This window comes from Arthrobacter sp. 05N425 (assembly GCF_056397125.1).
Genome location: NZ_JBFTMU010000006.1, coordinates 1 through 56,026 on the forward strand (window position 1 = coordinate 1; position 56,026 = coordinate 56,026).

At 68.7% G+C, this 56,026-nt stretch carries 52 protein-coding genes, 7 tRNA genes and 1 riboswitch (1 of these 60 cut by a window edge); of the genes, 22 read left to right on the forward strand and 37 right to left on the reverse strand.

Annotated elements, in window-relative coordinates; genetic code table 11:
- The first annotated feature begins 1,207 nt into the window (after positions 1-1,207).
- Together AC1DGE_RS10060 and AC1DGE_RS10065 are read left to right on the forward strand one after the other, a co-directional pair.
- Positions 1,208-1,987 (forward strand): alpha/beta fold hydrolase, encoded by a 780-nt coding sequence (locus AC1DGE_RS10060; protein WP_476917402.1) that lies wholly within the window; start codon positions 1,208-1,210, stop codon positions 1,985-1,987.
- Between the two features lie 156 nt (positions 1,988-2,143).
- Complete coding sequence (locus AC1DGE_RS10065; protein ID WP_476917403.1) at positions 2,144-2,533, forward strand: VOC family protein; 390 nt, start codon at positions 2,144-2,146, stop codon at positions 2,531-2,533.
- 554 nt (positions 2,534-3,087) lie between these two features.
- Here the strand turns inward: AC1DGE_RS10065 and AC1DGE_RS10070 are convergent.
- Positions 3,088-3,169, reverse strand: a tRNA-Leu gene (locus tag AC1DGE_RS10070).
- Positions 3,170-3,376: 207 nt separating this feature from the next.
- Between AC1DGE_RS10070 and AC1DGE_RS10075 the strand changes: the two genes are divergently transcribed.
- Positions 3,377-3,982: an ANTAR domain-containing response regulator gene (locus AC1DGE_RS10075; RefSeq protein ID WP_056739732.1), complete on the forward strand. Its 606-nt coding sequence runs from the start codon at positions 3,377-3,379 to the stop codon at positions 3,980-3,982.
- Positions 3,983-4,071: 89 nt separating this feature from the next.
- Here AC1DGE_RS10075 and pyk read toward each other — a convergent pair whose 3' ends face one another.
- From pyk to hisI, 11 genes are all read right to left on the reverse strand, one after another.
- Complete coding sequence (gene pyk / locus AC1DGE_RS10080) at positions 4,072-5,571, reverse strand: pyruvate kinase (protein WP_476892686.1); 1,500 nt, start codon at positions 5,569-5,571, stop codon at positions 4,072-4,074.
- A 91-nt stretch (positions 5,572-5,662) separates the two neighbouring features.
- Positions 5,663-7,120 carry a glutamate synthase subunit beta gene (locus tag AC1DGE_RS10085; protein ID WP_476909553.1) on the reverse strand — a complete coding sequence of 486 codons (1,458 nt, stop codon included), beginning with the start codon at positions 7,118-7,120 and terminating at the stop codon, positions 5,663-5,665.
- A complete protein-coding gene (gene gltB / locus AC1DGE_RS10090) occupies positions 7,113-11,729 on the reverse strand; it encodes a glutamate synthase large subunit (RefSeq protein ID WP_476909552.1) in 4,617 nt (1,538 codons plus the stop codon). Before gltB ends, AC1DGE_RS10085 begins: the two co-directional genes overlap by 8 nt.
- A 271-nt stretch (positions 11,730-12,000) precedes the next feature.
- The gene (gene lgt, locus AC1DGE_RS10095; RefSeq protein ID WP_476892688.1) at positions 12,001-13,338 is read right to left on the reverse strand and encodes a prolipoprotein diacylglyceryl transferase; all 1,338 of its coding nucleotides are present in this window, start codon (positions 13,336-13,338) and stop codon (positions 12,001-12,003) included.
- Positions 13,339-13,341: 3 nt separating this feature from the next.
- Positions 13,342-14,175, reverse strand: a complete 834-nt coding sequence (gene trpA, locus AC1DGE_RS10100; RefSeq protein ID WP_476909551.1) for a tryptophan synthase subunit alpha — start codon at positions 14,173-14,175, stop codon at positions 13,342-13,344.
- A complete protein-coding gene (trpB, locus tag AC1DGE_RS10105) occupies positions 14,172-15,521 on the reverse strand; it encodes a tryptophan synthase subunit beta (protein WP_441418782.1) in 1,350 nt (449 codons plus the stop codon). Before trpB ends, trpA begins: the two co-directional genes overlap by 4 nt.
- Before the next feature lie 92 nt (positions 15,522-15,613).
- Positions 15,614-16,429, reverse strand: a complete 816-nt coding sequence (trpC, locus tag AC1DGE_RS10110) for an indole-3-glycerol phosphate synthase TrpC (protein ID WP_476892690.1) — start codon at positions 16,427-16,429, stop codon at positions 15,614-15,616.
- A gap of 2 nt (positions 16,430-16,431) precedes the next feature.
- On the reverse strand, positions 16,432-16,719 hold the full coding sequence (locus AC1DGE_RS10115; protein ID WP_441418784.1) for an HGxxPAAW family protein: 288 nt from the start codon (positions 16,717-16,719) through the stop codon (positions 16,432-16,434).
- Between the two features lie 91 nt (positions 16,720-16,810).
- On the reverse strand, positions 16,811-17,437 hold the full coding sequence (locus tag AC1DGE_RS10120; protein WP_476909550.1) for a Trp biosynthesis-associated membrane protein: 627 nt from the start codon (positions 17,435-17,437) through the stop codon (positions 16,811-16,813).
- Entirely contained in the window at positions 17,434-19,002 is a 1,569-nt protein-coding gene (locus AC1DGE_RS10125) for an anthranilate synthase component I (RefSeq protein ID WP_476892692.1), read from the reverse strand. Before AC1DGE_RS10125 ends, AC1DGE_RS10120 begins: the two co-directional genes overlap by 4 nt.
- Before the next feature lie 73 nt (positions 19,003-19,075).
- Entirely contained in the window at positions 19,076-19,552 is a 477-nt protein-coding gene (hisI, locus tag AC1DGE_RS10130) for a phosphoribosyl-AMP cyclohydrolase (RefSeq protein ID WP_476909549.1), read from the reverse strand.
- Positions 19,553-19,696: 144 nt separating this feature from the next.
- On the opposite strand from hisI, the gene AC1DGE_RS10135 reads away from it, so the two are divergent.
- Complete coding sequence (locus AC1DGE_RS10135) at positions 19,697-20,341, forward strand: TIGR03085 family metal-binding protein (RefSeq protein ID WP_175321717.1); 645 nt, start codon at positions 19,697-19,699, stop codon at positions 20,339-20,341.
- A 98-nt stretch (positions 20,342-20,439) separates the two neighbouring features.
- Here AC1DGE_RS10135 and hisF read toward each other — a convergent pair whose 3' ends face one another.
- From hisF to AC1DGE_RS10205, 14 genes are all read right to left on the reverse strand, one after another.
- Positions 20,440-21,216, reverse strand: coding sequence for an imidazole glycerol phosphate synthase subunit HisF (gene hisF, locus AC1DGE_RS10140; RefSeq protein ID WP_476917404.1), 777 nt, complete (start codon positions 21,214-21,216; stop codon positions 20,440-20,442).
- Between the two features lie 65 nt (positions 21,217-21,281).
- The gene (gene hisG / locus AC1DGE_RS10145) at positions 21,282-22,124 is read right to left on the reverse strand and encodes an ATP phosphoribosyltransferase (RefSeq protein ID WP_476909548.1); all 843 of its coding nucleotides are present in this window, start codon (positions 22,122-22,124) and stop codon (positions 21,282-21,284) included.
- A gap of 99 nt (positions 22,125-22,223) precedes the next feature.
- A complete protein-coding gene (locus AC1DGE_RS10150; RefSeq protein ID WP_175321714.1) occupies positions 22,224-22,487 on the reverse strand; it encodes a phosphoribosyl-ATP diphosphatase in 264 nt (87 codons plus the stop codon).
- A gap of 81 nt (positions 22,488-22,568) precedes the next feature.
- Positions 22,569-23,054: a 6,7-dimethyl-8-ribityllumazine synthase gene (gene ribH / locus AC1DGE_RS10155; RefSeq protein WP_441418791.1), complete on the reverse strand. Its 486-nt coding sequence runs from the start codon at positions 23,052-23,054 to the stop codon at positions 22,569-22,571.
- A 60-nt stretch (positions 23,055-23,114) separates the two neighbouring features.
- Complete coding sequence (gene ribA / locus AC1DGE_RS10160; protein WP_476909547.1) at positions 23,115-23,810, reverse strand: GTP cyclohydrolase II; 696 nt, start codon at positions 23,808-23,810, stop codon at positions 23,115-23,117.
- Between the two features lie 21 nt (positions 23,811-23,831).
- A complete protein-coding gene (ribB, locus tag AC1DGE_RS10165; protein ID WP_476892696.1) occupies positions 23,832-24,515 on the reverse strand; it encodes a 3,4-dihydroxy-2-butanone-4-phosphate synthase in 684 nt (227 codons plus the stop codon).
- Entirely contained in the window at positions 24,512-25,168 is a 657-nt protein-coding gene (locus tag AC1DGE_RS10170; protein ID WP_441418794.1) for a riboflavin synthase, read from the reverse strand. The genes ribB and AC1DGE_RS10170 overlap by 4 nt, the downstream gene beginning before the upstream one ends.
- The gene (gene ribD, locus AC1DGE_RS10175) at positions 25,168-26,325 is read right to left on the reverse strand and encodes a bifunctional diaminohydroxyphosphoribosylaminopyrimidine deaminase/5-amino-6-(5-phosphoribosylamino)uracil reductase RibD (protein WP_476909546.1); all 1,158 of its coding nucleotides are present in this window, start codon (positions 26,323-26,325) and stop codon (positions 25,168-25,170) included. Before ribD ends, AC1DGE_RS10170 begins: the two co-directional genes overlap by 1 nt.
- A gap of 154 nt (positions 26,326-26,479) precedes the next feature.
- Positions 26,480-26,633: riboswitch (FMN riboswitch) on the reverse strand.
- 86 nt (positions 26,634-26,719) lie between these two features.
- Positions 26,720-27,376 (reverse strand): ribulose-phosphate 3-epimerase, encoded by a 657-nt coding sequence (gene rpe, locus AC1DGE_RS10180; RefSeq protein WP_441418795.1) that lies wholly within the window; start codon positions 27,374-27,376, stop codon positions 26,720-26,722.
- 61 nt (positions 27,377-27,437) lie between these two features.
- A complete protein-coding gene (locus AC1DGE_RS10185) occupies positions 27,438-29,063 on the reverse strand; it encodes an RsmB/NOP family class I SAM-dependent RNA methyltransferase (protein WP_476917405.1) in 1,626 nt (541 codons plus the stop codon).
- The gene (gene fmt, locus AC1DGE_RS10190; protein WP_476917406.1) at positions 29,060-29,980 is read right to left on the reverse strand and encodes a methionyl-tRNA formyltransferase; all 921 of its coding nucleotides are present in this window, start codon (positions 29,978-29,980) and stop codon (positions 29,060-29,062) included. Before fmt ends, AC1DGE_RS10185 begins: the two co-directional genes overlap by 4 nt.
- Positions 29,977-30,552, reverse strand: a complete 576-nt coding sequence (def, locus tag AC1DGE_RS10195; RefSeq protein ID WP_476917407.1) for a peptide deformylase — start codon at positions 30,550-30,552, stop codon at positions 29,977-29,979. Before def ends, fmt begins: the two co-directional genes overlap by 4 nt.
- 69 nt (positions 30,553-30,621) lie before the next feature.
- The gene (locus tag AC1DGE_RS10200; RefSeq protein ID WP_476892701.1) at positions 30,622-31,467 is read right to left on the reverse strand and encodes a cytochrome; all 846 of its coding nucleotides are present in this window, start codon (positions 31,465-31,467) and stop codon (positions 30,622-30,624) included.
- 87 nt (positions 31,468-31,554) lie between these two features.
- A tRNA-Val gene (locus AC1DGE_RS10205) sits at positions 31,555-31,626 on the reverse strand.
- A 553-nt stretch (positions 31,627-32,179) separates the two neighbouring features.
- Here AC1DGE_RS10205 and AC1DGE_RS10210 point away from each other — a divergent pair.
- The 6 genes from AC1DGE_RS10210 (at position 32,180) to AC1DGE_RS10235 (ending at position 33,165) form a co-directional block, all read left to right on the forward strand.
- Positions 32,180-32,252 (forward strand) — tRNA-Gly (locus AC1DGE_RS10210).
- A gap of 46 nt (positions 32,253-32,298) precedes the next feature.
- Positions 32,299-32,369: transfer RNA gene (locus tag AC1DGE_RS10215), tRNA-Cys, on the forward strand.
- 41 nt (positions 32,370-32,410) lie between these two features.
- Positions 32,411-32,485 (forward strand) — tRNA-Val (locus AC1DGE_RS10220).
- A 56-nt stretch (positions 32,486-32,541) separates the two neighbouring features.
- Positions 32,542-32,614 (forward strand) — tRNA-Gly (locus AC1DGE_RS10225).
- A 50-nt stretch (positions 32,615-32,664) separates the two neighbouring features.
- Positions 32,665-32,739: transfer RNA gene (locus tag AC1DGE_RS10230), tRNA-Val, on the forward strand.
- Between the two features lie 159 nt (positions 32,740-32,898).
- Positions 32,899-33,165, forward strand: a complete 267-nt coding sequence (locus tag AC1DGE_RS10235) for an antitoxin (protein WP_175321703.1) — start codon at positions 32,899-32,901, stop codon at positions 33,163-33,165.
- Between the two features lie 166 nt (positions 33,166-33,331).
- Here the strand turns inward: AC1DGE_RS10235 and zapE are convergent, their stop codons facing one another.
- On the reverse strand, positions 33,332-34,369 hold the full coding sequence (gene zapE / locus AC1DGE_RS10240) for a cell division protein ZapE (protein ID WP_441418800.1): 1,038 nt from the start codon (positions 34,367-34,369) through the stop codon (positions 33,332-33,334).
- 216 nt (positions 34,370-34,585) lie between these two features.
- Between zapE and AC1DGE_RS10245 the strand changes: the two genes are divergently transcribed.
- Genes AC1DGE_RS10245 through ybaK form a run of 3 tightly spaced genes read left to right on the forward strand, consistent with a single transcriptional unit; the run spans position 34,586 to position 36,541 of the window.
- On the forward strand, positions 34,586-35,503 hold the full coding sequence (locus AC1DGE_RS10245; RefSeq protein ID WP_476917408.1) for a sulfurtransferase: 918 nt from the start codon (positions 34,586-34,588) through the stop codon (positions 35,501-35,503).
- Between the two features lie 57 nt (positions 35,504-35,560).
- A complete protein-coding gene (locus AC1DGE_RS10250; protein WP_441418802.1) occupies positions 35,561-36,031 on the forward strand; it encodes a SufE family protein in 471 nt (156 codons plus the stop codon).
- A 9-nt stretch (positions 36,032-36,040) separates the two neighbouring features.
- Positions 36,041-36,541: a Cys-tRNA(Pro) deacylase gene (ybaK, locus tag AC1DGE_RS10255; protein WP_476917409.1), complete on the forward strand. Its 501-nt coding sequence runs from the start codon at positions 36,041-36,043 to the stop codon at positions 36,539-36,541.
- 20 nt (positions 36,542-36,561) lie between these two features.
- Here the strand turns inward: ybaK and AC1DGE_RS10260 are convergent, their stop codons facing one another.
- Positions 36,562-37,884 (reverse strand): alpha/beta hydrolase family protein, encoded by a 1,323-nt coding sequence (locus tag AC1DGE_RS10260; protein ID WP_476909543.1) that lies wholly within the window; start codon positions 37,882-37,884, stop codon positions 36,562-36,564.
- 103 nt (positions 37,885-37,987) lie between these two features.
- Between AC1DGE_RS10260 and AC1DGE_RS10265 the strand changes: the two genes are divergently transcribed.
- From AC1DGE_RS10265 to AC1DGE_RS10305, 9 genes are all read left to right on the forward strand, one after another.
- Positions 37,988-38,479, forward strand: a complete 492-nt coding sequence (locus AC1DGE_RS10265) for a hypothetical protein (protein WP_441418805.1) — start codon at positions 37,988-37,990, stop codon at positions 38,477-38,479.
- A 14-nt stretch (positions 38,480-38,493) separates the two neighbouring features.
- The gene (gene msrB, locus AC1DGE_RS10270) at positions 38,494-39,036 is read left to right on the forward strand and encodes a peptide-methionine (R)-S-oxide reductase MsrB (RefSeq protein ID WP_476917410.1); all 543 of its coding nucleotides are present in this window, start codon (positions 38,494-38,496) and stop codon (positions 39,034-39,036) included.
- Between the two features lie 148 nt (positions 39,037-39,184).
- A complete protein-coding gene (locus AC1DGE_RS10275; protein ID WP_441418807.1) occupies positions 39,185-40,606 on the forward strand; it encodes a DUF6421 family protein in 1,422 nt (473 codons plus the stop codon).
- Complete coding sequence (locus AC1DGE_RS10280; RefSeq protein WP_476917411.1) at positions 40,603-41,364, forward strand: SDR family oxidoreductase; 762 nt, start codon at positions 40,603-40,605, stop codon at positions 41,362-41,364. Before AC1DGE_RS10275 ends, AC1DGE_RS10280 begins: the two co-directional genes overlap by 4 nt.
- Positions 41,365-41,399: 35 nt before the next feature.
- Positions 41,400-42,503, forward strand: a complete 1,104-nt coding sequence (locus AC1DGE_RS10285; RefSeq protein ID WP_476909560.1) for a threonine aldolase family protein — start codon at positions 41,400-41,402, stop codon at positions 42,501-42,503.
- 69 nt (positions 42,504-42,572) lie between these two features.
- The gene (locus tag AC1DGE_RS10290) at positions 42,573-43,217 is read left to right on the forward strand and encodes a DUF3000 domain-containing protein (protein ID WP_476917412.1); all 645 of its coding nucleotides are present in this window, start codon (positions 42,573-42,575) and stop codon (positions 43,215-43,217) included.
- Between the two features lie 63 nt (positions 43,218-43,280).
- The gene (locus tag AC1DGE_RS10295; RefSeq protein ID WP_476917413.1) at positions 43,281-44,684 is read left to right on the forward strand and encodes an HRDC domain-containing protein; all 1,404 of its coding nucleotides are present in this window, start codon (positions 43,281-43,283) and stop codon (positions 44,682-44,684) included.
- A 138-nt stretch (positions 44,685-44,822) separates the two neighbouring features.
- Positions 44,823-46,094, forward strand: a complete 1,272-nt coding sequence (locus AC1DGE_RS10300) for a thiolase family protein (protein WP_441418811.1) — start codon at positions 44,823-44,825, stop codon at positions 46,092-46,094.
- Positions 46,091-48,256 carry a 3-hydroxyacyl-CoA dehydrogenase NAD-binding domain-containing protein gene (locus AC1DGE_RS10305; RefSeq protein WP_476917414.1) on the forward strand — a complete coding sequence of 722 codons (2,166 nt, stop codon included), beginning with the start codon at positions 46,091-46,093 and terminating at the stop codon, positions 48,254-48,256. The genes AC1DGE_RS10300 and AC1DGE_RS10305 overlap by 4 nt, the downstream gene beginning before the upstream one ends.
- A gap of 88 nt (positions 48,257-48,344) precedes the next feature.
- Here AC1DGE_RS10305 and AC1DGE_RS10310 read toward each other — a convergent pair whose 3' ends face one another.
- The 9 genes from AC1DGE_RS10310 to dxs form a co-directional block, all read right to left on the reverse strand.
- Positions 48,345-48,695 (reverse strand): VOC family protein, encoded by a 351-nt coding sequence (locus tag AC1DGE_RS10310; RefSeq protein WP_476917415.1) that lies wholly within the window; start codon positions 48,693-48,695, stop codon positions 48,345-48,347.
- Positions 48,696-48,790: 95 nt separating this feature from the next.
- Positions 48,791-50,371, reverse strand: coding sequence for an ABC transporter ATP-binding protein (locus AC1DGE_RS10315; RefSeq protein WP_476917416.1), 1,581 nt, complete (start codon positions 50,369-50,371; stop codon positions 48,791-48,793).
- A complete protein-coding gene (locus tag AC1DGE_RS10320) occupies positions 50,347-51,099 on the reverse strand; it encodes an energy-coupling factor transporter transmembrane component T (RefSeq protein WP_441418815.1) in 753 nt (250 codons plus the stop codon). The genes AC1DGE_RS10315 and AC1DGE_RS10320 overlap by 25 nt, the downstream gene beginning before the upstream one ends.
- A 3-nt stretch (positions 51,100-51,102) precedes the next feature.
- Entirely contained in the window at positions 51,103-51,939 is an 837-nt protein-coding gene (locus AC1DGE_RS10325) for an ECF transporter S component (RefSeq protein WP_441418816.1), read from the reverse strand.
- Positions 51,940-52,063: 124 nt separating this feature from the next.
- On the reverse strand, positions 52,064-53,080 hold the full coding sequence (locus AC1DGE_RS10330; protein WP_476917417.1) for a nucleoside hydrolase: 1,017 nt from the start codon (positions 53,078-53,080) through the stop codon (positions 52,064-52,066).
- Between the two features lie 44 nt (positions 53,081-53,124).
- Positions 53,125-54,102: an aldo/keto reductase gene (locus AC1DGE_RS10335; protein WP_476917418.1), complete on the reverse strand. Its 978-nt coding sequence runs from the start codon at positions 54,100-54,102 to the stop codon at positions 53,125-53,127.
- 54 nt (positions 54,103-54,156) lie between these two features.
- Positions 54,157-54,375, reverse strand: coding sequence for a helix-hairpin-helix domain-containing protein (locus tag AC1DGE_RS10340; RefSeq protein ID WP_441418819.1), 219 nt, complete (start codon positions 54,373-54,375; stop codon positions 54,157-54,159).
- A gap of 81 nt (positions 54,376-54,456) precedes the next feature.
- Complete coding sequence (locus AC1DGE_RS10345) at positions 54,457-55,014, reverse strand: hypothetical protein (protein WP_441418820.1); 558 nt, start codon at positions 55,012-55,014, stop codon at positions 54,457-54,459.
- A gap of 94 nt (positions 55,015-55,108) precedes the next feature.
- Positions 55,109-56,026, reverse strand: partial view of a 1-deoxy-D-xylulose-5-phosphate synthase gene (dxs, locus tag AC1DGE_RS10350; RefSeq protein WP_476892719.1) — the final stretch only. 1,056 nt of this gene lie beyond the right edge of the window; 918 of the gene's 1,974 nt are visible here — the last part of the coding sequence; its start codon lies off the right edge, out of view; it ends in the stop codon at positions 55,109-55,111.

Sequence of the window (56,026 nt, forward strand, 5' to 3'; positions counted from 1 at the left end):
ACGCCGAGGTGGCCGGAGCGGAGGAAGCGTTGTTCGCCGGGCTGCAGGCAGCCAGGGAAAACATGAGCGAACCGGCAGCGGCAACGCCGAGGAAAGTCTTGATGGATGTACGCATGGGAGTGCTCCTTGGAAATAGCTCAATGGGTGTCCCGTCCCCGCCGCCCTGGTAGGGGCTGACTTTTTCCTGCGGGTCCGGCTTGGTCTGTCAGGAGTACTTCGGCAACACCCGCCCTCCCGGATGGGTCCCCACCGAACCGACACCAACCCGTTACACAACGGGTGCACCGACGTTGATGATCCCCACCGTCGGCACCGCCATGTTGACCGACCCGGAGCCCACGGGCCGGATGCCCCCACGCCGAATGCAGCCCACCAGCGTCCAGTCATGCCGTTTGCGGCGTGGCCGGCCATGGAGGGGTAAGCAGCGCCAGTGCTGCCGGAAATCAAGTGGAGGAGTCACAACCGGCAACAGGCCGACCAACAAAAATGGGCCCGCGCGGGCCCATAAAAGGAGATTTTTACGCATTCAGCGGCCCACAAGCCCCTGAACAGGGAAAACAAGTGCCCGAGGTGGGACTCGAACCGGGTTCCAGCACCTGAGTTTCTGTCGCTGCCCCGAAATCCTCCGCAATTCGGCCCAGTCCGGCAGCAGTACGACCCGATCCGAAGCCCAGGATGTGCACATTGTGCACACCCCCTCTTTTGCCCACTTCAGCGCAACCAGGCTGCTAAAGCGGCAGTCCGCGCGGGGCAGTTGTGGCTTGAACGCGATTTCGCTCCGATTTGAAGAGTAGGCCACCGGAACCGGACCGGGCTCGAACAAGCACAGCACTACGGCGCGGCCCTCATGCTGGAAATCAATGAAGATCACGGCGGCGGGTTCCTCCTTTTCGACATCACCGCCCCCTCCGGCACGGACTGGACAGAAAACGACCTACGCGGGTTTGGCCCGAGGACACCCGGACGTTCTCACTGTCGCCGTCGTATCCGGCGCTCTCCACCACGGTGGTCCAAGGGCATCGGCGCCGGTAACATCCTGGAATTCAGGGCCCCGACAACGTGGCGCATGAACTCTTCGCCCCTGCCTGAGATGTGTTCGACCTGAGGCGTGTTGGATGCGCTGCCCAACCGCGTATCGCTGTGCCGTCGAGCCTTTCGCCAGATGACCTCTGGCCTGATATGTTGCACCGCCCCTTACAGTGAAGTCATGCTGCACTCAACCCGGCAAGGCTCCGGTAAGCCACTCCTCCTGATCCATGGGCTCGGTTCCAGTATTGGTAACTGGAACCCGATAATCCCGGCGCTGGCCGCTGAACGCGATGTCATCGCCGTCGACCTCCCCGGTTGCGGCGAATCCGCGCCGCTAACCGGAGAAACCACCATTGCCACGCTGACCGATGCCGTCGAATCCTTTATCCGCGACGGGGAACTGGGTGACCTTGATCTGGTAGGCAGCTCCATGGGCGCCCGGATGGTGTTGGAAATGGCACGGCGAGGGCACGCTGGCACCACGATCGCACTGGACCCTGGTGGATTCTGGAATGACCGCCAGGCAGCGATCTTTGGAGCAAGCATCAAGGCATCCGTCGCACTGGTGCGCCGTATCCAACCGGCGCTCCCCTTCCTCACGGGCAACCCCGTTGGCCGCACGGCCCTGTTGGCTCAGTTCTCCGCCCACCCATGGAAGCTGCCGCAGGATCTGGTCCTGCATGAACTTCGCGGGTTCAAGACATCGACCAGTCTGGACCCTGCCCTCAACGCGCTGATTCACGGACCCCGCCAGGAAGGCGCACCGGCCGGTTCACTCAAGGGAAAAGTGGTCATTGGATGGGGGCGGAAGGACAAGGTCACCGCTCCCAGTGAGGCGGCGCGGGCCATGGAGCTGTTCCCGGATGCAACGCTCCACTGGTTCGAAAACTGCGGTCACTTCCCGCACTGGGACCAACCAACGGAAGCGGCGCGCCTGATCCTCGATAGCACCGCCTGAGCTGCGGCTGAGCGCCGGGGCGGAGCCATTACGTTTGAGTTGGCTTCCGAAAGGTGGAACCTGCGACGGCTGGGGATGATGCCCCAGTCTCGGGAGTCATCGACGCCGCCGTGCACTAACGAGAGGCTGTCCGAGGATCCTGTTAGCGTTGCAACCATGACGACATATCAGATCACCCTTGGTGCGATCAACCTGGAGGCTCAGAATCCAGCCACGCTTGCCGATTTTTGGGCGTCCGTGACCGGCGCCTTGCCCTCACCGGGCGGCGACAGCGTCTACCTGCCATCTGCGGGTCCCGGAGGGTTCGCAATGTTCTTCCAACCCATGACCCGTCCTCGCCCCGAGCACCAAACGTTCCACCTAGATCTGACCGTGCCCTGGGGGTCGCGACAGGCCGAGGTCAGACGCCTCCTCGACCTGGGTGCCACTTACCAGTGGGACGTCCTTGACGAATTCCCACACGTGCAGTGGACCACTCTTGCTGACCGGGAGGGGAACCTCTTCTGCGTGGCCGAACACCCACCCACAGACCAACAGGGTTTGTGACCCGACCCAAGTCAAGCATCGGGTGTGTGAGAGGCTCCGCCAACGGGGCGCCACGAAAACACCCAAAGACTCTGATCGTCTGCGCGCTCTTAAGCTCCCACAGCTGGATCAATTCGGACTATCCACGGCTGAAGATGGGTGTGCGGTACGGACGCCGTGGCTCGGTTTTTGTCGCTCACCATCGTCACAGCGTGGAGCCAGTTTCAGCTTCCCGTGCAGGGCCAGAAATATTCGACACAACAGGCAAGAAACCGTTCGAGCCGCATCTGCCCACTCTCAACACGACCCGGTACGACAAAGACAGATCCGGAAATCTTGCCATGAACAGTCGTGACCGGAATTAGTGCAAACTAGCCGAGGYGACTCCGCTCGCCCAGCCAGCATCAGGTCATGCAGTTCAAGACCCTCCCCGCCATGAACAGATAACCAGCGACACCGCTGCCCAAACCCAGGAGAAGGCACAGCCACCAACAAAAAAGGCCCCCGAGGGGGTCCATAAGTCAACAGTTTGTCCACACGCAGAGGCCCCACAGCCCCTGCCTAGGGAAAACAAGTGCCCGAGGTGGGACTCGAACCMACACACCTTTCGATACCGCATTTTGAGTGCGGCGCGTCTGCCAATTCCGCCACTCGGGCGCGGAGTACACCGGCTGTCATATTCGCTTGCTCCATGGTGCTGTGAGCAACGCGATCGGTTCCGGTGCGCGAAATTACTCTACATGCAGATAGGCTGAATTCCAGAATCGCGCCAGTGACGCCGCATCGATCCCTACCGGCCCCCAGTACACCCGCGGACGTGCCTCAGATGGTCCAGATCCCGCCGTACCTTTCCAAGGAGTACCCGTGTCAGAACAGACGGAGTCAACCCCCACCTCCCAGCCGGCGCGCCGCGTCGTCGTCGCCGAGGATGAGACCCTCATCCGGCTGGACATCATCGAGATCCTGCGCGGCGAAGGCTACGACGTCGTAGGCGAGGCGGACAACGGCGAGAAGGCCGTCCAGCTCGCGGAAGAGCTCAAGCCCGACCTCGTCCTGATGGACGTCAAGATGCCCGTCATGGACGGCATCTCCGCGGCCGAGAAGATCGTCAAGGCCCGGATCGCCCCCGTGGTGCTGCTGACCGCGTTCAGCCAGAAGGAACTGGTCGAGCGGGCCCGCGACGCCGGTGCCATGGCCTACGTGGTGAAGCCCTTCACCCCGGCCGATCTGATCCCGGCCCTGGAGATCGCGCTGTCCCGGCACGAGGAGATCAAGGCCCTCGAAAGCGAGGTGAGCGACCTGCAGGAGCAGTTCGCCACGCGCAAGCTCGTGGAGCGCGCCAAGAGCCTGCTGACCACCAAGATGGGCCTGACGGAGCCGGAAGCGTTCCGCTGGATCCAGAAGACCTCCATGGACCGCCGCCTCAGCATGCGCGAGGTCGCCGAGACCATCATCAACCAGGTCAACTAGCCCACAGCCGGCACGCAGGAAAACCAAGGGAGGGCCCCGCCGCTGAATGCCAGCGGCGGGGCCCTCCCTTTGGTGTATCTGGAGAAGAACTAGATCTTGGTGTTCTTCTTCTTCTTTTCCGGCCAGGGGCCGAGCTTGTCCTTGGTGACGGCGTTCTCGCCGTGGCTGCCGGCGTCGGCCAGGTCGCCTACCTTGTGGACCTTCAGCATGTTCGTGGAACCGGCCTTTCCGGGAGGCGAACCGGCCGCAATGACCACCATGTCGCCGTCCTCGACGAGATCCATCTCGAGCAGGTTGCGGTCCACCTGGGCGGTCATCTCGTCGGTGTGGCCCACCATCGGGACCAGTACCGGCTGGATGCCCCAGGTCAGCGCGAGCTGGTTCCAGACGTGCTCCACCGGGGTGAAGGCAAAGACCGGGCGGATCGGCCGCAGCCGCGACAGGCGTCGTGCGGAGTCGCCGGACTGGGTGAAGGTACAGATGTACTTTGCTTCCAGCTGGTCGGCGATCTCGACGGCGGCACGGGTGATGGCGCCGCCGCGGGTCTTGGGCTTGGTGCCCAGCGGGGGGACGCGTTCCAGGCCGTGGACCTCGGTGGATTCGATGATCCGGGCCATGGTCTTGACGGTCTCGATCGGGAACTTGCCCACGCTGGTCTCGCCCGAGAGCATGACGGCGTCCGCGCCGTCGAGCACGGCGTTGGCGCAGTCGGAGGCCTCGGCGCGGGTCGGGCGCGGGTTGTCGATCATGGATTCGAGCACCTGGGTGGCCACGATGACGGGCTTGGCCCAGCGGCGGGCCAGTTCGACGGCGCGCTTCTGCACGATCGGCACTTCCTCGAGCGGCAGCTCCACACCGAGGTCGCCACGGGCCACCATGATGGCATCGAAGGCGTCGATGATCTCCGGGAGCTGGTCCACGGCCTGCGGCTTTTCGATCTTGGCGATCACCGGCACGCGGCGGCCTTCTTCGTCCATGATTTCGTGGACGCGCTTGATGTCCGAGGCGTCGCGGACGAAGGAGAGGGCCACCATGTCCACGCCGCGGCGCATGGCCCAGCGGAGGTCGTCCTCGTCCTTTTCGCTCAGCGCGGGCACGTTGACGGCCACGCCGGGCAGGTTGATGCCCTTGTTGTTGGACACGTAGCCGCCGACAACCACCTGGGCGACGACTTTGACGTCGTCCACCTCGATGGCGCGCAGCGCCACCTTGCCGTCGTCGATCAGCAGCGAGTCGCCGGGGTTTACGTCCTCGGTGAGGCTCTTCAGCGTCGTGGAGCAGATGTCCTTGGTGCCCGGGACGTCCTCGGTGGTGATCGTGAAGGTGTCACCGACGGCCAGCAGGTGCGGTCCGTCAACGAAGCGGCCGAGGCGGATCTTCGGGCCCTGCAGGTCGGCCATGATGGCGACGGCCTTGCCGAGCTGGCCGGCGGCCTTGCGGACGTTCTCGTAGGTGTTGTCGTGCACGGAGTAATCTCCGTGGCTCATGTTCATGCGGGCCACGTCGACGCCGGCTTCCAGCACGGCAAGCGTGTTCTCGAAGCTCGCGATCGCCGGTCCGAAGGTGGCCACAATTTTAGCGCGTCTCATATACCTACCCTAGTTGTCTCTTGGTTGTTTTAAGTTGTCGCGGTGATGAACGGCCGGTGCCCGGTCCGGACCCGGCAGGGTCCGGACCGGGTTACAGGACGGCGATCGCCCGGTCGGTCGGCGCAACTGGCGCCGGGAGAATGGTGCTGCCCATCAGGAATTTGTCCACCGCGGCGGCGCAGGCGCGGCCCTCGGCGATTGCCCAGACGATCAGGGACTGACCGCGGCCGGCGTCTCCGGCGACGAAGACCCCTTCCGTGTTGGTCATGTAGTAACCGTCCCGGGCCACGTTCCCGCGGCCGTCGAACTCGGCGTGCACCTGCTCGGTGATCCCGGCGGGTTCGGCGCCGGTGAAGCCCAGGGACAGGAAGACGAGGTCCGCCGGGATGATCCGTTCGGTGCCGGCCTTCGGCAGGCGCAAGCCCCCGACGAATTCAGTCTCGGCCACCTTCACGCCGGTCAGCTTGCCGTTCTCGCCGACAAATTCCACGGTGGAGGCGAGGTAGGTGCGTTCGCCGCCCTCCTCGTGCGCGCTGGCCACCTCGAACAGGGTGGGGAACGTCGGCCAGGGCTGGTGCGCGGCCCGCTCGGCGGACGGCTGCTTGCCGATCGCCAGCGTGGTCACGGACGCTGCCTGGTGCCGGTGTGCGGTGCCGAGGCAGTCCGCGCCGGTGTCGCCGCCGCCGAGGATCACAACGTGCTTGCCGGCGGCGTTGATCTGGTTTTCCACCGTCTCGCCGGCCACCACGCGGTTGGCCGGGACGAGGTAATCCATCGCGAAGTGCACGCCCTCAAGGTCCCGGCCCGGGATGGGCAGGTCCCGCGGCACGGTTGCGCCGGTGGCGACCACGACGGCGTCGTAGCGCCGGCGCAGCTGTTCCCAGGTCACATCGGTGCCGACGGCGACGCCGGTCCGGAAGCGGGTGCCTTCGGCCTTCATCTGGTCCAGGCGGCGGTCCACGTGCTCTTTTTCCATCTTGAAGTCGGGGATGCCGTAGCGGAGCAGGCCGCCGATCTTGTCGTCGCGCTCATAAACGGCGACGGTGTGGCCCACCCGGGTCAGCTGCTGCGCGACGGCGAGCCCGGCGGGGCCGGAACCGACGACGGCGACCGTCTTGCCGGAGAGGCGTGCCGGCGGCAGCGGGTTGACCCAGCCCTTGTCGAAGGCCTGGTCCACGATGGAAACCTCGACCTGCTTGATGGTCACGGCGGGCTGGTTGATGCCCAGCACGCAGGAGGCCTCGCAGGGTGCCGGGCAGAGCCGGCCGGTGAACTCGGGGAAGTTGTTGGTGGCGTGCAGCCGCTCCATCGCTTCCTCGCCCTTGTCCCGCCAGATGAGGTCGTTCCACTCCGGGATGAGGTTGCCCAGCGGGCAGCCCTGGTGGCAGAACGGGACACCGCAGTCCATGCAGCGGCCGGCCTGGCTCTTCAGGACGCCCTTCTCCTGGGCTTCGTAAACCTCTTTCCAGTCCATGATGCGGACCGGGACGGGACGGCGCGGCTGTGTTTCACGCTGGCGTACTTTCAGAAATCCGCGTGGATCAGCCACCGGTCACCTCCAGGATTCGAGACCAAACTTCTTCGCCGTCGGGGTCCAGGCCCTCTTCGATGGCGTCAAGACGGGTTTGCAGCACGGCCGCGTAGTCGCGCGGCAGCACCTTGGTAATGCGGGCCGCGGTGTCGTCGAAGTTCTCGAGCAGCCGGGCCGCGTGCTGCGACTCGGTCTCCTCGAGGTGCTTGACCAGCAGTCCGTGGACGATTTCGCGGTCTTCGGCGTCGAGTTCGCGCAGCTGCAGCTCGCCGGCGTCGAGGGCCTGCTTGTTGACCCTTTCGGTCTGCAGGTCCAGGACGTAGGCGGTGCCGCCGGACATGCCGGCGCCGAAGTTGCGGCCGGTGCGGCCGATGATAAGCGCCTGGCCGCCGGTCATGTACTCGCAGCCGTGGTCGCCGATGCCTTCGACCACCGCGGTGGCGCCGGAGTTGCGCACCATGAAGCGCTCCCCCACCTGCCCGCGCAGGAACAACTCGCCGCTCGTGGCGCCGTATCCGATCACGTTGCCGGCGATCACGTTCCGCTCCGCCGGGAACACGTTGGTGCGGTCCGGGCGGACGATGATGCGGCCGCCGGAAAGACCCTTGCCGACGTAGTCGTTGGAGTCGCCGAACATCCGGAGCGTGATGCCGGCCGGCAGGAACGCGCCGAGCGACTGTCCGGCGGTGCCGGTCAGCGTGATGTCGATCGTGTCGGTGGCGAGCACGTCGGTGCTGAAGGTCTTGGTGACCACGTGGCCGAGCATGGTGCCCACGGACCGGTCCGTGTTGATCACGTCGACGGCGATTTTCACCGGTGTCCGGTCGCTGAGGGCCTCGGCGGCCATCGCGATCAGTCGCTGGTCGAAGTGCTTGTCCAGCTCGTGGTTCTGGCCCGTGAGGTTGCGCAGCGGCGCATCGTCGTCGAACTCCAGTCCGTGCAGGATGGGGTCCAGGTCCAGCCCTTCGGCCTTCCAGTGGCTGATCGCCTCGCGGGTGTCGAGCATTTCGGCGTGGCCGATCGCTTCCTCGAGGCTCCGGAAGCCGAGTTCGGCCAGAATCTCGCGGACTTCCTCGGCGAGGAATTCGAAGAAGTTGACCACGAATTCGGGCTTGCCGGTGAAGCGTGAGCGCAGCTCGGGGTTCTGCGTCGCGACGCCCACCGGACAGGTGTCCAGGTGGCAGACGCGCATCATGATGCAGCCGGAGACCACCAGCGGCGCGGTGGCGAAACCGAACTCCTCGCCGCCGAGCAGCGCGGCGATAACGACGTCGCGGCCGGTCTTGAGCTGACCGTCCACCTGCACCACCACGCGGTCGCGCAGGCCGTTGAGCATCAGGGTCTGCTGGGTCTCGGCGAGGCCGAGTTCCCACGGCACGCCGGCGTGCTTAAGCGAGTTCAGCGGCGAGGCGCCGGTGCCGCCGTCGTGGCCGGAAACCAGCACGACGTCGGCCTTGGCCTTGGTGACGCCGGCCGCGACCGTGCCGATGCCGACCTCGGAGACCAACTTGACGTGCACCCGCGCCGAGGGGTTGGCGCGCTTGGCATCGTAGATCAGCTGCGCGAGGTCCTCGATCGAGTAGATGTCGTGGTGCGGCGGCGGCGAGATGAGCCCGACGCCGGGTGTGGAGTGCCGGGTCCGGGCCACCCAGGGGTAGACCTTCTGGGCCATCAGCTGGCCGCCTTCGCCGGGCTTTGCACCCTGTGCCATCTTGATCTGGATGTCGTCGGCGTTGGTCAGGTAGAGGCTGGTGACGCCGAAGCGGCCCGAGGCGATCTGCTTGACGGCCGAGCGCCGGGTCGGATCCAGGAGCCGGTCCACGTCCTCGCCGCCTTCCCCGGTGTTGGACTTGCCGCCGAGCCGGTTCATCGCGATGGCCAGCGTCTCGTGGGCTTCCTGCGAGATGGAGCCGTAGCTCATGGCGCCGGTGGAGAACCGCTTGACGATGCTGGAGACGGACTCCACTTCCTCGAGCGGGACCGCGGGGCGCAGGCCGGCCTTGAACTTCAGCAGCCCGCGCAGCGTCATCAGGTTCTCGGACTGGTCGTCTACGCCGCGGGTGTAGGCCTTGAAGATGTCGTAGCGGCGTTCACGCGTGGCGTGCTGCAGCCGGAACACCGTCTCGGGGTTGAACAGGTGCGGTTCGCCGTCGCGGCGCCACTGGTACTCGCCGCCGCCCAGCAGGGGCTGGTGCGGCTGTTCGATGCCGTTTTCCGGGTACGCCATCCGGTGCCGCGCAGCGACCTCCGCGGCGATGACGTCGAGGCCGACGCCGCCGAGCTGGGAGTGGGTGCCGGAGAAGTATTCGTCCACCAGGTCCTGGCCGAGGCCGAGGGCTTCAAAGGTCTGGGCGCCGGTGTAGGACGCGACCGTGGAGATGCCCATCTTGGACATGATCTTCAGGACGCCCTTGCCGAGGCCCTTGATCAGGTTGTAGACGCCGTCCTGCGGGGTGACGCCGGTGACGTCTCCGGAACTGATGAGCTGCTCCACGGATTCCATCGCCAGGTACGGGTTCACCGCGGAGGCGCCGTAGCCGATCAGCACGGCGACGTGGTGTGTTTCGCGGACGTCGCCGGCCTCGACCACGAGCGCCGTCTTGGTGCGGTTGGCGCTGCGCAGCAGGTGGTGGTGCACGGCGCTGACCAGCAGCAGGGACGGGATCGGCGCCCACTGGGCGTTGGAGTCGCGGTCCGAGAGCACGACGTACTGGACGCCGCGGTTGATGGCGCCGGAGACCTGCTCGCAGATTTCGGTCAGCCGGGCGCGCAGGGCGTTCTCGCCGCCGTCGGGGCGGTAGAGGCCGCGCACCTTCATGGCGACCCGGTCGCCGTCGGCGTTCTCGATGTTCGCGATCTTGGCGAGCTGGTCGTTGTTGATCACGGGGAACGGCAGCGAGACCTGCGGCTGGCGGACCTGCTTGGTGTCCAGCAGGTTGCCGTTGGGGCCGATCGCGCAGGTCAGGGACGTGACCAGTTCCTCGCGGATGGCGTCCAGCGGCGGGTTGGTGACCTGCGCGAAGGACTGCACGAAGTAGTCGAAGAGCAGCCGGGGCCGCTTGGAGAGCACGGCCACCGGGGTGTCCGACCCCATGGCGCCGAGGGGTTCGGCGCCGGTCCGGGCCATCGGGCCGAGCAGGATCTTCAGTTCCTCGGTGGTGTAGCCGAAGGTGCGCTGGCGGATGTTGACCGAGGCGGCGGTGTGCACCACGTGCTCGCGTTCGGGCAGGTCCTTGAGGTCGATCAGGTTGTCCTTGAGCCACTCGGCCCAGGGGTTGGCCGCGGCGACCTCGGCCTTGACCTCGGCGTCGTCGATGATCCGGCCGGCTTCGGTGTCCACGAGGAACATCTTGCCCGGCGAAACGCGGCCCTTCTTGACCACCTTGGAGGGTTCGACGTCGATCACGCCGACCTCGGAGGCGAAGACGACGAGGCCGTCCTCGGTGATCCAGTACCGTCCCGGGCGCAGCCCGTTGCGGTCCAGGGTGGCGCCGACGAGGTTGCCGTCGGTGAAGGACACGGCGGCGGGACCGTCCCACGGCTCCATCAGCAGCGAGTGGTACTCGTAGAACGCGCGCCGGGCGGGATCCATCGTGGCGTGGTTTTCCCAGGCCTCGGGGATCATCATCATGATCGAGTGCGTGATGGGCCGGCCGGAGAGCCAGAGCAGTTCGGCGACCTCGTCGAAGGAGGCCGAATCCGAGGCGCCCGGGGTGCAGATCGGGTACAGCTCTTCCGGGCTGTCCCCCAGCAGCGGATTGGCAAGCTGCGACTGGCGGGCGCGCATCCAGTTCCGGTTGCCCTTGACCGTGTTGATCTCGCCGTTGTGGGCGATGGTGCGGAACGGCTGGGCCAGCGGCCAGGACGGGAAGGTGTTGGTGGAGAAGCGCGAGTGGACGATCGCAAGCTTGGTCTTGAAGCGCTTGTCCGAGAGGTCCGGGTAGAACGGCTCCAGCTGGGCGGTGGTGAGCATGCCCTTGTAGACGATGGTCCGGGAGGACAGCGAGGGGAAGTACACGCCGTACTTGTTTTGGGCGCGCTTGCGGATCCGCCAGGCCCGGGAGTCGAGTTCGTTGCGGGAGAGCGTCTCGCCGGTGCTGGAAGCGAAGAAGGGCTGCGCGAAGTACGGCATGCAGGCCCGGGCCATGGCTCCGACGAGGTCGGCCACGATCGGGACTTCACGCCAGCCCAGGACGGTGAGGCCTTCGTCGGCCGCGAGACCCTCAATGCCTGCCTTGGCGGCATCGGATTCGCGCTGTTCGGCCGGCAGGAACGCGGTGCCCACAACGTACTGCCCGGCGGCGGGGAGTTCGAAGTCGGTAACTGCACGGAAGAACTCGTCCGGGACCTGCATGAGGAGGCCGGCGCCGTCGCCGGTTCCTTCATCGGCGCCGACGGCACCGCGGTGCTCAAGGTTGCGCAGGGCGGTCAGGGCGGCATCGACGATGTCGTAGCCAGGCTCGCCGCGCAGGGTGGCGATGATGGCCAGCCCGCAGGCGTCCTTCTCCTGCTCCGGGTTGTAAAGCCCGGCAGCTTCGGGCAGCGCCGCAAAACGCTTGAACGGTGAGACCGCCGTAGTGGGCTGTTCCGGACCGGACCAGCTGGGGCTATGCAGGGTTTGGGTCATGGGAGACGTCCTTCCTCCTGATCGTGCGTATGGGAGGGACAACATTGGCCCGAATCGGTGCGCCGGTGTGACGGGCACAACAACGTGATTTTCCTACTCGAATTGTAGGCCAGCGCCGCTTGCTGTACGAACAGTTACGCGGGCCGCCGACCTGGGTTTGCATAGCGCGCAGCTGTCTGCTGCCTGCTCAATCGTACAAACCCTGTCGCCACGACGCTGTGGACTCGGACCCAGCCGGCGATCGCCCTGCAGCCCGATTGCCGGAGCTGAGTTACTTGGTGCTGTCAGCGTCCGGTGCGGTCCCGGTGGCCCGGCGGCCGGATACTCCGGTTGCCGGTTCTCCGGTGGCGGGCATGGTGCCGCCGGTGGATTCTCCGGCCGCCGCAGCTGAGGCTGAGGCGCGGTCCGGACCGCTCTGGTTCTCCCGGAGATTATCACGCGATTCAGTATCTGAGACAGCAGAGTCCGAATGGCGGATGGTTCCGCGGTCGGCCGGGACCGTCGCCGGCTCCCGGGGTTCGCCGGGTTCCGCCGCCGGCTCGGGCCCGACGGCGGCGTCGGCGGTGTCGTCGTCAGCCGTCTTGTCGGCTTCTTCGTCGGCGGCGTCCCTCTCGTGGCCTGTCGTCTCGTGGTCTGTCGTCTCGTGGTCTGTCGTCTCGACGCCGGCCGTCTCGTCCTCGGCGTCCCCGGCAAGCGCCGCGGACTCGGGCTCGCGTCCCGGCAGGTACGGGGTGTCCGGCACGTCGCGCTTGCGCAGTCCGAGGACGATGAAGACCACCAGGGCGGCGAGCAGGACGAAGATGCTGGTCCAGACATTGAGCCGGGTGGTGATGCCGAAGAGGTTGATCTGTTCGGCGTCGTCGATCCGCATGGCCTCGATCCAGACGCGGCCCAGCGTGTAGTAGATGGCGTAGAGCCAGAACAGCCGGCCGCGGCGGAACGCGAACTTGCGGTCCAACGCGAGCAGCAGCGCCACTCCGACGAGGTTCCACACGGATTCGTAGAGGAAGGTCGGGTGGAACAGCGTGTCGGCGGGCATCCCGGCCGGGAAGTTGGGGCTGTCGGCGTCGACCTGGAGGCCCCACGGCAGGGTGGTCGGGCCGCCGAAGAGCTCCTGGTTGAAGTAGTTGCCCCAGCGGCCGATCGCCTGGGCGAGCAGCAGGCCGGGCGCCGCGGCGTCAACGAAGGCGCTGAGCTTGACTCCGGCCCGGCGGCAGCCGATCCAGGCGCCGACGGCACCCAGCACCACGGCACCCCAGATGCCGAGTCCGCCGCGCTGGATCTGCGGGATCAGGGACAGGTCGCCGGTGCCGTCGAAGCCCGGGCCGAAATAGGCGTCCGGCGAGGACACCACGTGATAGAGCCGGCCGCCGATGATGCCGAAGGGGATCGCCCAGATGGCAATGTCCCAGACGCTGCCCTCGGGCGCACCGCGGCGCGCCCAGCGCACCGACGTCAGCCAGAGGCCGGCGATGATGCCGGCCAGGATGCACAGCGCGTAGGCGTGGATGCGCAGGGACCCCCAGGGCAGCGGGATATCGAAGCCGGACCAGTCCGGGCTCGGAATGCTCGCGGGAACCATCGCTGCCGCGTGGAGGACTGACTGCATTGCTTACGCTTCTTCCTTGGTGAGGCCGGTGCTGAGCTCTTTCGTCAAGGACGCTACAGCATCGACGCCGCCCTCACCGATCGCCGCGACGAGGGCCGTGCCGACGATTACTCCGTCCGCGTAGGCGGCGATTTCGCGGACGTGGCCCGCGTTGGAGACGCCCAGGCCGACGCAGACGCGCTCGGCGCCCGCCGCGCGCGCTGCGGCGACGACGTCCTTGGCAGCGGAGCTGACCGAGGTGCGGGCGCCGGTGACGCCCATGATGGAGACGGCGTAGACGAAGCCGCGGCTTGCGTCGACCGTGCGCTTCATCCGTTCCGGCGAGGAGGACGGCGCCACGAGGAACACCCGGTCCAGGCCGTACCTGTCCGAGGCGGCCATCCATTCCGCCGCCTCGTCCGGGATCAGGTCCGGCGTGATCAGCCCGGCTCCCCCGGCGTCCGCCAGGCGGCGGGAGAACTCGTCCACGCCCATCCGGACCACGGGGTTCCAGTAGGTCATGACCAGGACGGCCGCGTCGGTCTTGCTCGTGATGCCGCGCACGACGTCGAACACCTGGCCGACGTGGAAGCCCTTGGCGAGGGCCTCCGTGGTGGCGGCCTGGATGACCTGGCCGTCCATCACCGGATCCGAATACGGGATGCCGATTTCGATCAGGTCGGCGCCGTTTTCGGCCAGGGCGATGCCCGCGGCGATGGTGTCCTCGACGCTCGGGTAGCCAGCGGGCAGGTAGCCGATGAGGGCGGCACGGCCCTGGGCCCGGGCGCGTTCGATGGCCGCCGCGGACTTGCTGGCGGGCTGCTGCTTGCCTTCTGCGCTGTTTTCGGCGGTGCTCACAGCTGCTCCCCCTCCTGGGCGATCTCGTGTTCGGGTGAATCCTTGTCCAGCAGGTCGAACCATTCCGCGGCGGTGGCCACGTCCTTGTCGCCGCGGCCGGAGAGATTCACGAGGACGATCTTTTCTGACGCATCGCCAGCCTCCGCGGCGAGCCGCTGGCCGATCTTGATCGCGCCGGCCAGGGCGTGCGCGGACTCGATGGCCGGGATGATGCCCTCGGTCCGGCAAAGCAGCCGGAAGGCCTCCATGGCTTCGCTGTCCGTGATGGGCTCGTAGCTGACCCGGCCGATGTCGGCGAGGTAGGAGTGCTCGGGTCCGACGCCCGGGTAGTCCAGGCCAGCCGAGATGGAGTGCGACTCGATGGTCTGGCCGTCGTCGTCCTGCATGAGGTAGGACCGGGCGCCATGCAGCACGCCGGGCTTGCCCAGCGTGATGGTGGCCGCGTGGCGACCCGTTTCGACGCCTTCGCCGCCGGCTTCGAAGCCGTAGATCTTCACCGAGGGGTCATCCAGGAAGCCGTGGAAGATGCCGATGGCGTTGGAGCCGCCGCCGATGCAGGCGCAGACGGCGTCCGGCAGCCGGCCGGTCTGTTCCAGGATCTGGGCGCGGGCCTCCTCGCCGATGACCTCGTGGAAGTACCGGACCATGGCCGGGAACGGGTGCGCCCCGGCCGCGGTTCCGAGCAGGTAGTGCGTATTGTCCACGTTCGCGACCCAGTCGCGGAGGGCCTCGTTGATGGCGTCCTTGAGCGTCTGCGATCCGTTGGTCACCGGGATGACGGTGGCCCCGAGCAGCTCCATCCGGGCCACGTTGAGGGCCTGCCGGCGGCAGTCCTCGGCGCCCATGTAGACCACGCACTCCAGGCCCAGCAGGGCGGCGGCGGTGGCACTGGCCACGCCGTGCTGGCCGGCTCCGGTCTCGGCGATCACACGGGTCTTGCCCATCCGCTTGGCCAACAGCGCCTGGCCCAGCACGTTGTTGATCTTGTGCGAGCCGGTGTGGTTCAGGTCCTCGCGCTTGAGGAAGATGCGGACTCCCCCGGCGTGCTCGGCGAAGCGCTTGGCTTCGGTGAGCAGCGAGGGACGGCCGGAGTAGTTCTTGTTCAGCTCCGCGATCTGGGCGGTGAACTCCGGATCAGCCTTGGCCTTCTCGAAGGTATCCTCGAGTTCGTCCAGGGCGGCGATGAGGGATTCGGGCATCCAGCGGCCGCCGTACGAGCCGAAGTAGGGTCCGGGGGCGTGGCGCAGGGAGGGTGCACCCTGCGGTCCGTCCTCGTCCGGGCGCTTGCCCTCCAGGAACGCATCCACGGGGCTTTCATCTGAGCCGGCTGTTGGCGCATCGACCATCAGTCTCACCATCCTGTTCCACTGCTAACTAGATCTTCGGTGCCGCACGGAAGCACCGCGGGGTCCGGCCGGGGGCCGGGCCGGACCGCGGGTCAGGAGCGTGCGGCGATTTCTTCGGCGCCGGCGGCCATGAATTCGGCGATCCGCTCGCGCGGGGTCGCATGGCTGACCAGCGCCTCGCCCACCAGGACCGCATTGGCGCCGTTTGCCGCGTAGTGCCGGACGTCATCCACGCCGCGGACACCGGATTCGCCGACCACGAGCGCGCCGGCGGGGATGCCGGCGGCGAGATCCGCAAAGACGGAGCGGTCGACGTCGAGCGTCTTGAGATTGCGGACGTTGACTCCGATGATTCTCGCGCCCGCGGCAACGGCTCGTTCAACTTCGCCGGGCGTGTGGGTCTCCACGAGCACGTTCATGCCCAGCTCACGGCTGAGCGCACTGTACTCGCCCAGCTGCGCATCGGTCAGCGCGGCGACGATCAGCAGGATCAGGTCGGCTCCGTGGGCACGGGCCTCCCAGATCTGGTACTCGTCGACCATGAAGTCCTTGCGCAGCAACGGGATGTCCACGGCCGCCCGGACGGCGTCCAGGTCGGCGAGGGAGCCGTTGAAGCGCCGCTGTTCGGTGAGGACGCTGATCACGGCGGCGCCGCCGTCGGCGTACTGCACGGCGAGCGAGGCCGGGTCCGCAATGCTCGCGAGATCGCCCTTGGAGGGGCTGCGCCGCTTGATCTCGGCAATCACCTTGAGCTGGGTCCGGTCCGAGGGCCCGCCCAGGGCGGCCCAGGCGTCACGCGCCGGGGCGGCCGCCGCGGCACGCTCCTTCAGCTCGGCGAGCGTGACGAGGCGCTGGCGGGCCTCCATATCCTCCCTGACACCGGCATTGATGTCATCGAGAACAGTCACTCTTAGTGGCCGGAGTTCTTCAGCTTGCTGCCGCCGACGCCATAACCGGCTTTGCGCATCACGAAGCCCACCACGAGGCCGATCAGCATGACGACCGCACCGGCGACGAAGATCGGGGTGTTGGCGATGACGAACGCGATGGCCGCGATGAGGGCGCCGACCAGCATGATGATCACGGTGGTCCAGGCCGCCGGGCTGTTGCCGTGGCCGGTCGGCTCGCTGTGGTCGACGCCGTCGTAGATGCCGGTGCCGGCAGCGGGCTGGGATGCGGAAACAGGGGCTTTGCTCATGGAAATCTCCTCAGGATCAATACTGCTTACATTCTGCCATTTATTGACAGTGGTGTTTGCCGCGTTACCGGCCGCGCTGCGGGGTGCGGGCTCAGGTGGGGTCGTCGCCGCGGGAGAGCCGGTCCCAGCTGTCGATCTCATCGGCCGGCTGCGCGGGGTCCGAAGCGCCTGCGCTGGCGGCGGCGTCGTACTTCGTGCGGCTCTTCCAGTACCGTCCGGCAGGGACGATGGCGAGGGCGCCGAGGCCCAGCAGCGACCCGGCGACGACGGCGAGGACGGGGAATGCGGTGAGGGCCACCTGGACGTTGCTGCCGCTGATGCCGGTGGCGGCGGCGATGGAACCCTGCGCCGCGGCCAGCGGGTCGGCCAGCACGGTTGCCGCCGCGGCAACGATCCCTGCGGCGGCGAGCAGGATGATTGCCGTGATGACCCAGCGGGCGATGCGCCCGGCAATGGAGGCGGCGAGGCCTCCCGCGAGGGCGACGAGGGCGAGGGCCGTCACCGTGGTGGCGGCCTTGCTGCCCTGGACCTGCAGGCCGTTCTGGCTGCTAACGCCCTGACCCAGCTGGCTGGGGTCCAGCTGCACGGTCAGCCAGGTCTGCGTGGTGGTGCCGAAGACCGCCAGCGCAAGTGCGGCAATCACCAGCACCAGGGTGGATTTCCGGGCCCAGCGCGGGACGGCCGGGCTGGTGCTCTTGACCATGGCGGGGCCGGTCATGGCTGCTCCGTCCCGGCACTGGGCACGGTGTCGGCCGTGATGTTGCGCAGCGACTGGGCCGTGTGGACGGCCCGCATCGGGGCGGCGGCCTTGTTGATGGTTTCGATCGCCTCGGTGGCGTTGACTGAATCGGCCACGATCCCGCCGCCGGCCTGCACGTAGGCGCGGCCTTCGCGGAGCAGGGCGGAACGGATGGCGATCGCCATGTCCATGTCGCCGGCGAAGTCGAGGTAGCCCACCACACCGCCGTAGATGCCGCGGCGGTGCGGCTCCAGCTCGTCCAGGAGCCGCAGCGCACGGGGTTTGGGCGCTCCGGACAGGGTGCCGGCCGGGAAGGTGGCCTTCAGCACGTCGTAGGCCGTCGCGGTCGGGGCGAGCCTGCCCACCACAGTGGACACCAGGTGCATGATGTGGCTGAACCGCTCCACCTCCATGAACTGCGTGACGTCCACGGTTCCGGCCACGCAGACCTTGGAGAGGTCGTTGCGGGACAGGTCCACCAGCATGAGGTGTTCGGCGCGTTCCTTCTGGTCCGCGAGCAGCTCCTCGGCGAAGGCCTTGTCCGCTTCAACCGTCTTGCCACGCGGCCGGGACCCGGCGATCGGGTGCGTGATGACTTCCTCCCCGGTGACTGTCACGAGGGCCTCCGGGGAGGAGCCCACGATCGAGTACTGGCGGCCGGCGGCGTCCTCGAGGCTGAAGATGTACATGTACGGGCTGGGGTTGGTGTTGCGCAGGACCCGGTAGACGTCCAGCGGATCGGCTCCGCACTCCATTTCGAAGCGGCGCGAAATCACCACCTGGAACACTTCGCCGTCGACGATCGCTTCCTTGCCACGGTCCAGGGCGGCCAGGTAATCGTTTTCATCCCAGCGCTCCTGCACGCTCGAGGCGAAGTCCAGGGCTGCGGGCTGGAGTACGGAGACGGGCTGCTCCGTCGGGGTGCTGATCTTTGCCAGCAGGTCCTTCACCCGGGCGACGGCGTCGTGCCAGGCCTCGTCGACGCGTTCGGAGCTGTTGTCGAAATTGATCGCGTTGGCGATCAGCAGCACCGTGCCGTCCATGTTGTCGTGCACGGCCATGTCCGTCACGAGGTTCAGCGCCATTTCCGGAAGCTGCAGGTCGTCTTCCGGCGGGCTGGTGAGCTTTTCCCAGTGCCGGACGGTTTCCCAGCCGAGGAAGCCGACGAGGCCGGAGGTAAAGGGCGGCAGTCCTTCGAAACGTTCGGTGTGCAGGGCACGGACGGTGTCCCGGATGGCATCGACCGGGCTGCCGTCCAGCGGCACGCCGACGGGCGGCTCGCCGAGCCAGTGCGCCTGCCCGTCCTTGGTGGTCAGCGTGGCACGGGACCGCGCGCCGATGAAGGAGTAACGGGACCAGGCGCCGCCCACTGCGGCGGACTCCAGCAGGAACGTCCCGGGCTGGCCCTGGGCGAGCTTGCGGTACAGCCCGATCGGCGTTTCGGCGTCAGCCAGCACCTTGAGCCGGACGGGGATGACACGGCTGTGGCCGGCGAGTTCCCGGAACTCGTCCAGGCTGGGGCTGATGATTCCAAGGTCCTGCATGGCTGCGTTTTTCCGCCTGTTCTCTTGGTCTAAAGCTTGCGAGGTGCCCGCGGCCTGCGCCGCGGTGCGCCGGTCAGTCGGCCTGGCCGACGACGGCGTCCAGCGCCCGTCCGTCGAAGCAGGTCCGGGTCCCGGTGTGGCAGGCGGCGCCGACCTGGTCGACCCGGACCAGCAGGGCGTCGCCGTCGCAGTCCAGAGCGAGCGACTTGACCCACTGCACGTGGCCGGAAGTGTCGCCCTTGCGCCAGTACTCCTGCCGGGAGCGGGAGTAGAAGGTGACCCGCCCGCTGGTCATCGTGCGGTGCAGCGCCTCGTCGTCCATCCAGCCCAGCATGAGCACCTCGCTGGTGTCGAACTGCTGGACGATCGCGGCCACCAGGCCGGCGCTGTCCCGCTTGAGAGACGCCGCGAGACCCGCGGGGAGCGGGCCGGCGTCGTGCGCCGAATCGGGGACGGCAGAACCCGGCGCGGCGGAAACCGGGACGGAATTTTCCGGGGCGTTTAGCTGGTCGTCGACCGGGACGGGGGCGGGGGCGGGCTGCTCAGACATCAGCTCAAGTCTAGTGCCTCCGCGCCCGCCGCTGCCCGGCGTTGCGGGCACCGCGCTTAACATCGCCGCCGAAAGCGCGTTGCGGCCGAAACCACGGCGCTTCCTGTGCCCAGAGGCGCGCCTCTCGTGCTAGTTTCACAAGTGATGCATTTCGTCGAACCGTCCCGAGAAGTTCTGGCCGAAACCCTGCTGGCGGCCGGTCCTGACTCCCCCACGCTCTGCAAGGGCTGGCAAACCCGTGATCTTGCAGCCCACCTCTACCTGCGGGAGCGCAAAGCCCGTGTTGGCCTGGGGCTCCTGATCAAACGGCTGTCCAAGGCCTCGGATGAGGCCACGGCCGAGCTCGCCGCCACGGTCCGGACCCCGGAAGCCTACGCGAAGCTGGTCAACACCTTCCGCGCCGGGCCGCCCGCCCTATCCCCCATGCGGATCAAGGCCCTGGACGAAAGCTCCAACCTGATCGAGTACTTCGTGCACACGGAGGATGTCCGCCGGGCGGTGGACCGCTGGGCGCCCCGGGCCCTGGACGAGGCTTACTCGGACGCACTCTGGGATGAACTGATCAAGCGCGCCGCCATCCTGTACCGCGGCGTGGACCTCGGCATCGTGCTGGTGCGCCCATCCGGGCCGCGGCATGTTGCCAAGCGGGCCCCCGTCTCGGTCGCGATCGTGGGCGAACCGGGTGAGCTCCTGATGCACGCGCATGGCCGGACCCGGCACGCGCTGGTGACCTTCGAGGGCCAGCCGGACGCCGTCGCGCTGCTGCAGTCCGCCGAAGTCGGACTCTAAGCTCGCGCTTAACCAAGCAACGCGGGGTCACATCGCGCCCATATTCCCCTTCGGGATGGGCGCAATGTGACCCCGCGTTGCCTTAATCAGGCTGGGGGTTAGCGGACTTCGAAGCCTGCCTCGCGGATGGCGGCTTTGACCTGGGCGATCATGTCGAGCGGCCCGAAGTGGAACACCGAGGCAGCGAGCACGGCGTCCGCGCCCGCAGCTACGGCCGGCGGGAAGTGCTCGGGCCTGCCGGCGCCGCCCGAGGCGATCAACGGCACCTTCACGCTGGCGCGGGCCAGGCGGATCAGTTCCAGGTCGAAGCCGTCCTTGGTGCCGTCGGCGTCGATCGAGTTGAGCAGGATCTCGCCGACGCCGCGGTCGGCGGCCTCGCGGGCCCAGGCGAGGGCGTCGATGCCTGTGCCCTGGCGGCCGCCGTGCGTGGTGACCTCGAACCCGGACGGTGTCGGCTGCGAGCCGGGACGGGTGCGCCGCGCGTCGAGGGAAAGCACCAGCACCTGCGAGCCGAAGTGCCGGGTAATCTCGTCGATCACCCCGGGCCGGGCCACGGCCGCGGTGTTGATGGCCGCCTTGTCCGCCCCGTAGCGCAGCAACTTGTCCACCTCGGCCACGCCGCGGACGCCGCCGCCTACGGTCAGCGGGATGAAGACTTCCTCCGCGGTGCGCCGGACGACGTCGAAGGTGGTTTCGCGGTTGCCGGAGGACGCGGTGACGTCCAGGAAGGTCAGCTCGTCGGCGCCGCCGTTGTCGTAGCGGTGCGCGAGCTCCACCGGGTCGCCGGCGTCGCGCAGGCCCTCGAAATTGATCCCCTTAACCACCCGGCCGGCGTCGACGTCCAGGCACGGGATGACACGGACGGCTACGGACATGGCTGCTCCTGAACTGGGCTCACAAATGATGGGCTCACGGATGATGGCTTCACGGACGGGCCGCGCTAGATCCGGCAGGCGTGGATGCTGCTGACCAGGATGGCGCGGGCCCCGAGGTCATAGAGTTCGTCCATGATCCGGTTGGTGTCCTTCTTCGGCACCATCGAGCGGACGGCCACCCACTCCGAGTCGCGCAGCGGCGAGACGGTGGGCGATTCCAGTCCGGGCGTCAAGGCCGCGGCCTGCTCCACGAGTTCCTTGCGGATGTCGTAGTCCATCAGCACGTACTGCCGGGCCACGAGCACACCCTGGAGGCGGCGGATCAGCACTTCGGTGGCCGGGTTCTGCTCGCCCTTGCGGCCGATCAGGACCGACTCGGAGTTCAGGATCGGCTCGCCGAAGATTTCCATGCCGGCGGCTTTGAGCGTGGTGCCGGTTTCGACGACGTCGGCGATCGCGTCCGCGACGCCGAGCCGGACGGAGGATTCGACGGCGCCGTCGAGCCGGACGACCTTGGCGTTGATGCCGCGCTGGGCGAGGTAGCCGCGGAGCAGCCCGTCGTAGCTGGTGGCAAGGCGCTTGCCTTCGAGCTGGTCGATGGCGGTGAAATCCCCCACCGGGCCGGCGAAGCGGAAGGTGGAGGCCGCAAAGCCCAGCGGCAGCAGCTCTTCGGCTTCAACCTCGGCGTCGAGCAGCAGGTCGCGGCCCGTGATGCCGACGTCCAGGGTGCCTTGGCCGACGTACACGGCGATGTCACGGGGGCGGAGGAAGAAGAATTCAATGTCGTTGTCCGGGTCCACCATGACCAATTCGCGGCTGTCGCGGCGCTGGCGGTAGCCTGCCTCGGCAAGCATGGCGGAGGCGGCTTCGGACAGGGATCCCTTGTTCGGGACGGCAACTCTCAGCATGGGAAGTTCTTTCTGGTTAGGAAGTCATCGGTGCAGGCACAGCGGGCCACGCGGTGCGCCGGTCCCCCGGACAAAGGTCCGGGGGAAGGCGCGACGTGGCTAGAGATGCTTGTAGACGTCTTCCAGGCTGAGTCCTTTGGCGAGCATCAGAACCTGCAGGTGATAGAGCAGCTGCGAAATTTCTTCCGCGGCGGCCTCATCGGATTCGTACTCGGCAGCCATCCAGACCTCCGCTGCTTCCTCCACGACTTTCTTGCCGATGCCGTGGATTCCGGACTCCAGTTCGGCGACGGTGCGGGAGCCCTCCGGGCGGGTGGCTGCCTTCTCACTCAGTTCTGCGAACAGCGACTCGAAATTCTTCACACCCTCCAGCCTACTTGTTCACGGCCGGAGCACGCCTGCCGGGCCCTTGCATGACGGCCCGGATGTGAGCGAATACACAGCTTAGGAGTACTGCTTGAGCGTGACGGCGGTGGCCAGCGCGGCGGTGACGGCCTCGTGGCCTTTGTCCTCGGTGGAGCCGGGGAGGCCGGCGCGGTCGATGCCCTGCTGCTCGGTGTCACAGGTCAGCACGCCGAAGCCGACCGGCACGCCGGTGCGGACGCTGACCTCGGTCAGGCCGAGGGTGGCGGCTTCGCAGACGTACTCGAAGTGCGGGGTGCCGCCCCGGATCACGACGCCGAGCGCCACGACGGCGTCGAAGTGCGGCGCCAGCCGGGCTGCCGCGACCGGCAGTTCAAAGGTTCCGGGGACGCGCAGCACGGTCGGTTCGGTGATGCCGGCGTCCTTGGCGGCGCGCAGCGCGCCGTCGAGCAGGCCGTCCATGATCTTGGTGTGCCAGCTGGCGGCCACGATGGCCAGTTTCAGCCGTGAGGTTTCGTCGGGCTGGAAGGTGGTCAGGTCAATCTGGGGTGCGCCGTGGCCGCTCATGGGAGCTCCTTGCTGTGGGAGGTGTCTGGGGGTGCTTGCTTGGGGGTGCTGCGGGAGGGCTCAGCCCTGTTCGTGCTCGAAGCCGAGCTGTCCGGCGGCGGGCGCGGCGGGCTCCATGTCGAGGACCAGCCGGTGGTCCATCCGGTCCTTCTTGGTCTGCAGGTAGCGGAGGTTCTGTTCCCGGGAGGGCACCTCTGTGGGGACCATCTCGACCACCCGGACGCCGGCCTGGGCCAGCCTGTCCTGCTTGTCCGGGTTGTTGCTCAGCAGGCGGATCTCGTGCAGGCCCATCTCGGCGAGGATCTGGGCCGCTGCCTTGTAGCAGCGGGCGTCCACCGGCAGGCCCAGCTGCTCGTTGGCCTCGACCGTGTCGAAGCCGGCCTCCTGCAGGGCATAAGCCTTGATCTTGTTGGCCAGGCCGATGCCGCGGCCTTCCTGGCCGCGCAGGTAGAGCAGCGTGCCGCCGAATTCGTGGATCATCTCCAGGGCATAGGCCAGCTGTTCGCCGCAGTCGCACCGGTAGGACCCAAACACGTCCCCGGTGAGGCATTCGGAGTGCAGCCGGACCAGGGGGGCCTGGCCGTCCGTGGCCGGCAGCGGGGAGCTGACGGCGAGGTGTTCGGCGCCGGTGTCCAGATCGGTCCAGGCCTGCGCCACGAAGTCGCCGTACGCGGTGGGCAGCTGGACGATTGGCCCGCCGCTGACCGGATGCGGCTGCTGTCCCGGGGTGGCCGGCTGCGCTTCAGAAGTCGTCATTGTCTCTCCTCAATCCAGGTGTCAGGCGGATGCCGCTGCGTGGCTGCCGGGGTTACCGGCCTCAAGGTAAGCCACCAGGTCGGCAATCGAGATCAGCGGGCAGCCATGTTCGATCGCGAAACCGCGAAGTCCGTCCAGCCGCATCATTTCTCCGTCGTCGTGCACCAGCTCTGCAATTACGCCCACGGGCTCCAGGCCGGCCAGCCGGCACAGCTCAACAGCCGCCTCGGTGTGGCCGGGACGCTCCCGCACACCCCCCTTAACGGCGCGGAGCGGGAAAACATGCCCGGGACGGGTCAGCGAATTTGGCTGGCTGGTCGGATCGGCCAGGATCCGGGCCGTCAGGGCCCGGTCGGTGGCCGAGATTCCGGTGCTCACGCCCACCGCCGCGTCGCACGAAACCGTGTACGCGGTGCCTTTGGAGTCCTGGTTGATCGCCACCATCGGCGGCAACGCCAGTTCGTCCGCCCGTTCACTGGTCAGCGGTACGCAGATGACGCCGGAGCTGTAGCGGATGGTCCAGCCCATCAGCGCCGGGGTCGCGTGCTGCGCGGCGAAGATGATGTCGCCTTCGTTTTCGCGGTCCTCGTTGTCGACCACCAGCACCGGCCGGCCGGCGGCCATGGCGCGGATCGCGTCTTCGATCGGGTCCAGCGCGGCGGGCGCGTCCACGGCGAGTCCGCGGTTCTCCTGCAGCCGGCTCATGATGCGGCCGCCTGGCGGTGCGCAGCCTCCGGGCGGGGCGTGGCGGGGGCGAAGGCGAGCAGCCGTTCGGTGTACTTGGCCAGCACGTCCACTTCAAGGTTCACGCGGGCGCCGATGGACTTGGCGCCCAGGCCGGTTTCGGCCAGGGTCGTCGGGATCAGGCCGACTTCGAACCACGGCGCCGGCTCCGGCGCCGGGCTCACGGCCGTAACGGTCAGGGAGACGCCGTCGACGGCGATCGAGCCCTTCTCCGCGATGTAGCGGGCCAGCCCGGCCGGCACACCGAAGCGCAGCCGGTCCCAGTTGCCGAGCGGCTCGCGTTCCAGCAGTTCGCCGACGCCGTCGACGTGCCCCTGCACGACGTGGCCGTCGAGCCGGCCGCCGGCCTGGACGCAGCGCTCGAGGTTGACCGGATCCCCGGCTGCCAGCCCGCCGATGGTGCTGCGGACCAGGGTCTCGCCCATGACGTCGACGCTGAAGTCCGCGCCGTCGATGTCCGTGGCGGTCAGGCAGACGCCGTTGACGGCAATCGAGCCGCCGTGGGCCAGTCCCTCGGTGCTGCCGGGGGCGTGCAGGCGCAGCGTGGCGCTGGTTTCGCCGTCGCGCTCGACGGAGAGCACCTTCCCCTGCTCGGCGATAATTCCGGTAAACATCAGTAGCCTCCTGCGGCGGTGTCCGCGTCGCTGCGCGGGGTGGAATCGGATGAAGTGTCAGTGGCGGGGCGCAGGTGCAGCCGCAGGTCGCGGCCCAGCATCCGGACGGCGCCGCCGGAGGCCTGGTCCCAGTCCCAGTGCTGGGCATCGGCGAGGGTGCCGATGCCGAGGTCCTCCAGGGCCGGTGTGCCCGAGCCAAGCAGCGTCGGGGCCAGATAGACGATCAGCTCGTCGACGAGGCCCGCGGCGAGGAAAGCGCTCAGGATCCGCGAGCCGCCTTCGACCATGAGGTGCCGGACGCCGGCGTCGAACAGTTGGTCCAGGGCCTCGCGGGGGTCCCGGGTCGGCAGGTGCAGCGCCTTGCCGTCGCCGCCGTTGACGGCGGCGCCGTCGGGAATCCCGCGCAGGCCCATGACGGCCCGCAGCGGCTGCTTTTCCGCGGCTGCGCCGTCGGGGGTGCGGGCCGTGAGCCGCGGGTTGTCGACCAGGACCGTCTGCGTGCCGACCAGGATCGCATCGATCCGGCCCCGCAGCGCGTGGTTGTCGGCGAGCGACTCGGGGCTGGAGATCCACTGGCTGGTGCCGTCGCTGGCCGCGATCCGGCTGTCCAGGGTCTGGGCGATGTGCAAGGTGACGAAGGGCCGTTTGGCGGCGACGGCGTCGAACCAGCGCCGGTTGAGCTCGAGGGCTGCGACGGCGCCCAGGCCCGACCGGACCCTGACACCGGCGGCGCGCAGGGTGGCCGCTCCCCCGGCGGCGGGATCATGCGGGTCGTCGATGGCGTAGACGACGTCGGCCACGCCGGCGTCGATGATGGCCTGGGCGCAGGGGCCGGTGCGGCCGCAGTGGTTGCACGGCTCGAGCGTGACCACCATGGTGGTGCCGGTCAGGTCCAGCCCGGCCGCCGCGGCCTGCGAGATCGCGTCGGCCTCGGCGTGGGGGGTGCCGGCGCCGCGGTGGTGGCCGGTCACGAGGGGTGTGCCGTCGGGCCCGATAATGACGGCGCCCACCAGCGGGTTCGCACCCCGCGGGCCCTGCGCCGCGGCGGCGAGGGCGGCATCCATGGCGGCCGTCTCGGCGGCGCTGAAGCCGGCGGCGGCGAAGCCTTCCTTGTCCGGTTGTTCCTGCGGCCCGGCGGCCGCCTGCTGAACGCTCATTTGCCGCCCGCCCGGTCCCGTAGGACCGCGGAGTCGGCGAAGAGCCATCGCAAGGGGTTCATGTCTGTCGTTCCTTCCCTCAAGAACCGCGATGGCTCCGGGGGTATACGACAGCGCAATTCCGCGGCGCCGTGAGGGCTCCGCAGTAACAGCTGTACGTGCTTCTCTCATCCAGACTTTAACTGTCGGTACCGGAGTTCCACCGGTTCAACCGTCCGCCGTCATCCTTCCCCAAGGGAAGAGTGCCGGCTCGCGGGTCGCGGACTATAACCGCCGGTTCGGACTTACACCGACCCCGGAGCACGTATGTGTGTAGCTATTCTGACACAACCGGGCGGACGGCCCGGCTATTCCCGCGGAACGGACGGTACAACGTTCGTCATGTTCCGGCGGGCTAGCGGCTGCCCGCGGCCCGCAACCGCCCGATCGCATCCGCCGGGTCGTCTGCGCCGTAGACAGCGGAGCCGGCCACAAAGACGTCCGCCCCGGCCTCGGCGGCACGCCAGATGGTCTTCTCCGTGATTCCGCCGTCCACCTGGATCTTGATATCCAGGCCGGAGGCGTCGATTGCCGCCCTGGCCCGGCGGATCTTGGGCAGCGTGAGGTCCAGGAATTCCTGGCCGCCGAAGCCGGGTTCCACCGTCATGATGAGGATCATGTCCAGCTCGCCGAGCATGTCCAGGAACGGCTCCACGCCGCTGCCGGGCCGCAGCGCCAGGCCGGCCTTGGCGCCGCGGGCGCGCAGCTCGCGGGCCAGTTTCACCGGCGCGATGGATGCTTCGGCGTGGAACGTCACGGAAGCCAACCCGGCGTCGGCGTAGGCAGGCGCCCAGCGGTCGGCGTGCTCGATCATGAGGTGCGCGTCCAACGGGATCGGGCTGACTTCCTGCAGCCGCTGGACCACCGGAAGCCCGAGCGAGAGATTGGGCACAAAATGGTTGTCCATCACGTCCACGTGCACGGCGTCAGCGGTCCTGATCTTGTGGAGCTCGGACTGGAGGTTCGCGAAGTCCGCCGAAAGGATGCTCGGGTGGATGCAGCAATGGGCCATGGATTTCCTTGTCGTTGCGCTGGTCGGAAGGTCAGGTAACTGGTGCCAGTATGGCCGAAGCTCAGGCTTTCTTGTGGATCAGCGCCAGGAACATGGCGTCCGTCCGGTGCCGGTGCGGCCAGAGCTGGGCAGTGAGGTCGTGGCCGGCCTCGAGGTGGCCGGTGAGGCTCACCGCGTCGAGGGCCGCGCCGGCGTCGAGCAACTCGAGGTCGTCGCGCTTGCGCAACGCGTCGCTGACGACGGCGGTGGTCTCGGCCGGGTGCGGGGAACACGTCACGTAGGCCACCACACCGCCGGGCTTGACCGCATCGAGGGCCGACTTAAGCAGTTCCCGCTGCAGCGGGCCGAGATCGACAAGGTCCTTGGGGGTGCGCCGCCAGCGCGATTCCGGGCGGCGGCGCAGCGCGCCCAGTCCGGTGCAGGGTACGTCCACAAGCACCCGGTCGAAGCTTTCCGCCATCTCGGACCCGACCTCGCGGCCGTCGCCGGTGCGGACATGCCAGACCTCGTGCGGGACGGCGGCGAGGGCCTGACGGACAAGTTTCGCGCGGTGCGGCGCCGGCTCGTTGGCGAGCAGGGTGGCGCCGTGCTGCCGGGCCAGGGCGCCGAGCAGGGCTGCCTTGCCGCCGGGTCCGGCGCAAAGATCAAGCCAGCGTTCGCCGCCGGCCTGGCTGCCAGGGCCGCCGACGGCGCTTTCGGCGCCGCCCGCGCCGGTTCCCGCAGCAAGGTCCACGGAGGCCAGGGCGCGCGCCACCAGCTGCGAGCCGACGTCCTGGACCCGGGTGCTGCCATCCCGCACCGAGGCAAGCCGGCCAAGGTCGCCGCCGCTGGAGAGCGCCGAACCTTCCACGAGCTCGCCGGGTGTGGCGCCGCTTTCGAGGGCTTCGTCGAGGCTGCCGAGACCGGGCAGCGCCACGAGGTTCACCACGGGCGCGGCGTTGTCTGCCTCAAGGAGGTCGTTGATTTCGGTCACCGGGCGGCCATGCGCCACCAGGGACTGCCGGAAGGCGCGCACGATCCACTCGGGGTGGGCGTAGCGGACCGACGCCACCTTCGTCTCGTCCGGCTCGTCGCGAAGCAGCAGCTCCAGCCACTCGTCCAGCGTGTGCGCGGAGACCTTGCGGAGCACGGCGTTGATCAGGCCGGAGGGGCCGGCGCCGATCACGGCGCGGGCCAGGCCGACGGTCTCGTCGAGCGCGGCGTGCGCCGGGACCCGCATGGCCAGCAGCTGGTGCGCGCCGATCCGCAGGGCGTCGAGGATGGCCGGGTCCAGCTGGTCCAGCGGGCGGTCCACGCAGCGGGCAAGGATCGCGTCATAGGTGCCCTGGCCGCGGAGGGCGCCGTAGCTGAGCTCGGTGGCGAAACCGGCGTCGCGCTTGTCCAATCCGTGATGCCGGATCCGGGCCGGCAGCACGAGGTTCGCGTAGGCGTCCTCGGCGGCCACCGCACGCAGCACCTCAAAGGCGACCAGCCGCGCCGGGTCGGCTCGACGGCTGCGCTGGGAGGGGGCACTTTCGGTGTAGCTGCGCTGCGGTCCGCGGTTCCGTTCGCGTCCCTGCGCGTTCCGCTTCACGCCGCCCCGGGGGCCCTGGCCGCCGCGGCCGCCGGACCCCTGGCCGCCGGACCCTTGTCCGCCGGATTGGGGGCCCCTGGCCCGGCCGCTGCCATTTGATCCGGATTCGCTCATTCGAAGACCACGCTTTCCAGTGTTGCCTGTCCGCGCGCCCAGTCGGCGGCGGTCATCATTTTCTTGCCCGCAGGCTGGACCCGGGTGAGCTCAACGGGGTGCGAGCCGGTCCCGACCAGGACGGCTTTCCCGTCGAGGGCCAGGTGTCCCGGGCGCAGGGCCGGAGCCCCGGGCCGGAGCAGTACCGGTTCGAGCTTGATGCGCTGTCCGTCCAGCGTGGTCCAGGCCCCGGGTTCCGGCGTCACTCCGCGGGCGCGGCGTCCGATCGCGAGTGCCGGCTGCTGCCAGTCGAGCCGGCCGTCCTCGAGGGTGAGTTTCGGGGCCAGGCTGATGTCGCCCTGCTGCGGCACGGCGGTGGCCTTGCCGGCGTCGACGGCGGAGAGTGTCTGGGTCAGCAGCACGGCGCCGCTGTGCGAGAGTCGGTCCAGCAACTCCCCCGCGGTGTCCGTGGGCCGCACCGCCTCGGTCAGGGTGCCAAACACGGGTCCGGTGTCCAGGCCCTCTTCGAGCCGGAAAGTCACGGCGCCGGTGATGTCGTCCCCGGCGATGAGTGCCCGCTGCACAGGCGCAGCCCCGCGCCAGGCCGGCAGGAGCGAAAAGTGCAGGTTGATCCAGCCGTGCCGGGGAACGTCCAGGGCCGCCCGCGGAATGAGTCCGCCGTAGGCGACGATTGCGGCAACGTCGGGCGCGGCCGCCTCGATCCTGGCCGTCACTGCCGCATCGACCTTGGCGGCATGGATGACCTCGATGCCGAGCTCCGCGGCGCGGGCGGCGACCGGCGAGGGCGTCAGGACGCGTTTGCGTCCCAAGGGAGCATCCGGCCGGGTCAGGACGGCGACGACGTCGAAGCCGGCCGCGACGAGGGCGGCCAGCGAGGGGACGGCGACGGCCGGGGTTCCCGCGAAGAGGACCCTCACTGGCCGGTTCCGAAGGAGGAACCCGCGCCGAAGCTCGAGCCGACGGTCTTGGCGCGCTTCGACGTCGTCTGCTCGGTGATGGAGTCGTAGTTGGCGTTGCGGATGGCGCGCAGGGCCGCTTTGCGGTCCTCGCCTTCGAGCCGGTCGGTGAAGAGGATCCCGTCCAGGTGGTCCGTTTCGTGCTGGAAGACCCGCGCGAGCATGCCCTCACCTTCAAGCACCACCGGGTTGCCGTGCACGTCGACGCCGGTGACGCGGGTGCTTTGGCGCCGGCGGACCGGGAACCCCAGTCCGGGAATGGAGAGGCAGCCTTCCACCTCGTCCGGCTGGAAGTCTTCGCTGTTCTCCAGCACCGGGTTGATGATGTGGCCCTCCACCCCGCGGATGCGGTAGGTGAAGACCCGCTGGCTGATGCCGACCTGGGGTGCGGCCAGGCCGGCGCCCTCCACGTCCTCCATGGTTTCGGTCATGTCGGCAACGAGCTTTTCCAGCTCAGGCCCGAATTCCGTCACGGGATCGGCAACTGTGCGCAGCACCGGGTCCCCAATGATGCGGATATTCAAAATGGCCATGGGCAATCTGTCCTCACGGTGGGCTGCTTGGGATCCCATCCAGTTTAGTGGCAGCCTCGGGCTTCCGGCTCAGCGGGCCACCGGCGGCGCGATCGGCAGCAGGGCTGCTCCGGCGGCCGAGGTGTCGGCGGACATCTCCCAGACGCGGCGCAGCGCGCAGAACTTCCACCAGTGATGCTTGAGCACCTCCGGGTTGGCCCGCTGCGGCCGGACCTCGGTCTCGCCGATGGCCACCGCGAGGAGGATCGGGGAATCGCCGTGCTGCCAGGCTTCCCACTCCCCTGCCACCGGGTCCACGAGGCTTTCCTCCGCCTTCATGCCGGCCACCAGCTGCATGACGACCTTGTCGTCGAGCGGTTTGACCGTGCCGTCCCGGCTGGTGCCCTTGGTCTTGTAGTCGATGAGGCAGGTGCGGCCATTGATCTTGGCCACCAGGTCAAGGGTTCCCGCGTAGCCCACGGTCTTGTTCCAGACCGTGATCTCCGGGGCTATCGGCTCCACCTGGAACAGTTCCCACCATTCGTCGAAGCGCGCGGCGAAGGCTTCCTCGCCGTTGGCCGCGAGGGCCTCACGGGTTTCCTTCATCTGGTGCGGCCGGCCAAGCGCCCGCAGGGCCACCTGCTCGCAGTAGTTGTGCACGCGGTCGCCACGCTTGGCGGCGTCGTCCCGGTGCGTTTCGGCTGCCTTCGCCGCCCGGCTTACCGCCTGCCGCACCTTGGCCGGGCTCCCCAGGATCGCCGGCAGCGAGGGATCCGCCGCGAGGCTGCTCGCACCCATGTAGCCGAACCAGCCGTCCAGGCCGTGGGGCTGCTGGCCGATCACGGTGGTGATGGAGGGTACGGAGAACTGCTCGGACGTGGAACGTGCATACATCCGGCCGTAGTCGGTGGCGTGGGCGAGAAGCGGGGCGGTCATAAAAAGACTCTTTCACAGGGGTCGGACGCTCTAGGGAAAACAAAATGGCCCGCCCCGCTCTGTGAGCGGAACGGACCATTTTCCAGGTGGGCGATACTGGGTTCGAACCAGTGACCTCTTCGGTGTGAACGAAGCGCGCTACCACTGCGCCAATCGCCCCGGTGCCATTGAATGCTAGCCCACCCCGGCGGAATATAGAAATCGGCGCTCCGGATGCCGGGCGGACCCCCTCGGCGACCCGGCCTGGCTGCGCCCGTTGGACGAAGATGGCCGCTTTCCGGGGTCATTTGGCGGCCACGATTGGCGAATCGGTGGGGCGGGGGCGGAGGGCAGGTCGGTGCCGGCCCGGACCGCGCCCCGCTGGACGAAGATAGCCGCAATACGGGTCGGCTTAGCTGCCGTCTGCGGCAATCGGCGGAACGGGCTCGCCCCAACGATTCGCAGGCCTTCCCCCGGCACCGCTCCTTCGCTGACCGCGTCTGCCTCCGCCGTCGTCGTCGGACACCATGTCCGCCGCCCCGCCCAGGCGACGTGAGAACGGGGGCGAATTACACTCCTGTAATTAGCAAAATCCCCTAGATTGCGGGGAAGAACGGGGGTCCGGTGACGCCGGACGCGGCCCGATTTGTAGATTCCCTGAACCTCCTATAGAGTTCTTACTCGTTGGAACGCGAGGAAATGCCGAATACGGCAGGGAATCGCAGGCAACAATGCGGACGTAGCTCAGCTGGTAGAGCACCACCTTGCCAAGGTGGATGTCGCGAGTTCGAATCTCGTCGTCCGCTCGCAGGACACTGTCACGGCAACAGTTCTTCGGAACTGTGTCTACACGGTGGGTTGGCCGAGAGGCGAGGCAGCGGCCTGCAAAGCCGTATACACGGGTTCGAATCCCGTACCCACCTCGGTGAAAACCCTGGTTTCCGGTTCCGGCCGGATGCGAAAGGGGCGATTGGCGCAGCGGTAGCGCGCTTCCCTGACACGGAAGAGGTCACTGGTTCGATCCCAGTATCGCCCACCAAAGCAAGGCAACTTGCTTGATCCAGTACCACCGGCCTGCCGGAATGGACTAAAAATGCGGACGTAGCTCAGCTGGTAGAGCACCACCTTGCCAAGGTGGATGTCGCGAGTTCGAATCTCGTCGTCCGCTCTGTCGTTTCACCAGATTCACACAACTCCACTCCGGATCCTTCCGGTTGCGGGCGATTGGCGCAGCGGTAGCGCGCTTCCCTGACACGGAAGAGGTCACTGGTTCGATCCCAGTATCGCCCACCATGAAAGCAGCTCCCCCGGAGCTGCTTTTTTCGTTCCCCTTCCCACGGCCCCGCACAGAGTCTTTCTCCTCTGGGCGTACACCCTTGGCACGTCCCCACCCGGCGGTTAGGATCGGAAGCGCTAGGAGCGATCTGGCTCCGCGACTGAAGGGAGGTGCCCGTGGGTTTACTTGACGATCTAAAGGGCAAGGCTCAGCATCTGATTGGTGGCAACGAACAGGCCATCAAGGACGGCATCGAAAAGGCGGGTGATTTCGTCGATTCGAAGACCGGCGGAAAATACGCCGACAAAGTAGATTCCGCCCAGCGAGGCGCCTCCGACTTCGTGGACAACGCGGACGGCCGGCCGGCAACGGCCCCCGTCGCAGAGCCGCACGTCGCGGGTGAGCCACCAGTCGCCGGGGAACCCCGGCAGCAGGGCCTCTGACCCAGGTACGTCAGCGAGGTGCCGGTCCCGCCGCGAGGCGGCGCCGGCACCTTTGTCGTTTAACGACCGACGCGGGGTCAGCCCCAACTGGCTCGCAGTWGTTGTCGTTTTGAGCCCTCAAAACGACAACTACTGCGAGTTAGTTGGGTTCCTACCGCGGCCGGGGCTAGGACGGCTCGTGGTTCTGGCCCTCACGGGCGAGGGCGGTGAGCCGGGACACGGCACGGAAGTACTTCTTCATGTACCCGCCGGTCATCATTTCCTCGGTGAAGAGCTGGTCGAACGGCACGCCGCTGGCCAAGATCGGCACGTCCTTGTCGTACAGCCGGTCCGCCAGGACAACGAAGCGCAGCGCCACGGCCTGTTCGGTGATGGTCTCGACGTTGCGCCACACCACGCCGTCGATCCCGTCGATCAGCTGCCGGTAGCGGCTCGGGTGCACCCCGGCCAAGTGGTTGATCAGGGTACTGAATTCATCCTTGGCCACCGTCTGGCCGTCGAACTCCGCCTGCATATGGTGCGTAAGCTCGTCGTTGCGCAGCGGCGCTGGCGCCTTCGGCAGGCCGCGGTGGCGGTAGTCCTCGCCGTCGATCCGGACGACGTCGAACTGGTCCGCCAGGACTTGGATCTCGCGCTGGAAATCGACGGCGGCGAAGCGGCCGTCACCGAGGGAGCCGGGCAGGGTATTGGACGTCGCGGCGAGCTTGACCCCGGCGTCGGCGAGCTCGCGCATCAGCCGGGACATCAGCACCGTGTCACCCGGATCATCAAGCTCGAACTCATCGATGCAGACCAGCTTGTAGTGGCTGAGCGCCTCCACGGTCTTGCGGAACGACAGCGCCCCCACCAGGTTGGTGTACTCCACGAAGGTGCCGAAGGCCTTGGGGCCCGGGGCCGCGTGCCAGAGCGAGGCCAGCAGGTGGGTCTTGCCGACGCCGAAGCCGCCGTCGAGGTAGATGCCCGCCCGCGAGGTGTCCTTCTTGCCGAAGAGCCGCTTGAACAGGCCGTCGCCGTCCCGGGAACCGACACCGGCGGCAAAGCTTTGCAGGGCATGCACCGCGTGGGCCTGGCTGGGCTGGGCCGGATCCGGCCGGTAGCTGGCGAAGGACACCCCGCCGAAGCGCGGCGACGGATAAAACCCGTTGAGGAGTTCATCGACGGAAACCGCCGGGGTTCTGGCGGCGAGCTGTTCGATCTGTACCAAGGTGGTCCGTTCTGCTGGTCTCGTGTCCCCAGAAAGAATACCGGCAAAGGCCGGGTTCCCTTCCGGGCGCGGGAACGGACGTGACCAAGGCCATATTTCCGCGTATGTAGGCCCGGGAAGCAATCCCGCCGGGGCATGGTTAGTGTGGAGGCAGACCCGGCGCCGTGCACCACCCCTGGCCCGGCCTCCCAAAAGCCCCAGTGAAAGGCCCACTTCATGCCCTACCCGGTTGAGCAGAACGAGAAATTCAGCGCCTACGCCCACCCCGAACGCCTGGTTTCCACCGAGTGGCTCGCGGCGGCACTTGAAGGCGGTGCGCTCGACGGCGGCAAACTGGTGGTCGTCGAGTCGGACGAGGACGTGCTGCTGTACGAAACCGGCCACATCCCCGGCGCGGTCAAGATCGACTGGCACACCGACCTGAACGACGAGGTCACCCGCGACTACGTGGACGGTGAAGCGTTTGCCGCCCTGGCCGCCGCGAAGGGAATCTCCCGGGACAGCACCGTGGTGATCTACGGCGACAAGTCCAACTGGTGGGCCGCCTACGCGCTGTGGGTCTTCACCCTCTTCGGCCACGAGGACGTCCGGCTGCTCGACGGCGGCCGCGACAAGTGGATCGCCGAGGGACGCCCGATCACCACGGACCGGACAGTGCCCGCGACAGGCGACTACCCCGTGGTCGAGCGCAACGACGCCCCGATCCGCGCCTTCAAGGAGGACGTGCTGGCGCACTTCGGCAAGCCGCTGATCGACGTCCGCTCGGCCGAGGAGTACACCGGCCAGCGCACCCACATGCCGGCTTACCCGGAAGAGGGCGCCCTGCGCGGCGGCCACATCCCCACCGCCGCGTCCATCCCCTGGGCCCGCGCCGCAGCGGAGGACGGCACCTACCGCAGCCGCCCCGAACTCGAGGCCMTCTACCAGGGCGAGGCCGGGCTCAAGGAAGGGGACGACGTCGTTGCCTACTGCCGGATCGGTGAGCGTTCCAGCCACACCTGGTTCGCGCTGAAGTACCTCCTGGGCTTTGATACCGTCCGCAACTACGACGGGTCCTGGACCGAGTGGGGAAACGCCGTGCGTGTCCCGATCGTCAAGGGCACCGACCGTGGCACCGTTCCGGCCGGATTCTAGGGGCAGTCACCGGATCCGACCGGGACACAATCGCCGCCCGTGCGTAAGCTGGGACTGATGAATACTTCTGCCCTGCCTGCCGCCCTCGCGGAAATTGTTGACGACTTCCAAGCCCTCGAAGAAGCCGAGCGGCTCCAGCTGCTGCTCGAGTTTTCCCGGGAGCTGCCGGATCCTCCGGCGCGCCTCCAGGACCACCCGGAGCTGATGGAGCAGGTGGTGGAATGCCAGTCGCCGCTGTTCCTGACGATCGAGACGGAACCCGGCGTCGACCGCCAGTCCGGCGGCGCACCGGAGCGCGTGCGCTTGTTCTTCAAGGCTCCGCCGGAGGCCCCCACGACGCGCGGTTTCGCCGGCGTGCTGCACGAGGGCCTCGACGGGCTTAGCCCGGCGGAGATCCTGGCCGTCCCGGACGATATGCCCGAACTCCTCGGCCTCACGCGCGCCATCACTCCCCTGCGGATGCGCGGTATGACGGCGATGCTCGGCCGGATCAAGCGCAAAGTCGCCGCCCTGCCGCAGCAGGGCTGAGCCGGTCCGGTGGCCCGCAAACAGGCATCCCAGGGAACACCTGCCACCGCGGCACTCGCGGCGGCCGGGGTTTCCTTCGTTGCGTACCCCTACAGCCATGATCCCGCCGCGGCCAGCTACGGCCTGGAGGCCGCCGAGGTACTGGGGATCGACCCCGCCCGGGTGTTCAAAACCTTGATGGTCGACGTCGACGGGCGCCTCGCCGTCGGCGTCGTGCCGGTCAGCGGCAACCTGGACCTGAAGGCGATGGCGGCGGCCCTGGGCGGCAAGAAGGCCGCGATGGCGGACCCGGCGACGGCGGAGCGCCGCACCGGCTACGTCCTGGGCGGCATCTCCCCGCTGGGACAGCGCCAGCCCTCCCCCACCGTGGTCGACGTGAGCGCGTTGGAGCTGGAAACCATCCTGGTCTCGGGCGGCCGCCGCGGCCTGGACCTGGAGCTCAGCCCGGCCGAACTGATCCGGCTGACCGGCGCCAGCACGGCCCGGATCGGCACCTCCAACCACCGCTAACGGCTCCGGCGGTGGGAGCCTTAGCCCGCGGGTGACGGCCGGGGCGCGAGCTGCTGCCGGAGCCAGGCCGTGACCAGCGACTCCCAGCGCTCCGGGTCGACGTTCCATTCCTTCGTGTGCCGTGCCGTGCTGAACGCTTCGAAGGTCACCATCTCCGGATTCTTCTCCGCCAGGTCCGCGGACGGGCCGTAGGGAACGTATTCGTCGTCGACGGAGTGCAGGATCAGCGTCGGTGTCCGTAGCTCCACGGCACGGGAGACCCAGTCCATCGCCTTGAGGTCCACGGGGGCGGCCAGGCCGGTCAGGCGGCGGCCCAGCGGGTGGCTCATCATTAACTGCCCGTAGCGTCCGACGGCGGAGGGGATCCGGTTCAGCTCGGCATGGTGCGCCAGGACATTCACCCAGTTAATCACCGGGGCGTCCAGCACCATGGCCCGGATCAGGTGGTGGTACCGGGACAAATCCGCGGTCTGCAGGCAAATCGCGCCGCCCATGGACCAGCCGAAGAGCACCACCTCGTGCGCCCCCTGCTCCAGCGCATATCCGATCGCGGCTTCGACGTCCCGCCACTCGGTGGAGCCCAGGCCGTAGCGGCCATCCGCGGCCGACGGGGCCAGGCCGTCATTGCGGTAGGAGATCAGCAGGCTGGAGAGGCCCAGCTCGCGGGCCACCCGGACGGCGCGCAGGCCCTCCTGCCGCGAGGCGCCGCGCCCGTGCACCATGATCGCCCAGGTGTCCGAGGTCGGCGTCCCGGCCGCCGGGGCGGCCCTGACCTGCCACGCTGGTGCCGTCCCGCCATCGACCTCAATCTGCACCTCTTCGAACGGCAGTCCGATCGCCGCGGGGTCGGGGTGCACGGCACCGCTCCAGTAGCCGCGGCGCGCCGTGGTCAGGTCCCCGCTGTAGACCGCCTCGACTTCGCGCAGCACGGTCTGCTCCGCGGGCGAGTAGGACAGGATGCGGCCGAGGCGGGCATGGCCGCGGCCACCGTCGAAAAAGAAACCGTAGACGCCCTCCACGGTGGAATCGGGGGTCGCCTTGAGGATGACCTGCAGGCCTCGGCCCTCTCGGATTACGGCCAGCACCTCCTGGTCCTCCTCGCGAACCCGGACCGGGGTGATGACACGCCGGGCGAAGTAGAGGGCCAGCGCCGAGGACCCGGCGGCGAGCAGTCCGGCTGCGGCGCTTCCGCCGATGATGCCGCCCACCGCCCACCTGGCGTTCCCCTTCAGCCCGGTGTCCAGCACGCCGGTGTCCGGGTTTCCCGCGGGCAGAGCGCGGGAACTGGATCGGGCAATCAGGGTCCGGGGCGTTGGCGGGGCGAGGCGCGGGGTGGATGCCATGGCACCATTCTTACCGAACTCCGGGCCAACCCCGGCATCCGGCGCACGAATACCGCCGCCGGTGCGGGGGCCAGCCCCGGCGCAATACGGCTAGGCTGGGGGCATGAGCGACCCAATCGTCATCCTGACAGAAGAGCCCCTCGGCGCGGACGACCGCGTCAACATCGAAACCCTCGTGGCGGACGGTGATTCGCCGCTGGTCGTCCTGGTCCCGGCGAACACGGAGCGCCACCTGCTGGTGGACTTCCTGGAGAACCTCTCCATGCTGGAGGTCGCCAAGGCGTTCCGGGAGTTGACTGCCAAGCATCCCGATCCGGCCGTGGAACGGACGGCGGCGGCCGAAACGCTCGCCGCGTCGCTCGCCGCGCTGGGCGGAATCGGCGGAGGCGTGACCGGCGAAGTCGTCGAGGGCCGGGCCGTTGACGCCCTGGTCGCCAAGGTCAAGGAGCTGAACGCCGGGCAGGCCGTGGTGATCACCAGGCCGCACGCCGTCGCGGACACCTTCCACACCGACTGGGCCAACGAGGCGCAGGACAAGCTCGGCCTGCCGGTGCTGCATTTGTACGCCGGATCGGGATTTATCGGGGACTCCTGAGCGTTATTGAGGTCATGAGCATCTTCAGCAACAAGCCCAAAGTCGCGCCCGTCACCTCCCCCGCGTCCTCCCCCGCCCATGACGACGCCGGTTCCGCCGGCGCGCCGGCGGAACAGGTGCGGGCCGGCCAGGCGCCGGTGGAAAAGTCCGACCAGCAGTGGCGCGAGGAACTGAGCCCTGAGGAATACCKGGTCCTCCGCCAGGCCGGAACGGAACGGCCCTACACCGGAGAGTACTGGGACACCCACACCGCGGGCGTGTACCAGTGCCGGGCGTGCGGCACCGAACTCTTCACCAGCCGGGAAAAGTTCGATTCGCACTGCGGCTGGCCGTCCTTCTGGGCCCCGCTTGCGGATGGCACGGTGCGCTACATCCACGACCGGACCCTGGGGATGGAGCGGATCGAGGTGCGGTGCGCCGCCTGCGATTCGCACCTGGGCCACGTGTTCGAGGGCGAGGGCTACGGCACGCCCACGGACCAGCGCTACTGCATCAACTCGGTCTCCCTGAAGCTCGTCCCCGCGGCCGAGTCCGCCGCCTCCGGCACGGACGCCTGAGCCAGCCCCGGTCCCGCTGGAGCTGGAACGCTGGGCGCAGCTACCATGCCTCAGAGTTCCTTATGCTCAGCCCATTTTTGAGTTAGAGCTTCTGTTTGCTTGCTACGCTCGCCGTAGACGTTCCCAGCAACCAGAAAGGCGACTGACGATGACCATGACCGCCCTCACCGCCCCTGCCCCGATCACTGCCGGCTCCCCGGAATGGCAGCGGCTCAAGGCTGCCGCCACCGCCCTGCAGGCCCTCCAGAGCCAGGACGGCTCCGTGCCCGATGCCGCCGACCATCAGGCGGCGGCTGGACACGTCGCCGCCATCACGGACGCCGTCTCCGCCCTGGCCCCGGCCTTCCCGCACGACGCGCGGTACCTGGAACTGCTGGCCGTAGACTTCAAGCGCTGGGCCGACGGCGGCTTCGGCGTACCCGACTTCCTCGACTCGCTGCAGGCCTTCCAGCCTCAGCAGCACCGGGTCAACGGCCTGCAGCACCTCGTGGTCTTCCCGATGTACACCCAGAACGGCAGCAGCAACCGCCTGGTCGAGGCCGTGCTGATCGAGGTCATCTGGCCCGAGTTCATTGCCGGCCTGGAAGCGGGCGAGTACTCCAATAAACTCTTCGTGCCGATCCGCTTCCTCGACTTCACCCCCGGCTACGACACCAACTCGGCAGTACTGTTCCCCGAGACCGTGGCCGTCCGTGAGACCCCCACCTTCACCTGGGGCGCCATCTTCGCCGACCGCGAGGCCGCCCGCTTCCGCCGCGTGCTGCGCGCCGCCGCCGAGATCACCTCGCTGCAGCTCCCGGAGGACGCCGCGGGACTGCTCGAAGACCAGCAGCTGACCCAGGAAACCTTTGTCATGTGGGACCTCATCCACGACCGCACCCACATGCGCGGTGACCTGCCGTTCGACCCGTTCATGATCAAGCAGCGCATGCCGTTCTTCCTGTACTCACTTGAGGAACTCCGCTGCGACCTCACCGCCTTCCGCGAGTCCGTGAAGATCGAAAAGGACGAGGAGGCGGATCCGGAAGCCCGCCGTCACGCCAAGCTGGTCCAGTACGCCGTCATCTTCGACCGCATTTTCCGCTTCGCCATCACGGGCAGCCGGGTCCGCAACTATGACGGCCTCGGCGGCCAGCTGCTCTTCGCCTGGATGCACCAGCACCACGTGCTGCACTGGACCGACAGCAAGCTCAGCATCGACTGGGACGAAGCGGCCGACGTCGTAGTGGAACTCGGCGCCCGGATCGAGGAACTGTACTGGCGCTCGATCGACCGCCCCAAGATGGCCCACTGGCTGGCCGCCTATGAGCTGATCTCCGGCACCGTCACGCCCAACCCGGCCTCGGTCTGGGCCAAGGGACCGGACGCCCTGCCGCTGGACGGGCCGCCGCGCGGCCTGACCGACCAGGTGCTCGACGACGAGTTCCCGCTCTCCATGTTCTACGAGGCGCTGGAGAAGAAGATGCGGAACGTGATCGAATCAACCGCCGGCATCACGGGGTCGACGGACGCCAACGCTGACACCAACGCTGCCGCTGGCTCCACCAGCCAGGCCATGAACGCCGGATGAGCGACGGACGCGCCCTCAACGTCCTGGTAGCCGGCGGCAGCAGCCCGTCCGGGATCGCCGTGGCCCGCGCCCTCCGGGGTGCCGGGCACACGGTGTTCACCGTTGGTTCCGATCCCGCCCGGATCGAGGCCGCCGCCGCGGAAGCCGGCGACGGCGTGGTGCCGCTGGCCTGCGACCTGGCCGATCCGGCGGCGGTCCGGGATCTCCACGCGTCGCTGACGGAGCGGGCCGGACGCGTCGACGGCGTGATCCACCTGGTGGGCGGCTGGCGCGGCGCCAAGGGCATCACCGACCAGAGCGACGAGGACTGGGCCTTCCTGGAACGCAACGCCGTCACCACGCTCCGCAACGTCAGCCGGACCTTCTACGACGACCTGGCCGCCTCGGATGCCGGGCGCCTGGCGATCGTCTCGTCCACCGCGGTGGCCAGCCCGACGGCGGCCGGCGCCAGCTACGCGGCGGCCAAAGCCGCCGCCGAGGCCTGGACCCTCGCGGTGGCCGACGGCTTCCGGCGCGCCCAGTCCGGGAAGTCCGGGAGCTCCGCGGCCTCCGGAACCGCAGCCGAACCGGTGGAGCAGCACAGCGCCGCCGTCGTCTTCGTGGTGAAGGCCCTCGTCGACGCGGCCATGCGCGCAGCCTCCCCGGAACGCAAGTTCCCGGGCTTCACCGACGTCGAGGAGCTGGCGGCGGCCGCCGTCGGGCTCTTCCGGACCCCCGCCGCGGAAATGAACGGCCGGCGCCTGCCGCTTAGCCAGTAAGCCGGCACCTCTACACTGAAAGCGTGAGCAACGAGATGACCAGCACGGTCGAAACCAACACCATTGACACTGCCCCGGCCAGCACCGCGCTGCGGCTCCATGATCCCTCCGTCCGGGGCTTCGCCTCGGACAACTACTCCGGTGTGCACCCCGAGGTGCTCGCCGCCTTGGCCGCCGCCAACGAAGGCCACCAGGTGTCCTACGGCGAGGACGATTACACGGCCCGCCTGCAGCAGCTGATGGAGCGGCACTTCGGTTCGGGCATCGAGTGCTTCCCGGTCTTCAACGGCACCGGCGCGAACGTCCTCTCGCTCCAGTCCCTGCTGCCGCGCTGGGGCGCCGTCATTTGCGCCTCCACGGCCCACATCAACATGGACGAGAACGGCGCGCCGGAACGGATCGGCGGCATCAAGCTCCTGCAGGTCCCGACGCCGGACGGCAAGCTCACCCCCGCCCTGATCGACCAGGAGGCCTGGGGCTGGGGCGACGAGCACCGCGCGCAGCCGCTGGCGGTCTCGATCACGCAGACCACCGAGCTGGGCACCTGCTACACCCCCGAGGAGGTCCGCGCCATCGCTGAGCATGTCCACTCCAAGGGCATGAAGCTGCACATGGACGGCGCCCGGCTGGCCAACGCCGCCGCCCACCTCGGGGTGCCGCTGCGCGCCTTCACCCGCGACGCGGGCGTGGACATCCTCTCCTTCGGCGGCACCAAGAACGGGCTGCTTTTCGGCGAGGTGGTGGTGGCGCTTAACCCCGACGCCGCCCACGGCCTGGTCTACCTGCGCAAAATGAACATGCAGCTGGCCTCCAAGATGCGGTTCATGTCCGCGCAGTTCATCGCCCTGCTCGAGGGCGACCTGTGGCTGCGCTCGGCCTCGCACGCCAACGCGATGGCGGCCCGGCTGCGCGCCGGCGTCGAGTCGATCCCCGGCGTCGAACTGAGCCAGAAGACCGAGTCCAACGGCGTCTTCGCCGTCCTGCCCGCCGGCGTGGCGGACCGGCTGCGGAAGTCCTTCCGGTTCTATGACTGGAACGAGGCGGCCCGCGAGGTCCGCTGGATGTGCTCCTTCGACACCACCGAGGAAGACGTTGATTCCTTTATCGCCGCGATCAAGCGCGAGCTCGCGGCCGGCTAGGTGCAAGCCGGTCCCGGCCGGGCGGCGAGCCTGCCGGGCCGGGACGGGCACCGTGCATAATCTTTCACTGTGAACCCACTCGACCAGGTTCCGGCGGATTTCCTCTTCGCCCTGGGGACGCTTCGAAAAGCACGGTGCCGCAGCGAGTTGCGCCTCGATGAGATCCCGGCCCCCGGCCGGCTCGCTCCCTACGCGGTGGCGCTCGGCGCGGAAGTCGTCGTCCCCGGCGACGCCGCAACAGGTGCGGTCCACGGCCCGGCGGCCGCGGCGCTGGCCCCGGCGTCCGGCAGCGACGACGTCGAACTCGCCACCGGCCGTTTTATCCTCCTGCATGACCCGGACGGCTCCGCGGTCTGGGACGGCGAATTCCGGATCGTCACCTACATCCGCGCCCAGCTTGAGCCGGACATGGGCAACGACGAGATGCTCGGCTCCGTCGCGTGGACCTGGCTCGTGGAGGCGCTGGAAAACCACCAGGCGGAATACCGCTCGGCCGGCGGCACCGCCACCCGGGTGCTCTCGGAAAGCTTCGGCACGCTCGCTGGCCGGCCCGGCACCATCGACATTGAACTCCGCGCTTCCTGGACACCGGCCGGCCGGGACATCACCGCCCACCTGGAAGCGTGGTCGGACATGGTCTGCACCTTTGCGGGCCTGCCGCCACTGCCCGACGGCGTCTCCGCACTGCCGCGCCGACGCCCACGGCAGCCATGACCGGACCCCGGCGGCCGCGGCCTCGGCCTGCAACGACGGCGATGTCGGTAAACTGGAGTCATCATGACCCCTCATAATCCGGAAATCACCACCGCGGGCACAGCCCCAAGCACGGCCGCCACCACAGCCTCCAGCACCGCAGAGGCGGCTGGCGCGCCGGCCCACATCACGGTGGAAGGCTTCGACAGCCTGGTCCCCGAGGTCATCGACCTCGACGCTCCCCGCGACGGCGTCCCGCTCGTTATCGAGACCCAAGCAGGACTGGAACGCTGTGCCGCAGCCCTGGCCGCCGGCCACGGCCCGGCGGGAGTGGACGCCGAACGCGCCTCCGGATTCCGGTACGGCCAGCGCGCCTTCCTCGTCCAGATCCGCCGCGAGGGCGCGGGCACCTGGCTGATCGACCCGGAGCCCTTTGGTGACCTGCGCATCATCAATGAGGCCCTGCGCGGCGTCGAGTGGATCCTGCACGCGGCCAGCCAGGACCTCCCGTGCCTGTCCGAACTCAGCATGTGGCCGGACAAACTCTTTGACACCGAACTCGCCGCACGGCTGGCCGGACTGCCGAGGGTTGGCCTCGCCGCCGTCATCGAACAGCTGCTGGGCTTCGGCCTGGCCAAGGAACACTCGGCGGCCGACTGGTCCACCCGGCCGCTGCCGGAGCCGTGGCTGCGCTACGCCGCGCTCGACGTCGAGGTCCTCACCGAGCTCCGCGAGGAGCTGATCGAACTCCTCACCGCCGACGGCAAACTGGAGTACGCCGAGCAGGAATTCGCCGCGATCCTCGAAGCCGGCCAGGCCCCGCCGCGCGTCGACCCGTGGCGCAAGACCTCCGGGCTGCACCAGATCCGCGACCGCCGCCAGCTCGCCGCCGTGCGCGAACTCTGGCTGGAGCGCGACTCGCTGGCGCAGAAGCGCGACGTCGCCCCGGGCCGGCTTATCCCCGATTCCTCCCTCGTTGCCGCCGCCAAGGCCATGCCCAGCACCGTGCCGCAACTGCTCGGCACCAAGGGCTTCCACGGCAGGGCCGCGCAACGCGAGGCTCCGCGCTGGCTGCGCTGCATCAGCACGGCCCGCAGCCTTGAGGAACTCCCGCCGCTGCACCTGCCCACCAACGCTCCCCCGCCGCCACGCGTCTGGGCCGACCGGGATCCGGAGGCCGCGGCACGGCTCGCCACCGCCCGGCCCAAGCTGCAGGCCCGGGCCGAGGAGCTGAACCTGCCGGTCGAAAACCTGCTCACCCCGGACTACCTCCGCCGCGTGGCATGGCGTCCTCCCGCGGAGATCAGCGAGGAAGGCATTGCCGAGGAGCTCCAGAACCTCGGCGCCCGCCAGTGGCAGATCCAGCTCACTGCTCCGCTGATCGCAGAGGCTTTCCTGAACCCGCAGCCGCTGCCGCCCAAGGAAGCCAAGCCTGCCGCGGCCTCCGTGGCCTCCCCTGCCGAAGCAGCGCCCAACGCCGTTTCCTGACGGGCTGCCCGTCACTCCTTGCCAGCTATGTTACTCATGAGTAACATAGCTAGGGATGCCGCCAGGATCACTCCTGCTTCCCGAGCCCACCGCCCGGGGGCGGAAATCCGGCACCCATGTCTCAATGAGGAGTAATACGTGAGCCAAGCCAGCAGCGCAAAGCCGACAATCGGACAAAGCAGGACCATCCGCGAGGTCGTTTTTGTTGACGGCGTCCGCACCCCGTTCGGCCGCGCCGGCGAGAAGGGCATCTACGCCGGAACCCGCGCCGATGACCTCGTGGTCAAGTGCATCCGCGAACTCATGCGCCGCAACCCGGCACTGCCGGCCGAGCGCATCGACGAGGTGGCCATCGCCGCCACGACGCAGACCGGTGACCAGGGACTGACCATCGGCCGCACCGCCGCCCTGCTGGCCGGGTTGCCGCGGACCGTTCCCGGCTTCGCGATCGACCGGATGTGCGCGGGCGCCATGACCGCCGTGACGACGACCGCCAGCGGCATCGGCTTCGGCGCTTACGACGTCGTCATTGCCGGCGGCGTGGAGCACATGGGCAACCACCCGATGGGCGCCGGCGCGGACCCCAACCCGCGCTTTATGTCCGAACGGATCGTCGACCCCGCCGCCCTGAACATGGGCAACACCGCGGAGAACCTGCACGACCGCTTCCCCGCCATCACCAAGGAACGCACGGACGCTTACGCCGTGGCCTCCCAGGACAAGCTGGCCGCGGCCTACGCCAAGGAACAGATCCAGCCGGACCTGGTCCCCGTGGCCACCATGAAGCCCGGCCAGGGCTGGACGGTCAACACCGTGGACGAACCGCCGCGCCCGGGCACCTCGGTGGAAGACCTCGCCGCGCTGCGCACCCCGTTCCGCGCGCACGGCCGCGTCACCGCCGGCAACGCCGCCGGCCTCAACGACGGCGCCACCGCGGCGCTGCTGGCCTCCGCCGACGCCGCCGAGGAGCTTGGGCTGCCGGTCAAGATGCGCCTGGTCAGCTACGCCTTCGCCGGCGTCGAACCGGAAGTCATGGGCATCGGGCCGGTCCCGGCCACTGAAAAGGCGTTGAAGAACGCCGGGCTCGGCATCGACGACATCGGCCTGTTCGAAATCAACGAGGCCTTCGCCGTCCAGGTCCTCAGCTTCCTGGACCACTTCGGCATCGCCGACGACGACCCCCGGGTGAACCGCTACGGCGGCGCGATCGCCGTCGGGCACCCGCTCGCTTCGTCCGGCGTCCGGCTGATGAACCAGCTGGCCCGCCAGTTCGAGGAAGACCCCGGTGTCCGCTTCGGCATGACCACCATGTGCATTGGCCTGGGCATGGGTGCCACCGTCATCTGGGAGAACCCGCACCACGCCGACTACGGCACCGACTACACCACCAAGACTGGAGCCGCAGCATGAGCGCCGCAGATTTCCACAAGCTTGCCGAGCTGTTTCCGAACGAGACGGTAACGCATTCCTACGTCCAGGACATTCAGCTTCCCGCCGTCAACGGCACGAGCCCCGGCACCTTCGCCCTGGTCACGCTGGACAACGGCCTGGACCATTCGAAGCCCACCACCCTGGGCCCGAACACCCTGATCGAGCTCGGCACCGTGCTCGAGGGACTGCGGGACCGTGCCGCGCGCGGTGAGATCTTCGGCGTCGGCGTGACCGGCAAGCCGTACTTCCTGGTCGCCGGCGCGGACCTGTCCACGGTCAAGTCGGTCAGCGGCCGTGAACAGGGCCTCTGGATGGCCCAGCTCGGCCACGACGTCTACGCCACCCTGGCGAACCTCGGCGTCCCGAGCTTCGCGTTCATCAACGGCCTGGCCCTGGGCGGCGGGCTGGAGATCGCCCTGCAGTCCACCTACCGCACCGTCTCCACCGGAGCCGGCGCGCTGGCCCTGCCGGAAGCGTTCATCGGGCTGATCCCGGGATGGGGCGGGGTCTACATCCTGCCGCGGCTGATCGGCCCCGAGAACGCCCTCAAGGTGATGATCGAGAACCCGCTGAGCAACAACCGCACCCTGACGGGTCCGCAGGCCCACGACCTCGGCGTGGCGGACGCCATCTTCGAGCCGGCCGACTTCGTCGAACAGTCCGTCGCCTGGGCCGCGCAGGTGATCGCCGGCGCAGTCGTACCGGAACGCGCCAACGCCGTCGACCCCTCCGCGCCGGACGTTGCCGAACGCTGGGCCGGCGCCGTCGCGGCGGGCCGCGCGTTCGTGGAGGCCAAGACCTCCAATGCCTCCCCGGCCCCGGCCAAGGTGCTGGACGTGCTGGAGGCCAACCGCACCCTGACGCAGGCCGAATCGGCGGAGCTGGAGTGCCAGACCCTCGCGGACCTCATGCAGACCGACGAGTTCCGCTCCACGGTGTACGCCTTCCTGGACCTCGTGCAGCGCCGTTCCAAGCGCCCTGCGGGCGCCCCGGACCGCAAGCTCGCCCGCCCGGTCACGAAGATCGGCGTCGTCGGCGCCGGCCTGATGGCCAGCCAGCTCGCACTGCTGTTCGCCCGCCAGCTCAAGGTGCCCGTGGTCATGACGGACATCGACCAGGCGCGCGTGGACAAGGGTGTGGACTACGTGCACGCGGAGGTGGACAAGCTGCTGGCGAAGAAGCGGATCAGCGCGGACGCGGCCAACCGGACCAAGGCCCTGGTCAGCGGCTCGGTCTCCAAGGAGGCCTTCGCCGACGCCGACTTCGTCATCGAGGCAGTGTTCGAGGAGCTCAGCGTCAAGAAGCAGGTGTTCAAGGAGGTCGAGGCGATCGTCTCGCCGGAGTGCATCCTGGCCACCAACACCTCCTCGCTGTCCGTCACGGCCATGGCCGAGGACCTGCAGTACCCCGAGCGCCTGGTGGGCTTCCACTTCTTCAACCCGGTGGCTGTAATGCCGCTGCTGGAGATCGTCCGCGCCCCGAAAACCGACGACGCCGTGCTGGCCACCGCGTTCGAACTGGCCAAGGGACTGAAGAAGTCCGCGGTGCTGGTCAAGGATGCGGCCGCCTTCGTGGTCAACCGGCTCCTGTTGCGGCTGATGGGCGAAGTGACCGCGGCCTTCGATGAGGGAACCCCCGCCGAGGTGGCGGACAACGCACTGCGCCCCATGGGCCTGCCCATGACGCCGTTCACGCTCGGCGCCATGGTGGGGCTGCCGGTCGCCCAGCACGTGCAGGAATCCCTGCACGACGCCTTCGGGGACCGTTTCACCGTGTCCCGGAACCTGCAGGCGCTGATCGACAACGGAGTCAGGTCCATCTGGGACCCGGCCTCGGTGAAGGCCGGCAGTCCGGTCATCCCGGCCGAGACCCTGGCCCTGATGACCTTCGGCGATTCGCCCTCGACGGCAGAGGAAGTGCTGCGCCGCACGCAGGACGCCCTCGCGGAGGAGATCGGCCTGATGCTGGCCGAAGGCGTGGTGGCCGGACCTGAGGACATCGACCTCTGCATGATCCTCGGCGCGGGCTGGCCAATGTTCCTGGGCGGCATCACCCCGTACCTGGACCGGGTGGGCGCCTCCGAGCGGGTCACCGGCAAGAAGTTCCTGGCACCCGGCGTGGCCTCCGAACCAGCAGCCTAGCAACCAAAGACGAAGGCGCCGCTGCCCCGGCCATCACGGCGCGGGCGGCGGCGCCTTCGTGCGTTCGGCCCGGGCGCGGCGGCCGCTCCTAGCACTCGCAGATCATCAGCACATTGCCGTCCGGGTCCTTGAAGTTGAACCACTGCCCGTCCCGGATCTCCGCGACCTCGGCCCCGGTGTCCTGCAGGTGCAGGTGGGCGGCCTCGATATCTGCCGTGTTGAGATGGAACGCGGGGACGCGGAAGACCGCGTCCGCGGAGTAGATCTTGCTGTCCAGGACCAGGCCCGCACCGTCCATCGGCAGTACATAAAGATGGTCGAAGAGGATTTCTCCGTCGGCCGGGACTCCGAGCAGGCCGCAATACCAGTCCCGGGCCTTGGCAATGTCGCTGACCGGGACGAAAACCGTTCCAATCTGGCGGGCGATGGGGTTCTTCAACGGTTCCTCCTGGTGAATGGACGGCCTGCTCCGGCACGGGAAAACTCCAAGAAATATACAGCGCCGGGTGTCAGTTGGCTCGTAACCGGCGCCCGTCAGATGTCCCGCAGGCTGCCGCCGTCGAGCGCGAGGACACGGTGGGCGCTGGCCCGGGCGTAAGCGAGGTCGTGCGTGACCAGGACGACGCCGGCGCCCCGCGCCGCTGCGGCGGCGACCGTGTGCTGCAGCCGTTCGAGCCCCTGCCGATCCAGTCCCACGGTGGGCTCATCCAGCGCGATGACGGCCGGCCTGCGGGCCAGGACCGTGGCCAGGGCAAGCAACCGCTGGCTGGAAGACGGCAGCTCGGCCGGGTGGGTCTGCGCGGCGCCGGAGAGCCCGACGGCGGCCAGTGCCTCCTGCGCCCGGCCGGCCGCCTCCGCACCGGCAAGCCGGCGCAGCCCGAAGCCGACCTCCCGCAGCGCCGTCCGTTCGAAAAGCTGGTCGCGCGGCTGCTGGAACAACATCCCGACCGAGGCGGCGATGCGGCCCGTCGGGATCCGGTCGATGCCTCGACCTTCGACGCGTACCTCGCCGGCCTGCGGCCGCAGCAGGCCGTTGAAGTGGCGCAGCAGCGTGGACTTGCCGGTGCCGTTGGGGCCGGTGATAGCGACAAGCTCCCCCGGGCGCACGGTCAGGTCCAGGTCGCGCAGCAGGGCCGCGCGGGGCACGTTCCCTGCCGGTCCCCTCGCGGATCCCCCCGCGCGCGTCTTGCCTGGCCCGTAGCCGAAGCCGATGCCTCGCAGTTCAAGGACCGGGGTCGACGCGGCGGCCCAGGTCAGGTTTTTCGGCATCCCGGCGTCCAGGCTCTCCGCCACGACGCCTGCGTCGCGGAGCGCGGCCCCGTTCCCCAGCTCGGCCGGCCGGCCTTCCGCCGTTACCGTGCCGCCGTTCAGGACGATCCAGTGCCCGGCGCTGCGGGCGAGTGCGTCGGCCGTCTGGCTCAGGAGCACCACAGCGGTGCCGGCTTCGAGCAGCCGGTTCACCAGGGTGCGGAGCCGGCTGGCACCGTCGGCGTCGAGGGAGGCGAGTGGTTCGTCCAGCACCAGCACTTGCGGGTCGGCGATGACCGCGCACGCGACTGCCAGCCGGCGCAGCTCGCCGCCGGAGAGCTCTGCCGGGTCCCGCTCCAGCAGCCCGGACAGGCCGGTTTGTTCGGCGATTCGGGCCACCTGCCGGATCATCTCGGGGCGGGGCACACCCCGATTTTCCAGGCCGAAGGCCAGTTCATCCGCCACCGTAGAGCGCACCGAGGACAGCATGGCGGCGGCGTCCTGCGGCACGTATCCCACCCGGCCGGACCAGGCAGCGGGGTTGATCCGGGGGTCGCCGCTGCCGCCGTGGAATTCGAGGCGGTCCGCGCCCAGCGCCAGACTGCCGCGCAGGACACCGGAATGGCCGCCCCGAAGCCAGCCGGCGAGGAGCTTGCCGAGGGTGGTCTTGCCACTGCCGGAACCACCCAGCACGGCGGTCAGGGTTCCCGGCAGGACGGAGAGCTGCACATCCCGCAGCGCATCGCCCGCATCCCCGTGGAAGCTGAAGCTCCTGATCCGGGCAGCGGCCGCGGGCAGCGCCCCGGTGGCGGGCTGCCCGGGCTGGGCGCGTCCGTCCCCGTTCACGAGTGCACCGCCGCGGGCCATGCCGTGATGAGCCGCAGGACCACGGCGGCGGCGGCCAGCAGGAGCGCTGCGGCCCGGACGATGCGTTGCGCAGGAGGGTCCTGCAGTTGCCGGTAGCTGGTCCGTGGTCCGGTGGTGCCGAAACCCCGCGCGTCCAGGGCCTGTGCCCGGAGCCCGGCATCCTCCACCAGGCCCAAGACCAGCGGCACCGCCTGCAGCCTGGCCGCCGCCAGCCGGGACAGCAGCCCGCGCCCGACCACCAGCCCGCGCGCTTCCTGGGCCTGACGGATCTTCTCCACCCTTTCGGCCATCGCAGGGACCAGCGTGAGCGTGGACGCGAGCACGAAGCTGAACTGCGGAGGGATGCGCCGCGCGGCGAGGGCGGTCAGCAGATCCGGGACGCTGACGGTGAAGGAAAACAACAGCAGCAGCAGGACGCACGCGGCTGTCCGCGAGGCCAGCTCCAGGGCGAAGCTGAGTCCTTCGGCGGTGACCCGGGCCGGCCCCCACTGCGCCAGCACGGTGTGCCCCTCCGGGAAGAACAAGCCGTGCAGCACCAGCAGGGACAGGAACAACGGTGCGAGGATGACCCCGGCAGCCAGCAGCACCCGCACTGCGACGCCCGCGCGTGCGGCAAGCAGCACGGCGGCCACGGCCACGGCGACGGACAGCGGCCAGCTGCCGGCCGCCGTCGTAATGACCGCGGCACAGCACGCCGCGGTCAGGGCTGTGAGCGGGTGCAGGCGCATGGCCTAGGCTGCGGGATCCGCCGGGACCTTACCCGCGAGTACCCGGAAGCGGCGGACGAAGGCGAACTGGAACGTCGTGCGCCGCGGCAGGGCGTAGGCCAGCAGCGCGGCGATCGTGAAGACAATTGCCTTGTCCATCGGGTCGGAGATGAGTGCCTGCTTGGTGATCGCTGCCAGCAGGGTGTCGCCCATGGCACGGAACGCGCTGACGATGGCGCCGGTGCCCAGGCCCGCGGTTCCGCCGTAGACAAAGGCTGCGATCGGGGCGGAGACGACGCCGGCCAGGATGCCGGTAAGGAAGCCGGCCACGGGCGCGAGATAGAAGCGGCGGAACAGTCCCCCGCGGGCGGCCAGCCCGGCGAGGAACCCGATCAGGGCCGCGCCGGCGGCGAAGGGCAGCACGGTGGGGTTGAAGAAGGACCAGACAATGCTGCCGAGCACTCCGGTGGCGGCACCGGCGGCCGGCCCGGCGAGGACGGCGATCAGGACCGTGCCGATCGCGTCCAGGTAGAACGGCAGTCCGGTGCTGCCCATCAGCTGGCCGAGGACCACGTTCAGCACAATCGCCACCGGCATCAGGACCAGGGTGGAGGTGGGCAGGACGGGCAGCACGGCGACGAGCAGCAGCACCGCGCCGAGCAGGAAGCCGCCGAGGGCAACCAGGGCGGAGAAGCTTGCCGGTCCGTTGGCGATCTCGACCGGCTGGGTGAGGACGAGGAAGACGTAGGTGGCGGCGATGGCAGCGGCGCCTGCGATTTCGAGCAGCCGGCGGCGGCCGGGTGCCGTGCCGGCTCCGGTGCGGGAGCCTGCGTCGGGGAGGGTCAGGGGCTGCGGTGACATGGGAAAAGTCCTTCGGCTGGGGTTTGCAACAACCGCCTCATGTCACCTCGGCGCAGCTACCATCTTAGCGATCGGCCGGCCCTCCCGGGAACACCGGCGCCGCGGGCCCGGCCGGCGCCCGCGGCTACGGTGCGCCCAGGGAGCGTGCCAGCGCGCCCACGGAGGCAATCAGCTCGTCGAAGCACTGGCCGGGGTCGTTGCCGCTGACGATCCTGGCGTTCGGCGGCAGCCCCCACAGGCCGCGGAAGTCGGCCACCGTTGTGCCGGCCAGCAGCGGGGACTCCGTCTCGACGTCGACCGTCGCCAGCCGCGTGCTGAAGGGCGTGCGTCCGACGGCGGCGCAGGCGGCGAACGCGTCGTGCATGTGGGCGACGTAGCCCTGGTCATAGAGCCGGTGGAACTCCATGTAGAAGCGGATCGCGTCCGACAAGCACGCAACCAGCGGGCTGCTGGAGCCGCTGCGCAGTCCTTCGGGCTGCTCCGGAAGCACCAGCTCGGGTTCGGCAGCCCCCGCGGCCTCGCCGAGCCGGCGTAGGTGCTCCGGCAGCATCTCGATCCGCTCCGTGGTCTCCAGCGCGCAGACGACCGGCAGCTTGTCCTCGGGCATCCCGCGGTAGGCCGCGTAGACCTCCTTGGCGGCGTGCGGGTCCACCGCGGTGTTCCATTCCGCCGTCGGCGTCGTGTTGCCCTGGTAGTAGAAGCTGCCGCCCATGATCACCAGGCCTTTGAGCAGCCGCGGCAGTTCCGGTTCGCGGCGCAGGGCCAGGGCGAAATTGGTCAGCGGTCCGGTGATCAGGCCGGTGATCTCCCCCGGATGCGCTCTGGCCTCCTCCACCCAGACGTCCACGGCGTGGCGCTGTGAGATCGGCTGGGCGGGGGCAGGCAGCTCGGCGTAGCCGATCCCCTGCGGCCCGTGGGTCTCTTCGGTGGTGACCAGCGGGATTTCCAGCGGGACCTCGGCGCCGACGGCGACTTCGATCCCTTCCCGCCCGCACAGCTCCAGCAGGGACAGGCTGTTCAGCGCCACCTGGCGCGCCCCGACGTTGCCGGCGGTGCAGGTGATGGCCTGCAGCCGGACCTCGGGCCGGGACAGCAGGTACACGATGGCGAGGGCGTCGTCGATCCCGGTATCGACGTCCATCAGGACCAGGTGGTCGGCGTCCAGGGCGCCGGGTATTTCCGGGCTCAGAAGAGTGCGACCTTCGGCGTGCGCGGGAAGATCTCATCGAGTTCTGCCAGCTCGGCGGCGTCCGGGACCCAGGCGACCGCGGCGGCGTTCTGCCGGACCTGTTCGGGCCGGGTCGCACCGGCGATCACGCTGCTGACGGAGGGTTGGGCGGCGAGCCAGGAGAACGCAACCTGGATCTCGTTGAGCCCCCGCTCGGCGGCGAAGGCGGAGAAGGCACCCAGCTGTTTCCAGTCGGCGTCGTGGACGAGGTTGGTGCGGGTGTGGCTCAGGCGCGACCCCTCCGGCGCCTTACCTTGCGAGTACTTGCCGGTCAGCAGGCCGTTGGCCAGCGGGAAGTACGGGAGCACGCCCAGGCCGTAGGCCTCGGCGGCCGGGGTGACCTCCAGCTCGGCGCGGCGGTCCAGCAGGTTGTAGTGGTTCTGGCTGGAGATGAAGCGGGCTCCGCCGCGGGCGCGGGCCACGAATTCGGCCTCCGCGATCTGCCAGCCGGCCCGGTTGGAGTGGCCGATGTAGCGGACCTTGCCGCTGGTCACGAGCTCGTCCAGGGCGGCGAGGGTCTCGTCGATGGGTGTCAGCGGGTCCGGCGTGTGGAACTGGTAGAGGTCGATCCAGTCCGTTCCGAGCCGGCGCAGCGAGGCCTCGGCTGCCTTGATGATGTAGCGCCGGGAGCCGCGGGCGTCGAAGTCGTTGCCGTTGGTCCCGCGCATGTCCATGCCGAACTTGGTGCCGATCACGGCGTCGGCGCGGCGCGAACCGAGGGCCTTGCCCAGCATGGTTTCGCTGAGCCCGGGCTCCCGGCCGTAGGCGTCGGCGACGTCGAAGAACGTGACGCCGGCGTCCAGGGCCGCATGCACGACGGCGTCGGTCCCCTCCTGCGACTCGGTGGCGGTGTTGGCCCGGCCCAGGTTGTTGCAGCCAAGTCCCACGACGGAGACGGTTAGTCCGGAATTTCCTACGCGGCGGTATTCAGTCATGGGAATCAGCCTATAACGGCCGCGGCGGGCTCCCGGGCAGGCTCCCGGACGCTGCTACCCCGCGGGAAGCTCCAGCCCTTGCTCGTCCATGGCGTCCTGTAGTTGCGCAAGGGTGCGCGGGCAGACTCCCGGCATCCCTGCCAGCCGGCGCCGGCCCAGCAGCACCAGGTGCTCGAGGGTTTCCACCCCCGCATGGGCCAGGGACCTGCGGGCCGGCGCCGCCAGCCCGGCGGGAAGTGGAGTGCTGCCTGGTCGAGGGGATTTCCGCGTCATTGCGTTTCCTTCCAATCGCTTGCCCCCAAACTGATGTGAGCCGTGGCCGGCTCCGTACCGGTGGATATCCAGGCGTGGTGCCTAGAGCGCGAAGCTGTTGGCCGGTTTGGCCGAGTGCTTGAGCTTGAAGTCAGTGCTGCCGAACGGGGCGGCGCCGATGCTCAGCTTGGTGAAGTCCAGGTCTTCGCCCCGGATGCAGACCTTGATAGCGTTGACGGTCTTGTTGACGTCCGGGGTGAGGCAGAAGATGTTGAGCTTGGCGTCGGAGAACTCGGACCGGTCCACGACGCCGAGGCCGCGCCAGGCGAGGTGGCTGATCAGGGCGTCCTTGGCTTTTTCCTCGAGGTAGCGGTCGCGGCTGGTGCCGTCCTTGGTCTTGAGCGCGTACTGCGCCACCACCCAGAACTGCTCCTCCTCCGGGATCTCCGCGTAGCCGTCCTCGGCGCACTGCGCCGCGAAGGCCTCCATGAGCCCCTCGCCCGCGGCGGCGTCGGCAGCCGCCGTCTCCTCGGTCTTGCTCTGGTGCCCGACGACGCCGTGGTTCATCACGAACTCGTGGTACTCCTCGTCAATCCACGCTTCCCTGAAGTGCAGGACTCCCTCTTCGTCGCGCTTGTAGACCCGGATAATGCCGCTCATGGCTGTCCCTTCGTAAACCGTCCGCGGTCAGTGCCGTCGAAGGGTGATTGCTGTGCCTTGACGGCTTGGTAAGGCTGGTCCGACGCCGGATTCCTCACAGGATCGGCAGGCTGCCGGTGCTGGGGTGCGCCTGGCCGGGCAGCGGCCGTGCGAACGGCACCTTGGTCCCGAGGACCTGCGCGACGACGTCGTGGGTGATCTGCTGGGCGGTCAGGCCGACCCGCTCCAGCACCTGGCTGCGGCTCCCGTGGTCCAGGAACTCCACCGGGAGGCCCACCTCGTTGAGGGCCGTGTCCACGCCGGCGGCCCTCATTTCCTGGCGGATCCGGGAGCCGACGCCGCCGGCCCGGACGCCGTCCTCGATGCAGATCACGAGGCGGTGGTGCGAGGCGAGGGCGATGACCGACTGGGGCACGGGAAGGACCCAGCGCGGGTCCACCACGGTGGAGCTGATGCCCTGGGCGCCGAGCCGGTTCGAGACGTCCAGCGCGAGTTCGGACATGGCGCCGACGCTGACAATCAGTACGTCGTTGTCGCTGGATCCGGCCGGGCGGCGGGCCAGCACGTCGACGCCGTCGCTGAGCCGTTCGAGGGCTTCGACTTCCGCGCCGACGGTGCCCTTGGAGTAGCGGATGACGGTGGGCGCGTCTTCGACGGCCACGGCCTCGCGCAGTTCCTCGCGCAGCCGGGAGGCGTCACGCGGCGCGGCGAGGTGCAGGCCGGGGACGATCTGGACCATCGCCATGTCCCACATGCCGTGGTGGCTGGCACCGTCGGGGCCGGTGACGCCGGCCCGGTCCAGCACCACCGTGACGCCGGCCTTGTGCAGGGCGACATCCATCAGCAGCTGGTCGAAGGCGCGGTTGAGGAAGGTCGCGTAGACGGCCACCACGGGGTGAAGCCCGCCGAAGGCCATGCCGGCGGCGGAGGTGAGGGCGTGCTGTTCGGCGATGCCGACGTCGAACACCCGCTCCGGGTGGCGGGCGGCGAACTTGTGCAGCCCAACCGGGAT

Bases quoted from the DNA above. Each gene is read 5' to 3' on its own strand.
- AC1DGE_RS10200 (WP_476892701.1), bottom strand. From the start codon at position 31,467: ATGACCGCCCCGCTTCTCGCCCACGCCACCGACTACGGCCGGATGTAT.
- AC1DGE_RS10305 (WP_476917414.1), top strand. From the start codon at position 46,091: ATGAGCGCCGCAGATTTCCACAAGCTTGCCGAGCTGTTTCCGAACGAG.
- AC1DGE_RS10115 (WP_441418784.1), bottom strand. From the start codon at position 16,719: ATGAGCAAAGCCCCTGTTTCCGCATCCCAGCCCGCTGCCGGCACCGGC.
- trpB (WP_441418782.1), bottom strand. From the start codon at position 15,521: ATGGTCGATGCGCCAACAGCCGGCTCAGATGAAAGCCCCGTGGATGCG.
- lgt (WP_476892688.1), bottom strand. From the start codon at position 13,338: ATGCAGTCAGTCCTCCACGCGGCAGCGATGGTTCCCGCGAGCATTCCG.
- hisI (WP_476909549.1), bottom strand. From the start codon at position 19,552: ATGTCTGAGCAGCCCGCCCCCGCCCCCGTCCCGGTCGACGACCAGCTA.
- ribB (WP_476892696.1), bottom strand. From the start codon at position 24,515: ATGAGCCGGCTGCAGGAGAACCGCGGACTCGCCGTGGACGCGCCCGCC.
- hisF (WP_476917404.1), bottom strand. From the start codon at position 21,216: ATGTCCGTAGCCGTCCGTGTCATCCCGTGCCTGGACGTCGACGCCGGC.
- gltB (WP_476909552.1), bottom strand. From the start codon at position 11,729: ATGACCCAAACCCTGCATAGCCCCAGCTGGTCCGGTCCGGAACAGCCC.
- AC1DGE_RS10295 (WP_476917413.1), top strand. From the start codon at position 43,281: ATGACCCCTCATAATCCGGAAATCACCACCGCGGGCACAGCCCCAAGC.
- AC1DGE_RS10260 (WP_476909543.1), bottom strand. From the start codon at position 37,884: ATGGCATCCACCCCGCGCCTCGCCCCGCCAACGCCCCGGACCCTGATT.
- ribH (WP_441418791.1), bottom strand. From the start codon at position 23,054: ATGAGCGGCCACGGCGCACCCCAGATTGACCTGACCACCTTCCAGCCC.
- AC1DGE_RS10275 (WP_441418807.1), top strand. From the start codon at position 39,185: ATGACCATGACCGCCCTCACCGCCCCTGCCCCGATCACTGCCGGCTCC.
- AC1DGE_RS10060 (WP_476917402.1), top strand. From the start codon at position 1,208: ATGCTGCACTCAACCCGGCAAGGCTCCGGTAAGCCACTCCTCCTGATC.
- AC1DGE_RS10265 (WP_441418805.1), top strand. From the start codon at position 37,988: ATGAGCGACCCAATCGTCATCCTGACAGAAGAGCCCCTCGGCGCGGAC.
- AC1DGE_RS10065 (WP_476917403.1), top strand. From the start codon at position 2,144: ATGACGACATATCAGATCACCCTTGGTGCGATCAACCTGGAGGCTCAG.
- ribA (WP_476909547.1), bottom strand. From the start codon at position 23,810: ATGACGACTTCTGAAGCGCAGCCGGCCACCCCGGGACAGCAGCCGCAT.
- AC1DGE_RS10320 (WP_441418815.1), bottom strand. From the start codon at position 51,099: ATGCGCCTGCACCCGCTCACAGCCCTGACCGCGGCGTGCTGTGCCGCG.
- AC1DGE_RS10185 (WP_476917405.1), bottom strand. From the start codon at position 29,063: ATGAGCGAATCCGGATCAAATGGCAGCGGCCGGGCCAGGGGCCCCCAA.
- ribD (WP_476909546.1), bottom strand. From the start codon at position 26,325: ATGAGCGTTCAGCAGGCGGCCGCCGGGCCGCAGGAACAACCGGACAAG.
- AC1DGE_RS10315 (WP_476917416.1), bottom strand. From the start codon at position 50,371: ATGGCCCGCGGCGGTGCACTCGTGAACGGGGACGGACGCGCCCAGCCC.
- AC1DGE_RS10125 (WP_476892692.1), bottom strand. From the start codon at position 19,002: ATGCAGGACCTTGGAATCATCAGCCCCAGCCTGGACGAGTTCCGGGAA.
- rpe (WP_441418795.1), bottom strand. From the start codon at position 27,376: ATGGCCCATTGCTGCATCCACCCGAGCATCCTTTCGGCGGACTTCGCG.
- AC1DGE_RS10285 (WP_476909560.1), top strand. From the start codon at position 41,400: ATGACCAGCACGGTCGAAACCAACACCATTGACACTGCCCCGGCCAGC.
- AC1DGE_RS10280 (WP_476917411.1), top strand. From the start codon at position 40,603: ATGAGCGACGGACGCGCCCTCAACGTCCTGGTAGCCGGCGGCAGCAGC.
- hisG (WP_476909548.1), bottom strand. From the start codon at position 22,124: ATGCTGAGAGTTGCCGTCCCGAACAAGGGATCCCTGTCCGAAGCCGCC.
- AC1DGE_RS10325 (WP_441418816.1), bottom strand. From the start codon at position 51,939: ATGTCACCGCAGCCCCTGACCCTCCCCGACGCAGGCTCCCGCACCGGA.
- AC1DGE_RS10135 (WP_175321717.1), top strand. From the start codon at position 19,697: ATGCATTTCGTCGAACCGTCCCGAGAAGTTCTGGCCGAAACCCTGCTG.
- AC1DGE_RS10335 (WP_476917418.1), bottom strand. From the start codon at position 54,102: ATGACTGAATACCGCCGCGTAGGAAATTCCGGACTAACCGTCTCCGTC.
- AC1DGE_RS10340 (WP_441418819.1), bottom strand. From the start codon at position 54,375: ATGACGCGGAAATCCCCTCGACCAGGCAGCACTCCACTTCCCGCCGGG.
- def (WP_476917407.1), bottom strand. From the start codon at position 30,552: ATGGCCATTTTGAATATCCGCATCATTGGGGACCCGGTGCTGCGCACA.
- AC1DGE_RS10170 (WP_441418794.1), bottom strand. From the start codon at position 25,168: ATGTTTACCGGAATTATCGCCGAGCAGGGGAAGGTGCTCTCCGTCGAG.
- pyk (WP_476892686.1), bottom strand. From the start codon at position 5,571: ATGAGACGCGCTAAAATTGTGGCCACCTTCGGACCGGCGATCGCGAGC.
- AC1DGE_RS10345 (WP_441418820.1), bottom strand. From the start codon at position 55,014: ATGAGCGGCATTATCCGGGTCTACAAGCGCGACGAAGAGGGAGTCCTG.
- AC1DGE_RS10250 (WP_441418802.1), top strand. From the start codon at position 35,561: ATGAATACTTCTGCCCTGCCTGCCGCCCTCGCGGAAATTGTTGACGAC.
- AC1DGE_RS10120 (WP_476909550.1), bottom strand. From the start codon at position 17,437: ATGACCGGCCCCGCCATGGTCAAGAGCACCAGCCCGGCCGTCCCGCGC.
- AC1DGE_RS10330 (WP_476917417.1), bottom strand. From the start codon at position 53,080: ATGGACGTCGATACCGGGATCGACGACGCCCTCGCCATCGTGTACCTG.